Genomic DNA, 53,943 nt, shown 5'->3' with positions numbered 1-53,943 from the left:
CATGGCCGCGACGAGCCCCTGAGCCAGGGCGCTGGGCTTGTTGGTGGTGTCCACCGTGGCGTCCAGCCTCGGGTCCTGCACGCTGCGGAAGGCCACGTCGGCGCCGAAACCGCCGCAGGCCAGAACCACGGCCCTGGCCGCACCGATGCGCCGCGGCGTGCCAGAGTCCAGGTCGCGGTAATCGTGCCCCTCGCGTACGTCCAGCCCCACCACGCGGCCGCTCTGGTTGGTTACGAACGCATCTAGCACGGTCTGCGTGGCGATGGCCACGCCCTCCTCGCGGCAATGTCTGAGCAGCGGGTGGATGATGGCCGCGCCGGTGTGCTTGCCGGCCACATGGCCGCGGGAAGCGGCGTGCCCGCCGGAGCGTTCCACCTTGTCCTGGAACGCCACACCCAGCTCCAGCAGCCACTCAAAGGCCTCGGCAGAACCGAACGCCACGGCGCGGGCCAACGGCTCGTGGGAGAGCCCGCGGCCTGCGCGCAGCATGTCCCGGAGCATGGATTCGGGCGAGTCCTCTATCCCCTGACGCTTCTGAAAGGATGTACCGGCCGCGGCAATCACGCCGTCGCTGATCACCGAGTTGCCGCCCAGACCCTTCATTTTCTCGATGACATGGACCGTGGCCCCGAGCCGGCGCGCGGTCAATGCCGCGGTCAACCCGGCGAAACCGGAACCGACCACCAGGACATCCGCCACAACATCCAAGGTGGCGGCGAACTCTGCCTCGTGCGCTGACTGGAATGGGGTCATTCTGCCAGCATGCACCAAGCGGACAGGGACGGCAACGGTGTTGTCCGGGCGTGGGAACTGGCAAGGAATCGAACAGGTCGGTCGGGCATGAGGAGGCTGCCCCGAACACGTTGTTATCCCCCAAATATGAGTCCCAAGAGAGCGTTGCTCCCCGGCGTGCCAGGGCACAAAAAAACGCGCGCCCCGTAAGAACGAGGCGCGCGCGTTGTGGTTCGTATCAGTCCTGTGGACTAGGCGTCGCCGGAGCGGCCATCGTCGCAAGGCTCGATGGACTCGTCAGGACGGACATGCTCTGCGGTCTCGGAGAGCTCGCAATTGGGCATATCGGCCTGCTCCTTGGCTTCCCCGCCGTTGCCGCCGCACACGATGGACGGATCGGCCATGCGCTCCAGGATGGTGAAGCGATCCTTGACCTCTTCTTCCATCTCGGCGCGCAGCTTCTTGGACTCCTCAGGCATGAACTTCTCGAGGATGGCGTAGCGGTTCTCGCCAGAGAGGAAGTCCTGCAGGGTGCCGTCGGGCGCCTTGGAGTCGAGCTGGAAGGGGTTTTTGCCCTGGTCGGCCAGGCGCGGATCGAAGCGGTACAGCGGCCAGTAACCGCAATCCACGGCCAGCTTCTCCTCGAACTGGGTCTTGCCCATGCCCTTGCGGATGCCCTGGTTGATGCAGGGGGCGTAGGCAATGATCAGGGAAGGACCGGGGTAGCTTTCCGCTTCCTGGATGGCCTTGAGGAACTGGTTCTTGTTGGCGCCCATGGAGACGGTGGCCACGTAGACGTAGCCGTAGCTCATGGTCATGCGGCCCAGTTCCTTCTTGGCCGTCTTCTTACCGGAGGCGGCGAACTTGGCCACGGAACCCACAGGCGTGGCCTTGGAGGCCTGACCGCCGGTGTTGGAGTACACCTCGGTGTCCATGACCAGGACGTTGACGTCCTTGCCGGAAGCCAGGACGTGGTCCAGACCGCCGTAGCCGATGTCGTAGGCCCAGCCGTCGCCGCCGAACACCCACACGGACTTCTTGGTCAGCATGTCGGCGTTCTGCTTCAGCGAGGTAACCAGAGCGTGGTCCTCGCTGGTCTCGGTGAGCAGCTTCTTGATCTCGTCGCCGGCGGCGCGGGAGAGATCCGGATCATCGATGTTCTCGGCCCATTTGGAGAGCGCGGGCTTCATGACCTTGACGGAGTCCGGCACGCCCTTCTCGTCGCTGAGCACCTCGTTGATCTGGCGGGCGAGGCTGCGGCGGCGCTGGTTCAGACCCATCTCGATGCCGAAGCCGAACTCGGCCGCGTCCTCGAACAGGGAGTTGCCCCAAGCCGGGCCGTGGCCCTGCACGTTCACCGTGTACGGGGTGGACGGCGCGGAGGCGCCCCAAATGGAGGAGCAACCCGTGGCGTTGGCAATGATCATACGCTCGCCGAAGAGCTGGGTGATGACCTTGACGTACGGGGTCTCACCGCAACCGGAGCACGCACCGGAGAACTCCATGAGGGGTTCTTGGAACTGGCTGCCCTTGACCGAGGTGCGCGGCATGAGGTCGGCCTTGGGAGTTAGGGCGATGGCGTAGTCGAAGTTCGGGACCTCGGTCTCGGTCTGCGTCTCGATGGGCTTCATCACCAGCGCCGGGTTCTTCGGCGGGCAGATGTCGGCGCAGTTGCCGCAGCCCTGGCAGTCCATGGTGTTCACCTGCATGCGGAACTGGAGGTTGTCCATTCCCTTGCCCTTGGCGTCCACGGTGCCGAAGCCTGCGGGAGCCTTGGCCTTTTCGTCGGCGGTGACCAGCACGGGCCGGATGGCGGCGTGCGGGCAGACAAAGGCGCACTGGTTACACTGGATGCAGTTCTCGGCAACCCACTCCGGAACCTTGATGGCCACGCCGCGCTTCTCGTACTTGGCAGTGGAAACCGGGAACAGGCCGTCCGGGTTGAACAGGGAGACAGGCAGATCGTCGCCCTTCTGCTCCAGCATGGGCTGCATGACCTTGGAGACGAAGTCCGGCACGTCGGCGCCCTTCTTCTCCTCGCCGCCTGCAGTGGCCCAGGACTCGGGGTACTTCACTTCCCAGAGGTTCTCCACGGACTGGTCAACAGCGGCGATGTTCATGTTGACGATCTTGTCGCCCTTCTTGCCGTAGGCCTTGTGGATGGACTGCTTGAGGTACTCCACGGCCTTTTCGAAAGGCAGCACGCCGGCGAGGTTGAAGAACGCCGTCTGCATGATCATGTTGATGCGGCCGCCCAGGCCCACGGCCTGCGCGATCTTCACGGCGTCGATGGCGTAGAACTTGATCTTCTTCTCGGCAAGGGTGCGCTTCAGGGACGCGGGGAACTCCTTCTCCATGTCCTCCAGCGTCCAGTGGCAGTTCAGCACGAAGGTGCCGCCTTCCTTGATGCCGTCCAGGATGTCGTACGTGTGCACGTAGGTATCCTTGTGGCAGGCAACGTAGTCGGCAGCGTTGATGAGGTACGTGGACTGAATGGGGGATTCGCCGAAACGCAGGTGCGAGATGGTGATGCCGCCGGACTTCTTGGAGTCGTAGGCAAAGTAGCCCTGCGCGAAGAGCTCGGTGTTGTCGCCGATGATCTTGATGGCCTGCTTGTTCGCGCCCACGGTGCCGTCGGAACCGAGGCCCCAGAACTTGCACTGCACGGTACCCTTGGGGGTAGTGTCCAGGCTGTGGTCGTAATCAAGCGAGGTGTTGGTGACGTCGTCGTTGATGCCGATGGTGAAGTGGTTCTTGGCGCCGGCGTCGAGGTTCTTGTAGATGGCCTCGACCATGCCCGGGCTGAACTCCTTGGAACCGAGGCCGTAGCGGCCATTGATCACCATGGGAGCTTCCTTGGCTTCCAGGAAGGCGGTGCAGACGTCCAGGTACAGCGGCTCGCCAGGGGCGCCGGGTTCCTTGGTGCGGTCCAGCACGGCGATCTTCTTGGCGGAAGCCGGCAGAGCGGCGCGCAGAGCGGCGTTGTCGAAGGGGCGGTACAGGCGAACCTTGACCAGGCCCAGGGACTCGCCCTTCTTGTTGGCGAAGTTGATGTACTCCTCGATGGTCTCGCAGCCGGAGCCCATGGCGACGATGACGCGCTCGGCATTGGGGTCGCCCACGTAGTCGAAGAGCTTGTACTTGCGGCCGGTGGCCTCGCCCACTTTGTCCATGGCAGCCTGAACGGCTTGCGGCACACGGAGGTAGTACGGGTTACAGGCCTCGCGGTTCTGGAAGAAGATGTCGGGGTTCTGCGCAGTGCCGCGGATGGTCGGGTGCTCCGGGTTCATGGCGCGGGCGCGGAACTCGGCGATCTTCTCGTGGTTCACGAGCTTGGCCATGGTCTCGTAGTCGATGACTTCGATCTTCTGAATCTCGTGGGAGGTCCGGAAGCCATCGAAGTAGTGCATGAACGGCAGGCTGGTCTCCAGAGAGGCAAGGTGGGACACCAGGCTGAGGTCCATGACCTCCTGCACGGAGCCGGACGCCAGCATGGCGAAGCCGGTCTGGCGGCAGGCATAGATGTCGGAATGGTCGCCGAAGATGGACAGCGCATGCGAAGCGATGGCGCGGGCGGTCACATGGAACACGCCCGGCAGCAGCTCGCCGGCGATCTTGTACATGTTCGGGATCATCAGCAGCAGACCCTGCGACGCGGTAAAGGTCGAGGTCAGTGCGCCGGCGGCCAGGGAGCCGTGCACAGCGCCTGCGGCGCCGGCCTCGGACTGCATCTGCCGGATTTCGACAAAGTCGCCAAAGATATTCTTGCGACCTTGCGCTGCCCACTCATCCGCAATCTCGCCCATGGGCGAGGACGGCGTGATGGGGTAGATGGCGGCCGTGTCGGAAAGGGCATACGCTACATGCGCAGCCGCCGTGTTGCCATCCATGGTTTTCATGGTCGGGGCCATTATCTCCTCCGTTGAATCGATTCGGTGTGGACGAAAGGAACCTCAATCGCGGACCCTCAATCACCCGAACAGACGAGCGACGTACCCAGTAGAGGAGGCCAGACCAGCCGACAATGGGAGGGATCACCGGCAGCCTCACCGTAAGGCGACGAGATTCTTGGACAAAACAACAGTACAGGACGAAAATCGCGCTCTGTATCACTTGCTTTTAACAAAAAGCAATGTGCGCGACAATGCATCCTGCGAAAAAGTCCACCCTGATGGTGGATCTGATAGGGATTACAGACACCTGCTTTTTATTGTTATTTGTTAAGTGTCACACAGTTTTCCGCCTGGAGCCTGGCTTCGGCGTCACTTGGCAGACCTGTATCTTCATAGCGGACTGTTCCTTCTTCGTCCGTTACTGCATAAGCATACGTCCCATTTGCAGAATCACGGAGTATTTCGATATGAAATTCTTGTATGTTGTAGATCAGTGAGTACGTACCGAGACTTTCCATATCTTAAATTACTCCTCACAGGGATTATTCGGTCAAGGGCCTTGTGCCATACCACGGGATCATGGGCAAGCCTTTATCCCCATTCTTCTGCCTCCGCAAGGAACACTCGACGTTTGGGCCGCGCTGCTGGTATGAGTACGACCATGGATTACGATGCCGCCATCCTGCCACGGCCGCGTTTCGACCTCGACCTCATCCCCATCCAGCATGAGGGACGCGAATTAATCCTTGTGCGCGACCCTCTGCAACTCGTCAAAGCGGGCAGCGCCGTGGCCCCGGCGCTCATCCCCTTGCTGCAGTTGCTGGAACAGGGCATCACCATGGCGCAGTTCCAGCAGGCGCTCACGGAGTCTCAGGGCGGCGTGCTCGTCCCGTGCGATGAGTGCGAACGTCTCCTGGCTGCGCTGGACTCCGCCTTCCTGCTCGATACGACCGCCTATCGCGAAAAGCGCCGCGTCATGGAGGAGGAGTACGCCGCCATGGCGGTGCGCGCACCTTCCCACGCCGGCGTATCCTACCCGGCCGAAACGGACGCCGCCGCCGATCTGGTGGACGCCATCATCGCCGCCGGCAAAGCCGCCCTTCCCGCAGGTGAAACGCCGGAAGGCCCCCTGCTCGCCATCGTGGCCCCGCATATCGACATCGCCGTGGGCCGTAGCGCGTATGGTCACGCCTTCGCCGCCCTGGCCGAAACCCTGGAAAGCGACGCCGCGGCCGGTCGCCGGCCCATCGACCGCGTCGTGATCCTGGGCGTGGGGCACAAGCTTACGGACAGCCTCTACAGTGTAACGACTAAGGACTACGAGACCCCACTGGGCAGGCTGCGCACCGATGCCGACGCCGTGTCCAGGCTGGCCGCTCTGGGTCCGCCAATCGTCTCGGCCTCGGACTGGGTCCACCGCGACGAGCATTCGGCCGAGTTCCCGGCCCTGTTCCTCCAGCGCCTCTTTCCCGACCCGGAGCGACTCGCCATCGTGCCCGTGCTCTGCGGCTCCGCGCATATCGATCCGAACGAGTACTCCCGCGCAATGTACACAGCCCACGCCGCGAAGTTCATGGAGGCCTTGTCCGATATCGTCGCCGACAAGAGCCGTCGCACATTGGTGCTGGCCAGCGTGGACTTCAGCCACATCGGTCCCAAGTTCGGCCATGGGCAGACAGCCCAAGCTTTGGAGCCGGAGACCGCAACCCACGACCACGCCCTGCTGGAGAGCCTTGCCGTCGGCAGCGCCGAGGCCTTCTGGGAGGAGTCCGTCCGGGTGCAAGACCGCTACAACGTCTGCGGCTTCTCGGCCATGTCCACCATGCTTGAGGCGTTGCCGCCCATGCGCGGCCAGGTGCTGGACTACGCCATGCACCACGAGGAGCCCACCCGCTCCGCTGTGAGCTTCGCCGCCGTGCGTCTGCACGCGGTCTGACCTTTTCGCCCCCCTTATTTCCCCGATCTCACGGGATTCCCGCACGATAGAATTGTGCTATGAATATGGCATGGTCAATACCACTCTCCGTCGCGAAGGCGAGGTCATCGAAGTCAAGGAGCTACGCGGCAAGCACGGCGTGTTTGCGGACAGACACGACGCCGGAATGCAGCTGGCGAGGCTCCTTGCCCCGGAATTCCAGGACTGCCCGGACTGCCTGATCCTCGCCATTCCCTCTGGCGGCGTTCCCGTCGGCATTGCCGTTGCGGAAACGCTCCATCTGCCGCTGGAGCTCATGCTCGTGCGCAAGATTCAGATACCCGGCAACACCGAGGCTGGCTACGGCGCCGTCACCCTGACCGGCGAGGTCTTTTACAATGAGGCCCTGCTGGCCCGGTTGGACCTGGACGCTGAGACAAAGAAGCTAGGCGTGCAGACGGTGCGCGATGAGCTGGAGGAACGAAACCGCGTTTTCCGGGATGGACGCCCGGCACCGGACCTGAGCGGCAAGACGGTCATCCTTGTTGACGACGGCCTTGCCTCCGGCTTCACCATGCTCGCAGCCCTGGCCGCCGCGCGCAACAACGGCGCCAGTCGAAAAATCGTCGCCGTGCCCACGGCGCCGTGGCGCTCCCTGGCCATGGTCTCCCCGGAGTCCGACGACGGCATCTACTGCGCCAATCTCCACGGCGAAGGGTCCTTTGCCGTGGCGAGCGCGTACCGCAACTGGTATGATCTGGACAAGGACGAGGTGGTGCGCCTTCTGCACGCCACCACCGCAATGGCGCACGGTTGATCCCCCCGACCCCACGGCGCATGGAGCCACGCATGCAGCGAGCCATCAGCCTTCTGGACGGCGCGTCCATAGAGACGGACGAGATCGTTTGGACCAACGGCGATACCGAAGGGTTCACGCCCTTCGACACCCCCATGACTCTGGAGTATGCGGAGCAGTACGCCTTTCCGGACAAAGGCATCTACGGCGACAGACGGCCGTGGGCCTTCTTCCCGGAAGCCGGCGAGGACAAGCTGGGCCGCTTCCACCCCGTGCGACTCGAATCGGACTGATCCCGACCCTGGGTTCGTCCAACTTTCTGGACACGCGCATTTGGATGCAGACGGCTGATCCGTGCTCCTGTCCAGGCGTTCGCTATTCCTCAGCCAAGGAACTCGGCGTACCACGGCGTGGCCAACGTCAGCCCTTCGCGCAGCTTTTCCACCGCCTCGTAGGCCAGCATGGAACGGATCTTGGTGATGTCCGCCAGGGAGTGGCGCACGTCGCCGGGCCGAAAGTCCCGGTGCACCGCATCCTGGTCCGCGGCCTCCGGGCGGATGGTCGCCACCTGCTCGCGTACCAGAGCGAACAGCTCGTTCAGCGTGGTCCGCTCGCCGCAGGCGATGTTCATGATGGAGCCGCTCACCGTTGTCTCGTCCGTGTCTGGCGTCGTGGCCGCCAGCAGGTTGGCCCGCACCACGTTGGCCACGAAGGAGAAATCACGGCTCGTCTCGCCGTCGCCGTTGATGTACGCCGGTTCGCCTTTCATCAGCGCGTCGAACCACTTGGGAATGACCGCGGCGTACGCACCTTCCGGGTCCTGCCTGGGACCGAACACATTGAAGTAGCGCAGTCCCAGCGTGGACATGCCGTAGCAGCGGGTAAACACGCGGCCGTAAAGCTCATCCACGTACTTGGTCACGGCGTATGGAGAAAGCGGCTCGCCGATCTGATCCTCCACCTTGGGCAGGGTCGGGGAGTCGCCGTATGTGGAGCTGGAGCACGCATAGACAAACCGCTTGCATCCTTCGCGGCGTGCGGCCTCCAGCATGTTCAGGAATCCAGTGATGTTGGCGCTGTTCGTGTTCAGCGGGTTATCCAGCGAACGCGGCACCGAGCCCAGCGCGGCCTGGTGCAGCACGAAGTCCACATTCGCGCAGACCTTGCGGCACGACTCATAGTCGGTGATGTCCGCCTCATAAAAAGTGAAACGAGCAAAGCGCTCCTCGCCCACAATGGCGTGCACCTCGTCGAGATTGCGCTGATGGCCAGTGGCGAAGTTGTCGATGCCGACAACGTTCTGCCCGAGCGCGAGCAATGTTTCCAATAAGTTGGAGCCAATAAACCCGGCAACGCCGGTAACGCACCACGTCCGCGGCTCGGACTGCAGCCGTTGGGTCAGAGCGTCATACGCAGAAAAAGATGGTGTACGTGTACTATTCATAACGCCGGGATACTATGGAAGGGGCTACCCCCTGGCAACTAAAAAATTCAACAGCTATTTCAAGTGAATAAAACATACCCGCGCCTGAAATTCAAAAAAATTGAACTTCCCTGTTGCATTCGCTGTCTACCTTGTATATAAAACTTAACAACAACGCAACCACTAAGTTTTCCGTTAAGGAATAATTCTATGACAGCCACCAGCTTCGACGCTTTTTTCCGGCGCGTCGCCGAAGCCACGGGGGTCGAGACGCAAAACGATCTCGCCCGCATCCTTGGCGTTAATCGCTCGGCCATCACCCAGGCCAAGCAACGTAACGCCATCCCGCAAAAGTGGCTCCACGCGCTGGCCAGGGACTACGGCTACTCCGCCCGCTGGCTGGAAAGCGGCGAAGGCCCGCAGAACCCCGGCGCGCCGGCCGCCGAGTCGTTTGACGTCGATTGCCTCCAGATTCCCAAGGTCCGCGCCCGCCTCTGCGCCGGCGGCGGATCGTTCGAGGTCGAGGGCCAGACCGTCGAGACACAACCCTTCCTGAGCCCGTGGATTCACCGCAAAGGCAGCCCGGACTCCATGGTTCTCATGGACGTCATGGGCAACTCCATGGAACCGGAGATTCACGAAGGGGACACCGTTCTTATTGATCAGTCCCAGCGCGACATCCTCGCCGGCGGCATATACGCCGTGGGGGTGGAGGATACTGTCATGGTCAAACGCCTGGAGAAGCGGCCTGGCGGCCTGGCCCTGCTCTCCGACAACCCTGACTATTCGCCAATCGTGCTGCGCGGCGAAGAGCTGGAAACGGTGCGTGTCATCGGAAAGGTGATCTGGCTCAGCAGGGAGTACCGCTGATGTTTACTGGGGGGAGTTGCTCTGTATACGCCCAAACGCCGGCCCGGCGGACCATACGGGATGCAATGCACCCCCGGAAAGTAGTACGCCGGGCCGGCGCGGCGGACGTTGCGGAGCCTGAAATATTTTTTTGCGTAATGTGTTTATAAAAATAAACATACCCGTTCAGGTATATGGAGGAACACGCCATGATCGATCGTTACTGCCTCTGCGGCCACCGCATCCATGTTCAGTTTTCCAAGCGCGAGAACCGCTGGTCACCCACATTCTGGAGCGTCGTCAAGTACTCGGGCCACAAGCGCTTCACCTGCCCGGTGTGCGGCCGCAAGCTCGACATCGACGATCTGAACTAGAGTTTACTGCCTTGTCTCTTTGGCATGGCGAACCCACGTAGGCGGGGATGCGCTAAGAGGTGCCAGGAGTTCGCCAGAAAAAACAGGCCCTGCGCCAATGCGAGGTAGCCTGTTCCTGCGCGGATGAATATGGGAGGAAGGATTCTGCTGAAAACGCTGCCTGATTGGAAGACGCGCTGAAAACGAAGCTACTCGTTCTGCTTTTTGATCTGACCGCCCAGCTGCGTCATCTTTGCGCGGATGTAGTCCGCGGCCACGCTGCCCAGGTCCGGATCATTGCTGTGCGCCTTGCCATACTCGGCCAGGTCCTGCGCGATCTGCTTTTCCATGCGCTCGGATTCGAGGAACATGATGTAGACCAGCACAATGGAGGCACTGCTTTCGTCGCTGCCATCGCACAACAGTTCGAGCTGCTCGGCCGGCACCGTTTCAGTGATCTTGTCCAGGAACATGCCGACCCACTTCTCGTACAGAGCCGGAAGCACCACGGGAATCATGGACGCGAGCTGCTTTGTCTGAGCTTCTTCCATGTCCGGCATGGCTACGGCGAAATACTCGTTCAGTGCTTCCTCGCGGCGGCCCGCGTCACGCGAAAGACGCTCCATGACAACGGCTTTCATGTGTTCCCGAATCATTTGTTGAGACAAAGGCATATGGACCTCGAAAGGAAAAAGGACAGATGGATGCGGCACCGAAAGTTGGAACGCAAACGGCTCGAAACGGTCTTCTGCCCTATCAAAAGCCCGGCTACGCATCAAGGCCGCTGGCCGACACGCAGCGGCCGTGTTTTCGAACAAAAAATCTGCAATATCATATGCAAACAAAGTGAGTCGGGATTGGTCATTCCCGATCTCGGAGTGCAGTTGCACTGTTGGCCAAGTGACTTATGTGGCCTCGTGGCCATCTTCATGCATTGCCGATCGTGAAAACAGAGTGTAGGGAACTCTTTTTCACAACCCTACAAACCCACTCCACCATGTTAACGTTCGCCTCCCTTATCCCGTTGGCCAAAGTCATCGCCGCCTTTGCAGCCATGCTTGTCTGCATTCGACTTCGTATCAATCTCGCTATCTCCATTATTATCGGCAGCTTCATACTCGTTCTGGCTTTCGGCCACGGCCCGTTGTTCTGGCTGCAGGCGGCCGGACAAGGGCTGATGTACGAACAGACCCTGTTTCTCGCCGGCATCGTCGGGGCCATCATGCTCCTGTCCGACGTGCTCGAAAAAACGGCGCAGGCCGAGCGCCTCATGGAGTCGCTGGTCGGCTATCTCCATCGCCCGCGTATCGCTCTCGCCTTTTTTCCCGCACTCATCGGCCTGCTCCCCATGCCGGGTGGCGCGGTCTTTTCCGCACCCTTGGTCAAACGAGTGGCCGACCCCATGGACCTCGACGCGCCGTTGCTGAGTGTCATCAATTACTGGTTCCGCCACGTCTGGGAGCTCGCCTGGCCGCTTTATCCGGGCGTCATCCTGGCATCCAGCCTCGCCAACGTGCCCCTGGTGGAGATCGCGCTTTTCCTCAGCCCGTCGCCCATCCTGGCCCTGGTGCTTGGCTGGTTCTTCTACCTGCGCCGTGTTCCCAAAACGCGTCGCGCCGCCGTCAAGGAATCGATCACAGCCTCACTCAAGGAGCTGAGCCTGTCGTCGGCCCCGCCTGCCCCATCCTTGCGCCGGGCCCTCTACGAGGGGCTTCCCATCCTCATCGGCATCGGCGGCGCGCTTGGCCTGGAAGGCATGATTGCCGTCCTCTTCCCGGGCATGCCCTACGAATGGGGCGTCATCGCCGCGCTGGTGGCCGCAGTGGTCTGCAGCCTCATCCAGAACGGTAAATCGATCGGTTTCATGCTGCCGCTGCTTTTTTCCAAGCGCCTCGGCAGCATGCTCCTGGTCATCGCCGCCATCTTCATCTTCAAGGAGACTCTGACCCAGACCCACGCCGTGGAGGAAATCGCAAAGGTCGCCAGCGGCTCCGCCGCCCTGATTTTCACCACAGTCTTCATGCCCTTTTTTGTCGGGGCAGTGGCCGGCATCAACGTCGCTTTCGTGGGCGCATCGTTCCCGCTGTTCCTGGGCATGCTCGACACCCTGGGCATGCAGGACCAGACCATGCGCTATGTGGCGCTGGGTATGTTCTCCGGCATGTCGGGCGTGCTCGTCTCCCCGATCCACCTCTGCTTCATCCTCACATGCCAGTACTTCGGGGCCGACCTCGCCAAGGCGTGGCGGCTGCTCGTGGTACCGTGCATGCTGGTTCTCGGCTTCGGATTCCTCTACTTCATGATGCTGGGCTGAGACAATTGACACGTTGGAGCGGCCAGATTCCCCGGCGGCTGCTCCGGCCTACGAGCACGGCGGTCTACTCCGGAGCGTTCCAGGCGCCGCACTTGACGCAAACAAATCCCTGGAACACGGGCTCGCCGGCTTCGATGTAGCACTCCACCTCATTGGATTCAGAGCAGGAATCGCAGAGGATCTTGGCGATGTTGTTCTCGGGATCGTATGGACATTCCTCATCCCTGATGAACACGGTATCCGTGTAATCGGGCTCCATGGCGCCTCCTTCGATTATCCTTCCCGGTGCCGGGCACGCACGAGCGCATGCGCCGCAGCCGGAGAGCCGTGGCGTGCAGTATACCGTATCCGTCTGTTTGACAGAAGGCCGGAACCGCTATTCCGCGGCTGTTTCCGGAGGAACAAAGGGAAGGCGCGAACGAAGCCGGGCGAGCATGAGCGCGCCCTTGACGGATTGCCCGACGAGCCGCCTGATCCGCGAGTTCAGCTCCAGCAGCTGCGTCATGGTGGTGACCGCCAGCCGACCGTCGGTGCCGGCGTTCAGGATAAGCTGCTTCACTTCCTGGTAGTCGTTTTCGAACTCCTGCTGCAGGCCGCGCAGCTTTGCCGGCGTGAACCCTTCCTCTTCCGGATCGCCGAACTCCACCACTGCGGCGGCCTTTCTGCGCAGCTCATCGATGCGCTTGGCCACCTCCCCTTTGGGGATGGGCTGCATCCCTGCCCGCAGTTGCTCTTCCTCGGTGGCGAGCTCTCCCACCACTCGGAAATACTGCGCCGCACGCAAAAAGCGCGGCAGCGCATCGGCGATGTCCTGGCCAAGCCCTTCCTGTGTGAGCTTGCCGATGAACTTGCCGGCCTTCAACTGCAATGATTCCAGGACGCGCATCTCCCGAGAGTTCTCGGGGCACGGTCCAAGCGAGCAGACGATGGCGGACAGGGCCATCCGACGGGCAATGCCGGCGATGCGGCCCAGCTCCAGCACCAGGGCGTTGACCGCCAGCGCTGGCGTGCGGACCACGGTGTCGTCCAGATACTTGGGGGCCGACTCATCCTCCTCCGCCGTCTTGAAACGCTTGGAGACGAATCGCGTGAGTGGCCGCGTCAGCGGCCACAGCACCATCACGCCCAGGACGTTGAAGCAGGTGTGGTACAAAGCGAGAATGGCGGCCGGCTCCCCGGCAAAGCCCACAACCTTGCGCCCCCACACGATGACGGCGAGCATCGGCCCGAGAATGAGGAACGCGATGATGCCGGTGATGACTTTGAAAACAACATGGATAACGGCCAGACGCTTTGCACTGGGCGTGGCGCCGATGACGGCGAAGACCGCGGTGGACGTGGTTCCCACATTGGCGCCGATGATGGCGGCCGCCGCTGCTTCCAGACCGATGGTGCCGCCGGCCGCGGCCGTGAGCACAAGCACCAGGGAAGCGCTGGACGACTGCATGGCCAGGGTGAGGACAAAGCCGATGCCGACAAAGAGCGCCAGACCAGCTATGCCGGGCGCTCCTCCTGAATGCAGGGCGAGCTGCGGTCCCAGCCCGGTGAAGGCGGACTGCATGACCTCCACGCCCAGGAAAAAGAGGCCGAAGCCCGCGAGCGCTTCACCAAGCGAGGCGCGCCGCGAAACGGTTCCCGATAGCCAGAGCCCCGTGCCGACGGCGATGAACGGCAAGGCCAGCGCCTTGATCTTGATCTTCAGCCCCAGGAACGCCACGATCCAGGCCGTGGTCGTGGTGCCCACGTTGGAGCCGTACACCACCCACACCGCCTCGGGCATGGTCATCAGCCCGGCGTTGACAAAACCGATGGCCGCCACTGTGACGGCCGAGGAGGACTGCACCAGGGAGGTCAGCCCGAAGCCGGAGAGGAGCCCGCGCAGACGCGTCCGCGTCCAGTTGGAGAGGAGATCGCGCAGAAGAGGCCCCCCGGCGAGCCTGAGGCCGTCGGTCATGAGCTTCATGCCCAACAGCAGAAGCCCAAGCCCGCCGAGGAGGTTGATTACAGTGCCGGTGTTCATGCACCCAGGGGCATGTCACGTATCCCCCCTACTTTCAAGTGAAGGGATACGCCCGCACGGCGGCTAAGCCTGCGTGGCCTTTTTCTTCTTGCCGGCGATGGCGTGCCGGTCCTTGGCCGGGAGGATGCCCTTGCGGAGCCGGATGGACTCCGGCGTCACCTCCACCAGCTCATCCTCGCGGATGAAGTGGATGGCCCGCTCCAGGGTCATGGCGCGCACGGGCGTGAGAATCACGTTCTCGTCCTTGCCCGAGGCGCGCATGTTGGAGAGCTTTTTCTCCTTCGTGGGGTTCACGTCGATATCGTTGTCGCGGTTGTGCTCGCCCACAATCATGCCCTCGTACACCGGGTCGTTGGGTGCGACAAAGAGCTCGCCGCGAGGCTCCAGGTTGAAGAGCGCATAGGCCACGGCGCCTCCAGCGCGGTCGCTGACGATGGAGCCGGTGTAGCGCGACAGGATCTCGCCGCGAAAGGTCTCGTAGCCCAGAAGGTACGAGTTCATGATGCCGGTGCCCTTGGTGTCGGTCAGGAACTCGTCGCGGTACCCGATGAGCCCGCGCGAGGGGATGGAGAACTCCAGCCGCACGCGGCCCTTGCCCTTGTTGACCAGGTTGATCATCCGCCCCTTGCGTGTGGCCAGCTTCTCCGTCACCACGCCCAGGAAGGCCTCGTCGCAATCCACGTACAGATGTTCGATGGGTTCGAGCTTGGCGCCGCCTTCGTCACGCGTGATGACCTGCGGCCGGCCCACGTTAAGCTCGAAGCCCTCGCGGCGCATGGTCTCAATGAGGATGGCCATCTGGAACTCGCCGCGTCCCTTGACCAGGAATGCGTCCTTCTCATCGGTCTCCTCGATGCGGATGGCCACGTTGGAGAGCATCTCGCGGTTCAGGCGCTCGCGGATGACGCGGGACTGGAGCTTGTCGCCCTCACGGCCGGCCAGGGGCGAGGTGTTCACGGCAAAGCGCATGGAGACCGTGGGCTCCTCCACCGTGATGCGCGGCAGCGGTACGGTGCGCTCGGGGTCGCAGATCGTGTCGCCGATGTTCACGTCCTCCACGCCGGAGAGCACGATGATGTCGCCGGGACGCGCTTCCGCCGTCTCCACAACGGCGAGGCCCTCGAAGGTCTGGAGCTTGGAGACCTTCAGCGCCTTGGGCTGCCCGCTTTCGCCGATGCGCATCAGCCCCTGCTGGGTGTGTGCGCGGCCCGCACGGACCTTGCCGATGGCCAGGCGGCCCAGGTAGTCGGAGTACGAGAGGTCCGAGACAAGCATGGTGAACGGCGCGTCCGGGTCGGCTTCCGGTCCGGGTACCGTTTTCAGGATCATCTCGAACAGCTCGGTCAGATCGGTTCCGCCGTCTTTTTCCAAAGAGGCGCGGCCCTCGCGGCCCACGGCGTAGAGGATGGGGAACTCCAGCTGCTCTTCGTCGGCGTCCAGGTCGATGAAGAGGTCGTAGACCTCGTCCAGCACCTCGTCCGGGCGGGCGTCGGCGCGGTCGATCTTGTTGATGACCACGACCACAGGCAGCCCGGCATCCAGGGTCTTTCCGAGCACGAAACGCGTCTGCGGCAGCGGCCCTTCCGAGGCGTCCACGAGCAGCAGCGCGCCATCCGCCATGGACAGGGAGCGCTCCACTTCGCCGCCGAAGTCGGCGTGGCCCGGGGTGTCGATGATGTTGATCTTGATGTCCTTCCACTTCACGGCGCAGTTCTTTGCGGCGATGGTGATGCCCCGCTCGCGTTCGAGGTCGAGGCGGTCCATGACCCGGTCGTCCACTTCCTGCCCTTCGCGGAACACGCCGGCCTGCCGGAACATGGCGTCCACAAGAGTTGTCTTGCCATGGTCGACGTGGGCGATGATGGCCACATTACGCACTTCCGGATTGATCATAGAATCCTTGCTCATAAAACAACCAGTTGGTGAAGAAGGTTAGATAGAAGGGAGGATGCGGAGCCGTCCGTCGCCGGGGCCGGTCACCCGGCCGACGACAGCGGCGATGTCGCCGTTCGATTCAAGCATGGCGCGAACAGCGTCGAGGCGTGATTCGGGAACGGCCAACAACAAGCCGCCGGAAGTCTGCGCGTCGAACACGAGATCCACCCGCAGCAGGCTGTCGGCACCCTCACCGACTCCGCCCGCGAGGACAATGGCCTTCTGGCAAAAGTCCTTGTTCGCGTAGGAGCCGGCGGGAAGAAGTCCCATGGAGGCCAGCTCCAGGGACTCGTCAATAAACGGCACGGCGTCGAGCCAGAGGTCGACATCCATCCTGGAGGCGTGGGCCATCTCCAGAAGGTGGCCCCCCAGGCCGAAGCCGGTAATATCCGTGGCGGCCTTGAGGTCGTGCTCCAGAATGGCCTTCCCGGCCGAGGCGTTGAGCCGTGCCGCCCAACGCACCAGGATATCTTCCAAAACGTCCTGCCCCTGCCAGCGTCCCTTGATGGCCGTGGCCAGGACGCCTGTTCCCAGGGGTTTGGTGAGCACCAGGAGGTCTCCGGGCGCGAGCGCCTTGTTCGCGGCGTAGCGGTCCGGGTCGATAACGCCGGAAACGGCCAAGCCGTACTTGACCTCCGGGTCCTCCACGCTGTGTCCGCCGGCGAGAACGGCGCCGGCCTCGCGGATGGTGTCGTACCCGCCCTTGAGAATCTGCTTGAGCACGATCTTGTCCATCGTCTTGATGGGGAAACAGACGATGTTCATGACCGAGTACGGCTCGCCGCCCATGGCGTAGACATCGGACAAGGCATTGGCCGCGGCAATGCGGCCGAAGTCGTACGGATCATTCACGATGGGCGTGAAGAAATCGACCGTCTGCACCAGCGCCTTGCCGGGCGGAAAGCGCAAAATGGCAGCGTCCTCGTTCCCTGCGGAGCCGAGTATCACACGATCGTCGTCCTCGGACACGATCTCGGCAAGAACTTCCTCCAGGTCCCCTGGAGGTATCTTGGAAGCTCAACCCGCCGCCGTGACGCTTTCGGCGAGGGGCACGTTGTTCCTTTCGGACATGGCGCTACCAGGGAAAAAGATGGTCAGGCTGCGGCGCTGTCATCGTCGGTCATAGTGACTTGCTGGCCGCACTCCTCGTTGAGGAAGGCCATGAAGTACCGGACCGCCGGGAAGTAATGGCGCCGCTCATGGTACACACAGTAAAAATGCCGTCGGATTTCGGCAAGGTCCGGGCATTCGATCCGTACGACCTCGCCGGACTGAAGCAGCGAATCGGCAGCCAGCTTGGAGACAATGGAGAGTCCGACCCCGGATTTGACACAGGAAAGAATGGCCTGGGTCCCCTCAACCGTCATCACCATGTTGAAGTCGGCGACATCGCCGCCGATCTGCTGCAGATTCTTCTCAAAAGCCTTGCGCGTGCCGGAGCCCGGCTCACGCATGACCCACGGGAACTGCCGGAGCTCCTCGTACTTGCAGCTGCGCATGTCGCCGGCAACCTGCGGCGCGGCGATGATCACCAGCTCATCCTGCAGCAGCTCGATGAAGGCAAGGTCCGGAATGTCCTCCTCGGCGCCCACGACGCCGAGCTGCAGATCGCCGGAAGCAACGCGTTTGACGATCTCCAGGGAGTCGCCAAGCGCCAGGGACAGGTTGACGTCCGGGTAGATCTCCTTGAACTTGGCCAGCATGGCCGGCAGAAAGTAGTTGGCCGGTATGGTCGACCCGCCAACGAAAAGATCGCCGGCAACGCGGTCCTGCAGAAGTTGGATTTCGGCGGCCGCGTGGTTCAGGGAGCTGAACGCCTCCTTGCCATGGCGGTAGAGGATATCTCCGGCCGGCGTGGGATGGACTTCGCGACCGAGACGATCGAAAAGACGCACCTTGAGCTCGCGCTCCAGCGTGGACACGTGCGAGCTGATGGTCGGCTGGGAGAGATAAAGTTCCGCAGCGGCGCGGGAAAAGCTTCTCAGCTCATAGACCTTGCAAAACGCCTCAAGTCGTCGAAAATCCATATGTCCCTCATAGATATTTGTTCTTCTGCAAATAAGTTCCACAAAGAAAAAAGGCAAGCCGAAGCTTGCCTTAAGATCATGCAGATGTGAGGGCGATTATTCGGCCGGCTTGTCTTCAGCCTTGGGCTCCTCGCCTTCCGCCGGTTCCTCGGCGGGGGCTTCGGGAGCTGCCTCCTCGGCCGCGGCTTCCTCTGCGGGAGCCTCGGCAGCGGTTTCCTCTACAGGAGCTTCCGCCTTGGCCTCCTCGGCCGGAGCGGCCTCGGGAGTCGGAGCGGCGGGCTTGGCGGCCTTGGCCGGCTTCTTCTTGGCCGGTTTGGGCTCTTCGCCGGCAGTGCGGGTGAACTCGATCACGGCCATGGGCGCACAGTCGCCGGCGCGGGGCACGGCAAGCTTGACCACGCGGGTGTAGCCGCCCTTCACGCCGACAAAGCGCGGGCCGATCTCGTCAAAGAGCTTCTTGACGAGCTGATGGTTCTCGAGCACGCGGTACGCCTGGCGACGGGCGTGAAGATCGTTGCGGAGAGCCAGGGTGATGAGCTTGTCGGCAACGGAGCGAAGCTCCTTGGCCTTGGCCTCGGTCGTCTTGATGCGGCCGTACGTAACCAGGGAGCGCGCCATGTTGCGGAACATGGCCTTGCGATGCGCCCAGGTACGGCCCAGTCGTCTGCCGCTTTTATTATGCCTCATTGTGCTCTTTCCTCTTAAGCCATTCTTGATAGCTCTGCTCGAAGCCCTCGATCTTCTGACCGAACTCGAGGCCCATGTCGTGGAGCACGCGCCGGATCTCGTCGAGGGATTTGCGGCCGAAGTTCTTGGTCTTCAGCATGTCGTTCTCGGTTCTCTGCACAAGCTCGCCCACCAGCGAGATGTTGGCGCTCTTCAGGCAGTTGGTGGCGCGAACGGAGAGTTCGAGCTCGTCGATGCTCTTGAAGAGGCTCTCGTTGAGGTCGGTGGGGGCGCTGCCGGACCGCTGCTTTTCCTCGGAGACGTGCTCATCGAAGTTGATGAACACGGAGAGCTGCTCCTTGAGGATCTTCGCGGAGTAGGCGATGGAATCCTCGGGAGTTATGGAGCCATCGGTCCAGACTTCGAGGATGAGCTTGTCGTAGTTGGTCATCTGGCCGACACGCGCGGGATCCACGGTGTACGCCACCTTGCGCACGGGGGAGAAAGAGGAGTCGAGCTTGATCAGCCCGATCTCTTCCGAGAGGCCCTCGTGCATCTCGGCCGGCACGTAGCCCTTGCCCATGCGGACTTCGATGTCGATCTTGAGGTCGACATCCTCCGAGAGCGTGGCGATGTGTTGATCCGGATTGAGCACGACGACGTTCTGGTTCTCCTTGATCGCGGCGGCGGTGACGACGCCCTTGCCCGAGGCAGTGAGCTGGATGTGCTGCGGTTCCTCGGAGGCCATGGCGAACCGGACGGCCTTGATGTTCAGAACGATGTCCGTCACATCTTCGATGACGCCCGGGATGGTCGTGAACTCGTGTTGTACGCCCTCGATGTTCACAGCCACCGGAGCCGCGCCCTGCAGCGACGACAGGAGAACGCGGCGCAGGGCGTTGCCTATCGTCGTGCCGAATCCGCGCTCCAGGGGCTCGCAAACAAACTTGCCATAGCTGGTGTCGCCCTTTGCATCGCGGACGATCTGCTCCGGCTTGACAAGCTCTTGCCAGTTGCGCGTGTTGATGAGGCGTTCGCCTTGCTTGATAAGCATAGCTATCCTGCGTTCTATTTGGAGTACAGCTCGACGATGAGCTGCTCATTGATCGGGAACTGAATGTCTTCGCGAGTGGGCAGCCCCGTCACGGTTCCCTTGAAGTTGGCGCCATCCACTTCCAGCCAGCCCGGCTGCGGACGACGCGCCATGACTTCCTGCGCTTCCATGATCACAGGGATCTTGCGGCTCTTCTCGCGCACGGTCAGCACATCTCCAGGACGGCAGGAAAGCGACGGAATGTTCGCCTTACGGCCGTTGAGCTGGAAGACGCCGTGGCGCACGAGCTGGCGCGCCTGGTCACGGGAGTTGGCAAAACCCATGCGATAGATGACGTTGTCCAGACGGCGCTCAAGCAGAATGAGCAGGTTGGCGCCGGTGACGCCCTTCATCATGTCGGCCTGGTGGAAGTACTTGCGGAACTGGTCCTCAAGAATTCCGTACATGCGGCGGACTTTCTGTTTCTCGCGCAGCTGAATGGCGTAGTCGCTCATCTTCTTGCGCATACGACCGGCATGGCCGGGAGCGTAGGGACGGCGCTCGTAAGCGCACTTGTCCGTGAAGCAGCGATCGCCCTTCAGGAATAATTTCATGCCTTCACGCCGGCACAACCGGCATTTGGCCTCATTATAGCGTGCCACCTGATTCCTCCTAGAATATGCAGGCTAGACGCGCCGCCGTTTCGGGGGGCGGCAGCCGTTGTGGGGGATGGGGGTCACGTCGCGAATGAAGGTGACCTTGAAGCCGACATTGTTGATGGCGCGCATGGCGGCCTCGCGTCCGGAGCCGGGACCTTTCACAAAGATACCGACGGAGCGCATGCCGTTGTCCTGGGCCACACGGGCGGCCTTTTCAGCAGCCATCTGGGCGGCGAACGGCGTGGACTTCCTGGAACCCTTGAAGCCACTGCCGCCGGCGGACGCCCAACTCACCACATTGCCCTTCGTATCGGTGAAGGTGATGATGGTGTTGTTGAAGGTCGCCTGGATGTGCGCCACCCCCACGGGGATATTCTTCTTTTCTCTTTTCTTGGCGGTGCGTTTCGGTCGAGCCATATCTCTTCTCTCTTGACTGTCGCAGAAGTTCCGAGCGGGCGGTTACTTCTTTTTCTTGCCCACGACGGAGCGGCGGGGCCCCTTGCGCGTACGGGCATTGGTGTGAGAACGCTGCCCACGCGCAGGCAGTCCGCGGCGATGACGCAGGCCGCGATAGCAGCCGATGTCCATAAGCCGCTTGATATTGGCCGAGATATCGCGACGCAGATCGCCCTCGACCTTGTGGTTACTTTCAATTTCCTTACGGATGGTGTTGACTTCCTCGGCCGTCAGATCGTCCGTGGTCTTTGTCCAGTCGACACCAGTCGTATCCAAAATCTCCAAAGCCGTCGTGCGGCCGATGCCGTAAATATAGGTCAGAGCGACATCCAGCCGTTTGGCCTTGGGCAGATCGATACCGGCGATTCTAGCCACGATACACCCCTCTTACCCTTGACGCTGTTTGTGTCTGGGGTTTTCACAAATCACCCTGAGCACTCCGTTGCGCCGGATGATCTTACACTTGGAACACATTTTCTTCACAGAAGGTCTGACTTTCATGACCTTTATCCTCGCTTCCTTGTCGCCCTGCGCCGACTTACGGCCGACTCAGGATGTATGGTCCGTTATCGGTCAGGGCAACCGAGTGCTCGAAATGACCAGAGAGGCTGCGGTCCTTGGTGACAGCGGTCCACTGGTCCGACAAAATTTCCACATCCGGTGAGCCCATAGTCACCATGGGCTCGATGGCCAGCACCATACCCGGCTTAAGCGGGATATCGGGCAGACCCTTGGGCACGAAGTTGGGCACCTCGGGCTTCTCGTGCAGGCGGCGGCCGATGCCGTGGCCCACAAAACGGCGGACAACGTCGAACCCGTGGGATTGGACGTGCCCTTGAACAGCTGCCGAGATATCGAACAGCGTATTGCCCGGTACGGCTTTCTCAATGCCCTTCATGAGCGATTCGCGCGTCACATCCAAGAGCTTCTGGACCTCCGGCTCGATGGTTCCGACAGCAACCGTTCGCGCCGAATCGCCGTAAAAGCCCTGGTAGATGACCCCCATATCGAAGCTCACGATATCGCCCTCCACGAGCTTGCGCTCAGAGGAAGGGAAGCCATGTACCACCTCTTCGTTCACAGAGCAACATAAAGTGAAAGGGAATCCCCCGTACCCGAGGAAGGCGGGCTTCACCTTTCGTTTCTTACAGATATCGACGGCGATCTTTTCGAACTCCATTGTCGGGACGCCAGGCTCGACTGCTGCCTCCAGGGCATCCAGGACCTCATAGACAATGAGGTTGGCTTCACGCATGAGCGAAATTTCGCTCGAATTCTTAAGAAACACTCCGCGATACTTCTTCAATGAACCATACACTCCTGCGGTGCGATACTACCGACCGCGACCACGGGATTTCTGCATCAACCCTTCATACTGCCTCGATATGAGGTAGGACTGAATCTGACCCATGAAATCCATGGCCACGCCGACTACGATGAGCAAGCTGGTGCCGCCAAAGTAGAAGGGAACGTTGACCTGACGGATGAGCAACATGGGCAGGACGCAGATCGCCGAAATATACAGCGCACCCCACAAGGTAATGCGCGTAAGCACTTTGTCTATGTACTCCTGGGTCCGCACGCCGGGCCGGATACCGGGAATAAAACCACCCTGGTTCTTCAGGTTCTCGGCGATGTCCTTCGGATCGAAGATGATCGCCGTGTAGAAGAAGCAGAAGAACACGATCATGGCTACGAAGAGCACCGAGTACAGAATGGTCTGCGGCATGAAGTAGGCCGCGATCCTCGAAAGCCAGTCCACATTGGAGAACTGCGCCAGCGTCGCCGGGAACATCAGGATGGACGAGGCAAAGATGGGCGGAATAACGCCTGCAGTGTTCACACGCAGGGGCAGATGGGTGGTCTGCCCGCCCATCATCTTGCGGCCCATCATACGCTTGGCGTACTGGATCGGAATCCTGCGCTGCGCACGCTCCATGAACACGATGAAGGCCAGCACGGCGACCATCACGGCCAAGATGAGCAGCAACACGAAGAGCGTCATTTCACCGGTGGACAGCAGCCGGAAGGTGTTGAAGGCGGCTTTCGGGAAACCCGCCACAATACCTGCAAAGATGATCAACGAGATGCCGTTGCCCAGCCCCTTTTCGGTGATCTGCTCGCCCAGCCACATGATGAACACGGTGCCGGTGGTGAGCGTGACGACCGTTACAAGCCGGAACGCCCAGCCTGCGTGTAGCACGACGGGTGCGCCGGTAGGGCTGGCCATGGACTCGAGTCCGACCGCGATGCCCATGCCCTGGACCACTGTGATGAGTACGGTGCCGTAGCGGGTGTACTGCGTGATCTTCTTGCGGCCGGCCTCCCCTTCCTCCTTCTGCAGCCGCTTGAGCTCGGGGCTCGCCACGGTGAGCAGCTGGATAATAATGGAAGCGGAGATGTAGGGCATGATGCCCAGCGCGAAGATGGACAGGTTGCGCAGGCCGCCGCCGGAGAACATGTCGAAGAGGCCGAACAGGGTGTTCTGCGCACTGGCGAAGAACTCCTGCAGAGCGCTGACGTCCACGCCCGGTACGGGAACGTGGATGCCGACGCGGTACACCGCGAGCAGCAAGAAGGTCCAAAAAAGCTTCTTGCGCAGCTCAGGCAGGCGCGCGAGATTCTCGACTCCGGAAAGGGCCACAGACTCCCCCTACTCTTCTCCGCCAGCGGCGGCATTGGGTTCCACAGACTGTCCTTCCAGCGACTTGGCAGAGCCGCCAGCCTTGGCGATCTTCTCGGCGGCAGAGGCGCTGAAGCGGTGGGCTTCAACGGTGACTGCAGCCGACACTTCGCCACGGCCGAGAACCTTCACGGGCATGTCCTTCTTGCACAGGCCCTTGGCGTAGATGTCCTCGACGGTGATGGCGCTCTGCCCCTCGAAGGCCTGAATCAGGTCGTCGAGGTTCACCGGGGCGTACTCGGTGCGGAAGGGATTCTTGAATCCGCGCTTGGGCAGCCGACGGTTCAGGGGCATCTGGCCGCCCTCAAAACCGGGACGGACGCCGCCGCCTGCACGGGAGTTCTGGCCCTTGTTACCCTTGCCGGAGGTGCAGCCCCAGCCGGAGGCGGAGCCACGACCCACGCGCTTGCGATTCTTGCGCTCTTCCGGGAATGGATAGAGATCGTTCAGCTTCATGATTCTTTTACCTCGACAAGATGCTTGACGGTCTCGATCATGCCCCAGGTCGACTTGTTGTCGGGCAGGGTCTTCTCTTGCCGGATTTTTCTCAAGCCCATGGCGGCAAGGGTCCTACGCTGGGTAGGATTGCAGCCGATGAGGCTTTTCTTCAGAGTCACGGTAGGCATTGCGTTCGTCCCTACTTTCTCGGCGTATGAAGCTCCTTGCCGCGGATGGCGCCCACCTCGTCTGCGTTACGCAGGGAGGACAGGCCAGCCATGGTGGCGTGGAGCACGTTGTGCGGGTTGTTGGTGCCGATGGCCTTGGTCAGGATGTCCGAAACACCGCATGCTTCCATGACAGCGCGCACCGGGCCGCCGGCGATGATGCCGGTACCCTTGGAAGCGGGCTTCAGCAGAACGCGACCGGCGCCGTAGCGGCCGAGAATCTCGTAAGGCAGCGTACCGTCGATGAGCGGGACCTTAACCATGTCCTTGCGCGCGCGTTCCGTAGCTTTGCGGATGGCTTCAGGCACTTCCTGGGCCTTGCCGAGTCCGAAGCCGACCGAACCCTGGCCGTCGCCCACGACAACGAGGGCGGAGAAGCTGAAGCGGCGTCCGCCCTTGACCACTTTGGCAACGCGGTTCAAGTAGACGATCTTCTCTATGAATCCGAGGTCGTTAGTTTCCATGGCCGTTCCTAGAACTTGAGCCCGCCTTCCCTGGCGCCGTCGGCGAGGGATTTGACGCGGCCGTGATAGATGTACCCATTGCGGTCGAAGACCACCTCTTCAATGTTGTGCTCCTTGGCGAGGCGGGCGATGTCCTTGCCCACTTCGGCCGCAGAATCCTTGTTTGCCTTCATGGACTCGCCTTTGGCTTTGCCCAGAGACAGAGAGGAAGAGGCGGCGATGGTCGCGCCGGCGTTGTCGTCCACGAGCTGTGCGTAGATAGACGAGTTGGACCGGAAGACGACAAGACGGGGCCGCTCGGAGGTGCCGCGAATCTTCTTGCGGATGCGCATTTTGCGCCGTCTGCGGGCTTGTTCCTTGCTGAGCTTCATGATTCATATCCCTCTTACTTGCCGCCGGACTTACCGGCTTTGCGACGGATGGTCTCGGTCGTGTACTTGATGCCCTTGCCCTTGTAGGGTTCGGGTTCGCGAACACGGCGAATACGCGCCGCCATCTCGCCCACCATCTGCTTGTCGATGCCCATGATGGTGAGTTTATTGCCTTCGACCTTAGCCTCCATGCCCTTGGGCAGCTCCATGAGCACGGGGTGGGAGTAGCCCACGGCCAGCTCAATGGTGTTGCCCTTGACGTTGACCTTGTAGCCCACGCCGATGACTTCCAGGGACTTCTCAAAGCCCTTGGACACACCTTCGATGGCATTGGCCAGGAGGGTCCGGCGCAGGCCGTGCTGGGCACGGGCAAGGCGGGATTCGTCCGCGCGGGACACGCGGATGTTACCGTCCTCGAGCTCGTACTTCACGGACTCGTGCGTCGGCGTGGTCAGAGCGCCTTTGGGGCCTTTGACGTGGATTTCATCGTCCTTGAACTGGACTTCCACGCCGGAGGGCACCGGAATCGTCAGTTTGCCTATACGAGACATTGTATTGTCCTCTACCAGATTTCACACAGGACTTCGCCGCCCACGTGGGCTTCGGTGGCCTTCTGGCCGGCGAGAAGTCCCTTGGACGTGGACAGGATGCAGATGCCAAGGCCATTCTGCACGCGCGGGATATCCGTAGCGGGGACATAAACACGACGACCAGGCTTGGAAATCTTCTTCAAACCGGCGACCGCGGGTTTGCCGCCCACGTACTTGAGCTCCAGGGTAATGGTACGCTCGTCGGTGGTGAAGCCTTCGATGTAGCCTTCATCCTGGAGGATGGCGGCGATGGCTTCTTTCATGCGCGAACGCGGCACGGCCACATCTTTGTGCAAGGCGTGGAACGCATTGCGGATGCGGGCGAGCATATCGGAGACGGGATCGGATATATTCATCGTCTGCTCCTTACCAGCTCGACTTGCGCACGCCGGGCAGTTCGCCGGCCAGTGCCATGTTGCGGAAACAAACACGGCAGATGCCGAACTTGCGCATGAAGGCACGCGGCCGGCCGCAGATGGGGCAGCGGTTCATACGCCGCGACGAGAACTTTGCCTTGCGGCGCGCTCTGACTTCAAGTGCGGTGCGTGACAAGACGGCTCCTCCTTACTTGCGGAACGGCATACCCAGCAGTGTCAGCAGGGTCTTGCCTTCCTTATCGGTGGTGGCGGAGGTCACGATGGTCACGTTGAGCCCCTTGACAAACTCCACCTTATCAATTTCGAGTTCCGGGAAGATGGTGAGTTCCTTGATTCCCAGGGTAAAGTTGCCGCGACCGTCGAATCCACGGTCCGGAACGCCCCGGAAGTCACGAACGCGCGGAAGCGCGAAGTTCACCAGCTTGTCCAGAAAATCCCACATACGTTCGTGGCGAAGCGTCACGCGGCAGCCGATGGGCATGCCTTCTCTGAGCTTGAACGAGGCGATGGACTTCTTCGCCCGGGTCACAACGGCCTTCTGTGCGGACAGGCTCGTCAGTTCCGCCACGGCGTCGTCGATGATCTTCTGGTTCTGACTGCCCTCGCCCAGACCGATGTTCAGAGAGATCTTCTCCAGACGCGGGATCTGCATGGGCGAAGAGTAGCCGTACTCCTTCAAGAGCTCCGGCGACACCTTTTCCTGGTATATTTGTTCCAGCCTGGTCATGGCTTGGCTCCTAATCCACTATCTCGTTGCACTTCTTGCAGAAGCGCACCTTCTTGCCGTCCTCGGTGAAACGATACCCGATTCGGGTCGGCTCGGTGCACGCCTGGCACAGAAGCATCACGTTGGAGATGGCGATGGGCGCCTCTTTCTCGACGATGCCGCCGGGTTGCTGCGCGTACGGGTTGCCCTTGGTGTGCCGCTTCACCATGTTCACCTTCTCAACCAGGACACGGTCGTGCTTCTTGTCGATATTCAGAATCTTACCGACCTTGCCCTTGTCCTTGCCGGAGGTGACCATGACGCGGTCATCCTTCTTGATGCGATATTTCTTCATGGCGCTCACCTTAGAGGACCTCGGGCGCGAGCGAGACGATCTTCATGAAGTTCCTCGCGCGCAGCTCGCGGGCCACGGGGCCGAAGATGCGTGTTCCCACCGGCTCGCCCTGGTTGTTGAGCAGCACCGCGGAGTTGTTGTCGAAACGGATGTACGATCCGTCGGGACGGCGCAGCTCCTTCTTGGTGCGCACCACGACGGCCTTCATCACGTCGCCCTTCTTCACTTTGGAGTGGGGCATGGCCTCTTTCACCGAGACGACGATGATGTCGCCCACGCTGGCGTAACGACGGCGGCTGCCGCCCAGAACCTTGATGCAGGAGATACGCTTGGCGCCGGAGTTGTCGGCCACGTCCAGATTGCTTTCCACTTGAATCATGACTCTACCCCTAGACAGCCTTCTCGAGTACTTGCACCAGCTGCCAGCGCTTGCGGCGCGAAAGCGGACGGCTCTCGATGATCTGTACCTTGTCGCCGATCTTGCACTCGTTGGCAGGATCGTGCGCCATGAATTTCTTACGCCGGCTGATATACTTCTTGTACAAGGGATGCTTCACCACGGTGTCAACGGTCACGACAATGGTCTTGTCGTTGGCGTCGCTGACAACCTTGCCAACCAGCACCCGCTTGCTCGACTTATGGGTCTCGGCCATGGCTTAGGCCCCCTTCTGCTTTTCGCTGAGCACGGTGAGAATCCGCGCAATGTTCTTCTTGACCTGCGGAATCCGCGCCGTGTTCTCCAGCTGCGCCGTGGCGTGCTGGAAGCGGAGGTTGAAGAGCTCTTCGCGGAAGGAAGCGAGCTTGGCGTTCAGCTCATCGTGAGAGAGCTTGTTGAATTCGTTCGCTTGCATCCTAGAGGCCCTCCCTCAGCACAATGGCCGTCTTCACAGGGAGCTTGTGCGCTGCGCGGGTCAGGGCTTCCTTGGCGAGCTCCAGGCTAACGCCCTTGATCTCGTAGAGGACCTTGCCCGGCTTCACCGGCGCGCACCAGCCCACCGGAGCACCCTTACCTTTACCCTGCCGAGTTTCAGCAGGCTTCGCGGTTACGGGTTTGTCCGGGAAAACGCGGATCCAGACCTTACCGCCACGCTTGATGTGGCGCATCATGGCCACACGGGCGGCCTCGATCTGCTGGCTGGAGATCTTGCCGTGTTCCAGCGTCTTCAGGCCGATATCACCGAAAGCAACGTAGTTGCCGCGGAGCGCCTTGCCGCGCAGACGACCCTTCTGCTGCTTTCTGAATTTGATTCTTCTCGGGGAAAGCATCTTACTGCTCCGTTTCCTGGTCGAGGATGTCGCCTTTGTAGATCCAAACTTTCACACCAATGACACCATAGGTGGTGTTGGCGCGTGCTACACCGAACTGCAGATCTGCGCGCAGGGTGTGCAGCGGCACGCGGCCATCACGGTACCATTCAGAGCGCGCGATCTCGGCGCCGGCCAGACGACCTGCGCAGTAGACCTTGATGCCTTCGGCGCCGAACTTGCGGGCCAGGCTCACCGTGCGCTTCATGGCGCGGCGGAAAGCGACGCGGCGTTCGAGCTGCATGGCAATGTTCTCGGCCACGAGCTGTGCGTCCACTTCGGGGCGGCGGATCTCATTGACCTCGATGCCGAACTCCTTGCCGAACTTCCGGCGCAGATCGCTGCGGAGCTTTTCGATCTCCACGCCCTTGCGGCCGATGACGATGCCGGGACGGGCGGTGTGGATGATCAGGCGGATCTTGCCGCCTGCGCGCTCGATCTCGATCTTGGAGACTCCGGCGTGGTACAGCGTCTTCTTCACAAAGGTGCGGATCTTGTGATCCTCGAAGACGTAACTCGGATAATCTTTCTTGGAGTACCAGCGCGACAGCCAATTCTTGTTGTAGCCGAGCCGGAATCCGTACGGATGAACTTTTTGACCCATAGCGTTACCTATGCTTCCTCGCCTTCTTCCACCACGACAGTGATGTGGCTGGTTCGCTTGAGTATCCTGTTCACACGGCCCATGGCGCGGGGCATGAAACGTTTCCACGTGGGGCCTTCGTCAACGATGATCTGCTTGACGACCAGGCTATCCACGTCCACGCCGCCAAGCTGCTCGGCGTTGGCTACAGCGGAATCAAGCACTTTATTCAGAACCTTTGCCGCTTTCTTCGGTGTGAACTTCAGGATGTTCACCGCCTCCTCGACAGGCAGGCCCTTGACGTTCTTCGCCACGAGCCGCGCCTTGCGAGGGGCAATGCGCATGTATTTGGCGGTCGCTCTTGCTTCCATGGTCCTTCACTCCTTACTCGTAGAGCCGGCTACCGCTTGGCTTTGGACTTCTTGTCGGCGGCGTGCCCATGGTAGGTACGGGTAGGCGAAAACTCGCCCAACTTGTGGCCTACCATGTTTTCGGTCACGAATACCGGGATGAATTTTTTGCCGTTATGCACCGCAAAGGTCATACCGACCATTTCGGGCACGATGGTGGAGCGGCGCGACCAGGTCTTGATGACCCGGCGGTCGCCGGACTCGCCGGCGCGCTCCACTTTCTTGATCAGGTGGTCGTCCACAAAAGGACCTTTCTTGAGCGACCTGGGCATGTTGTCCCTCTCTCCTACTTCTCACCGCGGCGTTTGACGATGAGCTTGCTCGAAGATTTCTTCTTGTTACGGGTCTTGTAGCCCTTGGTAGGCTTACCCCAGGGGGAGACCGGATGGCGGCCGCCGGAAGAACGGCCCTCACCACCACCCAGGGGGTGGTCGATCGGGTTCATGGCGACGCCGCGGACCTTGGGCCGATTCCCTTTCCAACGGGAGCGACCGGCCTTACCCAGGGATATGTTCTCATGATCCAGGTTGCCCACCTGGCCGACCGTGGCGGCACCGGCGGACAGGACGCGGCGCACCTCGCCCGAGGGCAGGCGCAGCAGCGCGTACTTTCCTTCTTTGGCCACGAGCTGGGCGTAGGTGCCGGCAGCGCGGCAAATCTGGCCGCCCTTGCCCGGGTGCAGCTCCACGTTGTGCACGATGGTGCCCACGGGGATGCGCGACAGGGTCAGCGCGTTGCCAGGCTTGATGTCAGCCGTATCGCCGGACAGCAGCGTGTCGCCGGGGCGAACGCCCACAGGGGCCAGGATATAGCGCTTATCGCCATCGGCGTAGTGCAGAAGAGCGATGCGCGCGCTGCGGTTGGGATCGTACTCGATGCTCGCAACCTTGGCGGGCACGCCGGTCTTCTGGCGCTTGAAGTCGACGATCCTGTAACGGCGCTTGTGACCGCCGCCGCGACGGCGAGCCGTCACGCGGCCGTACGAGTTGCGGCCGGACTTTTTGGTCAGACCGACGGTGAGCGACTTCTCGGGCTCGACCGCGGTGATCTCCGTGAAATCGGCAAGCGTCTGGAACCGCCGACCCGGAGACGTAGGCTTTAATTTGCGTACAGCCATTTCGCTACACTCCCTCGAAGAACTCGATTTTCTCGCCCGGCGCGAGCGTCACGTACGCTTTCTTGTGGCCGGATTGCCTGCCAACGGCGCGGCCGAAACGCGTCCGGACCGAAGGCCGCTTGCGGACCACATTGACGCCTTCCACCTTGACGTCGAAAGCCTGCTCAACAGCTTTCTTGATCTCGATCTTGTTCGCCTTGGGGTGGACGTAGAAGACGACCTGGTTGGCGAACTCCTTGGAGAGGGTGGCCTTCTCCGAGATGAGCGGCTTTAAGAGTATTTGTGTGTAGTCCATTTGTTCGTCCTCTATTACTGACGCTCCGCGTGCGGGACCGAGGGGTACAAAAAAAAGCCCCCCGGGCTTCTCTGGAAGCGGTCGTTCGTGCTAGCTCAACCGCTCCTGCACGGCCTTGGCGGCGTCCTCGGTGAGGATCAGCTCGGAGTGCACGAGGATATCGCGAACACCGAATGTGTCTTTGGTCAGCACCGTTACGCCGGGAACATTCCTTGCCGAAAGAGAGAGAGTGTTATCCTCTTCCCCCACAACAATCAAGACTTTTTTTGCGCCGAGAGCGTTCTTCACATCAACGAAGTTCTTGGTCTTCGCCTCGGGAAGCTCAAAGCCCTTGACGATCATCAGCTTCTCCTCGGCAAAACGCGAGGACAGAGCCATCTTCATGGCGAGCTGTTTGATCTTCTTGTTGACCTTGAAGCCGTACTCCCGGGGCTGGGGGCCGAACACAGTAGCGCCGTGCCGCCACAGGGGCGAACGAGTGGTACCGGCGCGTGCGCGGCCGGTGCCTTTCTGGCGCCAGGGTTTCTTACCGCCGCCGGAAATCTTGGCGCGGTTCTTGGTGGCGTGGGTGCCGGCGCGGCGGATGGTCTCCTGATGGCGCACCACGAGATGCAGGATCTCGGGCTTGATGGCCACTTCGAAGACTTCAGGGGCGAGCTCCAGCGTTCCCACTTCTTTCTTGGTCTGGTCGTATACGGATATCGTAGGCATGTGCCTGTCCTCTCTCGTCGCCTCAGGACTTCTTGAAGATCATGACCAGGCCGTTGCGGGGCCCGGGCACAGCGCCGCGGATGATGAGCAGGTTATCCTCGGGACGAACGTCGACAACTTCGAGGTTGCCGGTCGTCACGGTCTTGTTGCCCATCTGTCCAGGCATCTTCTTGCCTTTGAAGACTTTGCTGGGGAAGGTTGCGTGGCCCACGGAGCCGGGCTTGCGGTGCACCTTCTCGTGGCCGTGGCTCGCGGGGGAGCCGCCAAAGTTCCAGCGCTTCATGACGCCCTGGAAACCCTTACCGATGGAGGTGCCGGAAACCTTGACCTTCTCACCGGGGTTGAACAGTTCCACCGTAAGCTCCTGGCCGAGTTCGTACTCGTCCACGTTGGCGATGCGGAACTCGCGGAGCATGCGGAAGAGGCCCTTGTCGGCCTTCTTCTGGTGGCCCTGCTGGGGCTTGTTGACCTTCCGCTCCGGTACTGCGTCGAACCCTACCTGGATGGCGGAGTAGCCGTCCGTGTCGGGATTCTTGATCTGAATCACAGGGCAGGGGCCGGCTTCAACCACGGTGCACGGAACAGCCGTGCCGTCCTGGTTGAAGATACGGGTCATGCCCAGTTTGCGTCCAAGTATGCCGAGTGCCATGGCGCGCCTCGCTACAGTTTGATCTCGACATCCACGCCGGCGGGCAGCGAAAGCTTGCCAAGTGCGTCGACGGTCTGCTGAGTGGGCTCGAGGATATCCAGGAGCCGCTTGTGAATACGCATTTCGAACTGCTCGCGGGACTTCTTGTCCACGTGCGGGCTGCGGTTGACGGTGAACTTGTGGATGTTCGTCGGCAGGGGCACGGGGCCGCCAATGCCGGCGCCAGTATTGCGCGCCGTGTCCACAATCTCAGCAACCGCCTTGTCCAGAATGCGGTAATCGTAAGCCTTGAGCTTGATACGAATACGGTCGGAAGAAACCATGTCTTACTCCGTGATCTCCGAGACAACGCCGGCGCCGACGGTGCGGCCGCCTTCGCGAATCGCGAAGCGCAGACCCTTCTCCATGGCGATGGGGACGATGAGCTCGACGTTGAAGGTCGCGTTGTCGCCGGGCATGACCATCTCCACACCCTCTTCCAGGGTGATCACGCCGGTCACGTCCGTGGTACGGAAGTAGAACTGCGGACGGTAGCCAGAGAAGAACGGCGTGTGACGGCCGCCCTCTTCCTTGGAGAGCACGTACACCTCGGCTTTGAACTTGCGGTGCGGGGTGATGGTGCCCGGACGCGCCAGAACCTGGCCGCGCTCCACATCCTCGCGCTTGATGCCGCGCAGCAGAACACCCACGTTGTCGCCGGCCTGACCCTGATCCAGGATCTTGCGGAACATCTCGACGCCCGTGCAGGTCGTCTTCACGGTGTCCTTCATGCCGACGATCTCGATCTCCTCGCCCACCTTGATGACGCCGCGGTCAACACGACCGGTCACCACGGTGCCGCGGCCGGAGATGGAGAACACGTCCTCGATGGGCATCAGGAACGGCTTGTCGATGTCGCGCTCGGGCTCGGGAATGTAGCTGTCCAGAGCTTCCATCAGCTCGAAGATCGGCTTGGCTGCCTCGTCGTCCGGGGTGTCGCACTCAAGAGCCTTGAGCGCGCTACCCAGGACCACCGGAATGTCGTCGCCCGGGTACTCGTAGCTGGTGAGCAGCTCGCGGACTTCGAGCTCGACCAGCTCCAGAAGCTCGGGGTCGTCCACCAGGTCCACCTTGTTCAGGAAGACAACCAGGGACGGCACGCCGACCTGACGGGCGAGCAGGATGTGCTCACGAGTCTGCGGCATGGGGCCGTCGGTGGCGGCGACCACCAGGATGGCGCCGTCCATCTGCGCCGCACCGGTGATCATGTTCTTGATGTAGTCGGCGTGGCCGGGGCAGTCCACGTGTGCGTAGTGGCGCTTGTCGGTCTCATACTCCACGTGAGCGGTGGCGATGGTGATGCCGCGCTCCTTCTCCTCGGGGGCCTTGTCGATCTCGTCGAAGGCGATGTAGCTGCCACCGGCCTTCATGGAGAGGATCTTGGTAATGGCCGCCGTGAGGGTGGTCTTGCCGTGGTCGATGTGGCCGACTGTGCCCACGTTGACGTGCGGCTTACTGCGTTCGTACTTGGCTTTGCCCATGATGTCAGACTCCTGCTGATAAAACGATCCGTGTCGTTCTTAGGAAGTTTGTTGCTTGGTGATCTCTTCGGCCAGGTTGGCGGGCACACGTTCGTAATGGTCAAACTGCATGGTGAACGTGGCGCGGCCTTGCGTGCGAGAGCGCAGATCGGTGGCGTAGCCGAACATTTCGGCCAGCGGAACCTCTGCCTTAACGACCTGGGCGCCAGCGCGGGACTCCATGCTGGAGACACGGCCGCGACGTCCGTTGAGGTCGCCCATGACGTCACCGAGGTACTCCTCGGGGGTGACGACTTCCACCGCCATGATGGGCTCGAGCAGAGCCATGCCGGCCTGACGGCAGCCTTCCTTGAAGGCCATGGAGCCGGCGATGTAGAAGGCCTGCTCGGAGGAGTCCACCTCGTGGTAGGAGCCGAAGACCAGCTTGGCCTTCACGTCCACCACGGGGAAGCCGGCGTACACGCCGTTCTTCATGGCGTCCTGGATGCCCTTGCCGATGGACGGGATGTATTCCTTGGGAATGACGCCGCCCTTGATCTCGTCGGAGAACACGTAACCGTCGCCCGGCTCGCCGGGTTCGAGCTCCAGCACCACGTGGCCGTACTGGCCGCGACCGCCGGACTGCTTGGCGTACTTGTGGTCGATCTTGGTGGGCTTGGTCAGAGTCTCGCGGTAGGCGACCTGCGGCTTACCAACGTTCGCATTGACGTTGAACTCGCGCAGGAGGCGGTCGACGATGATTTCCAGATGGAGCTCGCCCATGCCGGAAATAAGGGTCTGGTTGGTGTCTTCGTCCGTCTTTACGCGGAAAGACGGGTCTTCCTTGGCGAGCTTGGCCAGCGCCTCGGAGAGGTGATCGCGGTCAGCCTTGGACTTGGGCTCGATGGCGACCTCGATAACCGCTTCGGGGATGTCGAGGGACTCGAGCACCACGGGGCGGGCCGGATCGCAGAGAGTCTGGCCGGTGGCCACGTCCTTCAGGCCGACGGCGGCGACGATGTCGCCTGCACCGGACCACTTTATTTCCTCACGCTTGTTGGCGTGCATCTTCAGCAGGCGGCCAATCCGTTCCTTGCGGCCGGTGGCGCCGTTGATGACGGTCATGCCGGACTCGATGTGACCGGAGTAGACGCGGAGGAACGTGAGGTGGCCCACATAGGGGTCGGCCATCAGCTTGAAGGCCAGCGCCGCCAGAGGCTCGTTATCGTCACAGGGGCAGGTGATCTCCTTGGTCTCGTCGTCGGGGTCCACGCCCTTGATGGCGTGAACCTGATCCGGCGAGGGGAGGTAGTCCACCACCGCGTCGAGCAGGGGCTGAACGCCCTTGTTCTTGAACGCGGAGCCGCACATGACAGGCACAATAGAGAGGTTGACGGTGGCCTGGCGCAGAGCGGCTACGAGCTCTTCGGCCGTGGGCTCCTCGCCGCCGAGATACTTCTCGAGCAGGGCCTCGTCTTCCTCGGCCACGGCCTCGAGCATCTCGAGACGCATGGACTCGTACATGTCCTGCAGGTCTTCCGGCACCTCCGTGGTCTCGTAGGTAGCGCCCAGAGACTCCTGGTCGAACATCAGGGCCTTGCCGGTGATCAGATCGACGATGCCGCGGAACTCGTCCTCGGAACCGATGGGGATCTGCAGCGGCACGGGCTTGGCCTTCAGGCGCGTCTTGATCATCTCCACACAGCGGAAGAAGTCGGCGCCGATGCGGTCCATCTTGTTGACAAAGCAGATGCGCGGGACCTTGTAACGATCGGCCTGGCGCCACACCGTCTCGGACTGAGGCTCAACGCCGGCCACGGCGTCGAACACCGCGACAGCGCCGTCGAGCACGCGCAGCGCACGCTCCACCTCGATGGTGAAGTCCACGTGACCAGGCGTATCAATAATGTTGATGCGGTGATCACGCCAGTAGCACGTGGTCGCGGCAGAGGTGATCGTGATGCCGCGCTCCTGCTCCTGGGCCATCCAGTCCATCGTCGCCTGACCGTCGTGAACCTCGCCGATCTTGTGCGAGACGCCGGTGTAGAACAGGATGCGCTCGGTAGTGGTAGTCTTACCGGCATCAATATGGGCCATGATGCCGATATTGCGCTGCTTGGGGATTGGGACGACGCGTGACACGGCTCGAACTCCTCGTTACCACCGGTAATGGGCGAATGCCTTGTTGGCATCGGCCATACGGTGAGTATCTTCTTTCTTTTTCACGGCGCCGCCGCGGTTGTTGTAGGCATCGAGCAGCTCTCCGGTCAGTCGGCCGGCCATGCCCTTCTCGCCACGGGCGCGGGCATAGTTGATGAGCCAACGAATGGCCAGAGCCACCTGACGCTCGGAGCGGACCTCCATAGGAACCTGGTAGGTCGCGCCGCCAACGCGGCGGGGCTTGACTTCCATGTGCGGCTTTACGTTGTCGAGGGCCTTCTCGAAGGCGCGCAGAGGCTCTTCGCTGGTCTTCTCGGCGAGCTCGCCCAGGGATTGATAAAAAATGCGCTCGGCCACGCTCTTCTTGCCATCAACCATAAGGCGGCTGATGAACTTTGCGGCCAGCTTGCTTTTGTAGATCGGATCAGGAGTGATCTCTCTCTTGGGTACGGATCCTTTGCGGGGCATGGCTTCCGTCCTCCGGTGCTATTTAGGACGCTTGGCGCCGTACTTGGAGCGGCCTTGACGACGGTCGGAGACGCCGGCCGTATCCAGGCTGCCGCGAACAATATGGTAGCGCACGCCGGGCAAGTCCTTGACGCGGCCGCCGCGGATCAGAACCACGGAGTGTTCCTGAAGGTTGTGGCCTTCACCGGGAATGTACGCTGTGACCTCGATGCCATTGGTCAGGCGGACACGTGCGACTTTCCGCAAAGCCGAGTTCGGCTTCTTAGGGGTCGTGGTATACACACGCGTACATACGCCGCGGCGCTGGGGGCATTCCAGAAGCGCGGGCGTTTTCTTGCGCTTGAGCACCTTGGCTCGTTGCTTGCGTACGAGCTGGTTAATGGTCGGCATGCAGCTTCCTCCACTTACGGGAATCAAGTTCTGTGCAAAGACAGAGGTAAATATGTGATCCACCGACGACTGTCAACAACTTTCAGACAAAAAAAATTGCGAATGCACCCATTCGTCACTCGGCGGGTGCGTTGCATGGGCCTCAAAAGGCCAAGGAGCGGCGCGCGGAAGGCTATGCCCCTTCGTCGTGGAATGCTGCTCATACAAGAGGATTTTACCGCTGGCAAGGAAAACCCGCACAAAATCCCGATTTTTCCCTGCCTTTCACCATTTTTTTCTCTTCTTTCCTTATATATGAGCACCCACAACACCCACGGCTTGACACCTTCCCTCGAAAGTTGGATGGTCTTTTGTCCAATCTTTCCAGCGAGTTTTCTAAACCCGAGCAGACACGATACCAGACGATGGCACCTTCATCCTGCGTAGCATGGGCCGGCAACCCCTATTTTTCCAACAGACTTTCCGCTCGCGGCTGGCGCATCGTCCACATCCCCCTGGCCGACGCCTTTATCGGCTGGGACGATGTGGTCGCCGCATGCGGGGGCGAACCATCGCTTTTCGTCCTGGGCGATCGCAGCTCCGTCCCGCTCCTCCGCAGCGTGGAGCGCTTCCCCTGCCCCACCGTGGCCATCTTTGTGGATACGCACATCCATAGCTGGCACCCGCTGTACGCCCAGGGATTCGACCTGGCCACCGTGGCCATGCGCGACCACATCGCCGCCTTCCGGGGCAGGCTGCTGCCCGACGATCGCCTGCGGTGGCTGCCGCTCTTTGCCCGCTCCGAGGACAAGCCCCGGCCGGAGATCGAGCAGGCGCACGACCTGCTTTTCGTGGGCAAGGTGGACGCGGAGCTGACCCCGGGCCGCTACCGCTTTTTGCACGATCTGGCCGAACGCGCGCCGCTGACCATGCTGCGCGGGCCCTACCGCGAGCTCTTCCCCACCGGCAAGCTGATCCTCAACGAGTCCGAACGCGGCGACCTGAACTTCCGCGTGTTCGAGGCTCTGGGTTGCGGCTGCTGTCTGCTTACCCCGGACGTGGGCCACGGCCTGCGCGAGCTTTTCACCGACGGCGAGGACCTCTTCCTCTACCCGCCCGGCGACGCAGATGCCGTGGCCGCGCTGACGCGTCAGCTGCTGGACGACGAGGCAACCCGCCGCCGCGTGGCTGCCTCCGGCCTGGCCAAGGTGGATGCGGCCCATCGGGACTTCCACCGCGCCGAGCAGTTCGAGCAGTGGCTCGACGGGTTTGACCTGCCCGCCCTGGCCGCGCACCGCCTGGCCAACGCCAGGCGCATCAAGCGCGAGTTCCTCAACGTCATCTACCTGCACCTCGCCGAGAGCTACGCCGGCACCCGGACAGCCGCGCTCTACCTGCGCGAGGCCAAGTCGCTCTAGGAAAAGGCACGGATTCTCCGGGGGAAACCTTTCTGAAGAGGCTTTCCCCCAGGCCCCCTTCCAAAGACTTTTATCTGCATTTATTGAAACGCGCCTGAACGCATCGCCGTGCCTCCTCCCCTGCCCTTTCCTGCCGCGTTCCCGGCAGGCTTTTCCGGCGTGCATCTTGCATAATCCACCGGAAACAGCGGCGCCACGTCTGCGCCGTACTGCTCAAGGAGGAGCACGCCTCATGGCAGAGTTCGATCCGGGGACGCTCAAGGCCCTGTCCGACATTTCCCGCCGCACGCCGAAGAAGGCCAACTGCGTCATCTTCATGGGCCGCATCGGCGGCGCGCTCATCGACAACGTGAAGTACGCGTTTCTCGACTGCGTGCGTCATTTTCCCGACCTGCAAGGGTTCTTCCTGACGCACGACCAGGCCCAGCGCGACTTGCTGGCGCGGCAGAATCTGCCCGTGCTCCTGTTCCCGGATACCGAGGCCGTGCAGATCTGCGCGCGTGCGTCCGTGGTGGTCAGCGACGACTTCTGGTGGCGCTCCCACAGCCCGGTGCACGCCCTGCTCGAAGAGGCGCGCACCTTCCAGCTCTGGCACGGCATCCCGCTCAAGGCCATCGGCTTTCCGGAGATCGAGTCCAGCGTGAACATGACGCCCGAGAAGGCCGAGTACCTGCGCGCCAACTACAGCGGGTACGACGCCGTGCTCTCCACCTCGCCCTACTTCACCGAGCACGCATTCGGCCGGGCCTTCGGGGCCAATGACTTCCCGGAGCTCGGCTACCCGCGCAACGACGCAATGCTCCGGCCGCCGGACAAGTACGACATGCTCAATGTGGACGTTGCGCTCTACGGCGAGCTGCGCCAACGCCGCAAGGAAGGCTGGCGGGTGGTCTTCTACATGCCCACCTTCCGCGACACCGGCGGCGATCCCTTCAGCGACGGCGCCATCAACCCCGGCAAGCTTGTGGAGTTCGCCAGGCGCAACAAGATCATCTTTGTCTGCAAGTTCCATCCGTACGTACAGGCGCGCATCGCCAGCAACGACCCGCATGTCCGGGTCTGCGCCTCGCACACTGACCCCTACCCCATGCTCCGCCTGGCCGACGCCCTGGTGACGGACTACTCCTCCATCTACTTCGACTATCTCCTGCTCAAACGGCCCATCGTCTACTTCCAGTATGACCACGAGGCGTACGTGACCAGGAACCGCGAGCTGATGCTGGACATGGATGACGTGACCCCGGGCATCAGGACCGCCGACGAGGAGGCGCTGTATGCGGCCCTCGCCAAGGTATTGGACCACGGGGACCCGCACGAGGCAGAGCGCGACGCGTTGCTGGCCCGGAGCTTTACGCACCACGACGACGGGGCCGGCAAACGCGTGAACCAGTACGTACTCGATCATTTGGTGGCCATGGCGGCGCAGAGCGCCGTCACGCCGCAAACCGCGTCCATCACGAGGAGGACGACAGCATGAAAGCGGTAATCCTGGCCGCCGGCGTCGGTAGTCGGCTGGGCCGTCCATTTCCCAAGTCGCTCTCCATCCTGCCCACAGGCGAGACCATCCTGGGCAGGCAGATACGCCTTTTCCGCGAGGCTGGCGTGCGCGAGATCATCGTTGTGGTGGGCTTCAAGAAGACGCTGATCATGGAGCAGCATCCCAACGTCTACTACCGTTACAACCCCGTGTTTTACATCACCAACACCTCCAAAAGCCTGCTCTGTGGGCTGGAGGATCTGGATGACGATGTACTCTGGGTCAACGGCGACGTGGTTTTCGATCCCGGCGTTGTCCAGGGGGTCATGGCTACAACGCACAACGTGGTGGCCGTGGATCGCAAAAAATGCGGCGAGGAAGAAGTGAAGTACCGCACGGACGAGGACGGCCGTATCACGGCCATCTCCAAGACCATTGAAAACGGCGAAGGCGAGGCCGTGGGCATGAACAAAGTGCTCGCCTCACACGTGCCGGCCCTGGCGCGCGCATTGGCGCGCTGCGAGGACCAGGACTACTTCGAGCGCGGGCTGGAGTACATGATCCGCGACAAGGTGCCGTTCAAGCCGCTGGACATCAGCGAGCACCGCTGCATCGAGGTGGACTTTCCGGAAGACTGGCATGCAGCGCAGCAAATGTTTGCCGGGTAGTGGGCCGGCTTAAGGCCGGACATCCTCCGCGGTCCGGCAGCAACATCAGTCAAAACGCTTCCAGACCGTTCGGTTCACATACCCGGTGTAGCTGATGATGGTACGCACCACCTTCCGGGAAACATCGTCCGCGCGGTAGTCCGCCGGCACCTGGAACTGGCGCTCGCGGCCCGGTTCCCGTTGGCTGGTAACCACGCGCACCGCCGTGAGCAGTGTCTCGGGATCGAGATCCGCCATCACGACGCTTCCCACATCCATGCCTTCCGGCCGCTCATGGGCCTGGCGCAGCATGACCGCAGGGAAATCCAGCAGAGCTGACTCCTCCGTGAGCGTGCCGCTGTCCGACAGGACGCAGTACGCGTTCTTCTGGAGCCTGATGTACTCGAAGAAGCCGAACGGCTTGTGCTGGAGGACGGAGTCCGGCAGCTTGCCGCCCAGTGCCTCCAGGCGCACGCGGGTGCGGGGGTGGACCGAAAAGACAACAGGCAGGGCGTACTCCGCGTCAAGCCTGCGGACGCACTCGAAGAGCCGTTCGAGATTCTTCTCGTCGTCCACGTTTTCCTCGCGGTGGCAGGACAGCACGAAGTAGCCGCCGGGTTCGAGCCCGGTTTCCGCCAGCACGCCGGAAGCCTCGATATCCGCGGCAAAGCGCTCCAGCACCTCCCGCATGGGCGACCCGGTCTTGATGACCGTCTCCGGGGAGATGCCCTCGCGGAGCAGGTAGCTGCGGGCATGCTCCGTGTACGGCATGTTGATGTCGCTCATGTGGTCGATGAGCGCGCGGTTGATCTCTTCCGGCACGCGCTGGTCAAAGCAGCGGTTGCCGGCCTCCATATGGAAAATCGGAATCTTGAGGCGCTTGGCAGCATAGGCGGCCATGCAACTGTTGGTATCGCCCAGGATAAGCATGGCGTCAGGGCGCTCGGTGCGAAGCACCTTGTCGAACGCAGCGATAGCCTTGGCCACAGCCTCCGCGGCCGTTTCGGCTGCCATTCCCAAAAAATGGTGCGGTTCCGGCAGCCCGAGCTGGTTGAAGAACACCTCGTTGAGCTCGTAGTCGTAGTTCTGGCCCGAGTGGACGAGTACGTGATCCAGGCGCTTTTCGAGTTCGGCGATGACACAGGAGAGCTTGATGAGCTCGGGACGTGTTCCCACAAGGGTCACGACTTTCATGGGCAGGCTCCGGTTGTGCTGGCGAGGGTGCCTTCTCGCTACAGAAGCATGGAATGTTTGTCGAGCAGGGCCCGCACCTCGTAGATGGGAACCACGGAGTCCTTGGAGCTGAAATCGCTGGAAAGCGCGATTTCCTCGGTCTCATCCGGACTGCGCAGCTCCGGCAGCATGGGCCGGATGACGTAGTAGTCGCCGCGGCGCACGGTGTTGAACGCCTCTTCTTCGGAAACCAGGATCTCGTGGAGCTTCTCGCCAGGGCGGATGCCCACGATGTCCACCCGGATGTCACGGTCGCCGATGAGCGCATGCGCCAGGTCCAGCACCGTGCCGGACGGGGCGATGGGAATGTAGAGCTCGCCGCGCAATGCGCCATTCGCGGCCGCGAACACGGTATCCACCGCCTCGTCGATGCTCATGAGGAAGCGCGTCATCTCGGGTCGCGTTATGGTCACGGGGCCGCCGCGCTGGATCTGGTCGTGGAACAGGGGGATGACAGAGCCGCGGGAAGCCATGACGTTGCCATAGCGTACGCCGATGAAGCGGGTGTCCGGGTTGAGGATGTTGGCGGCGATAACTGTCCGCTCCTGGATGGCCTTTGTCATGCCCATCACGTTGATGGGCTTGCAGGCCTTGTCCGTACTGATGGCGATGACCGTTTCTATGTCGAAGCTGTTCTCGTTTATGGCGCGGATGATGTTCGAGACACCGAGGCAGTTCGTGCGCACGGCCTGGGCCGGGAAGTACTCGCAGGTGGGCACCTGCTTGAGCGCAGCCGCGTTGATCACGACGTCCGCATCGCGCACGGCGCTGCACACATCGGCGTAGCTGCGCACATCACCGATACGGAATTCGAGCATCTGGCTGAAGTTGCTGTATATCTTTTCGTCGGTGACGATCTTGGACTTGGACAGGGACACGCGCATGTCGTGCTGCTTGGCCTCGTCGCGCGAGAAAACGATGACTTTTTTGGGGAGTCCCTCTTCGCCGGTCAGGATACGCCGTACGAGACGACCTCCCATGGAGCCGGTGCCGCCCGTTACCAGAACTGTCTTGTCTTTGAAATACATGCACTTATCTCCTTGATTTCGTGCTGGCCCCGGAGTGGCCTGCTCACTGTTTCAGCGCCGGGTGTTTTTCGGCCCGGAGCCTGGTTGCCAACTCCGAGATCATCTCGCGCCAGGCGGGAGGTGTATATCCAAATGTGCTGCGGAACCGCGAGGAATCGAGGCTCCGGTCGAGGGCCACGGCGTTGTCCGGTTCGATGTCGATGTCGAGGGCCAGGGCGTCACGGATCATGCACAACAGATCGTACTTCGAGATGGGCGCGGCCGAGACGTTGAACACTCCGCTGGCATCGCCCTCCCGCTTGAGCAGCATGATGATAATTCTGGACATCTCGTACGTGGTAAACCCGGAAAAGATGGCGCGGGTATAGCCGTGCACTGCGCCGCTCTGTGCAAGAAACCATTCGAGCAGGCCGCGTTTGGTGAACAGCTCGGGGCCGAAGATCGAGGTCCGCAATGTGAGTGCGCCCGGCCCCCCTACCTCACCCAGGGATTTCGTGCGGCCGTATACATCGCGGGCGTCATGCAGGTCGTTGTCCACGTACATGCCTTTGTCACCACTGAAGACACAGTCCGTACTCATATGGATGAGCCGCGCGCCGCGTTCGGCGCACATCTCGTACAGCGTATGGGGAAAGAGTGCATTGAGTGTGATGGCGGCCGCAGGGCGTGAGGCTTCGTCCCGTTGCTTGACCAGGCCGACGCAGTTGACCACGGCGTCGGGCGAGCAATCGTCCAGGACAGCCTGCAACGCGCTCTGGTCCAGCACGTCCACATTGAAATATGCGTGACGTGTAACGTACTCCGGGCAGTCCGCATACTTCTCGGGACTCCCGTGGAGCGTACAACACACGTCCCCGGACTCTCCCAGCGCTCGCACCAGCTGATGGCCCAGCATGCCGGCCCCGCCCAAAACCAATACAGCCATAAATCGTCACCCCAAAACGACGGATTACAGAGTTCGACCCGCAAACGGCCGGGCGCCATCTCGCTTCGCGAATGGCTTCAGCGGTCTTTGGCTAGCAAAAACCAAACCAAGACGAACGCCGTGGGCCTGCGCAACAGGGCTGGAACGAACGTGGTGCTACGGCATTTCCGGCACGCCGTGGCCCTACTCCAAATTTTTTTGTCGATATTGTATCATGGGTGATGCATATTCCCAATAACAGAACCAAACCAGCGCATTGGCATGGGTCATTTTCTTGACAGGGTGTGTGGAGGAGGCAGAGACTGCCACGACGCTGCATAATGCAGCTATATCAAAGTATTACAAATAAATTCGGACCAAGACAGAGGTCGTCCCCGTCAACAGCGTTGTCTTTAACACCATGGAAAGAATCTGAAAACCGCTCCTCTCCCATCGCTCAGAGCGGAAATAATTGTCCGCAGTACAGATTCCAGAAGAAATCGGGCATGCCGCGGAGAGGGGCGGACAGTTCTTCGTGAGACGCCTGCTGCCCCTCGATCCCAGTGAATGCGAAAGCAGCCGGCTCCCGGCGTTCAGACCCAGACGGCCCTGCATTGTCTCTTCCGTGCCCGGAAAATACCGGTCTGATCCTCGTGGGGGATTGCCTTGTCGTATGGGGAAAAATCACCACCATATTTCTACGGCTCTATACGGGCCACACAGGCAGGCATGCCGCTTGCAAAGGCCGTGGTGCCTGCTCTGTCGTTTATTTGAACATCGAACATTCATATCTTCATCAGGAGGCTGTATGAGTAAGCACCAACTGGCCAATGCCACCGAAGACATGCTGTACCCCCCGGCACAAGACGCGGCCTCCAACCTCATGTCCCTGACGTTCAAGCGGTACATCGACAACCTCAGAAAAGGCTTGCAGCTCCTGAACGAGGACGGTGTGCTGCGTTTGACCCAGTGCCTCAAACGCGCCTTTGCGGAGAATCGCCAGGTTTTCATCTGCGGCAACGGCGGCAGCGCGGCCAACTCCATACATATCGCCAATGATTTTCTCTACGGCGTTGGCCGGCACCTGGGCAAAGGGCTGCGTGTCCATTCACTGAGCGCCAACCCAGCGATCCTCACCTGCCTTGCCAACGACATCTCCTACGCCGAGATCTACTCCGAGCAGCTGCGCACCATGGCCGGAGAAGGCGACGTCCTGCTGATTCTTTCCGGCAGCGGCAACTCGCCCAACGTGCTCCGCGCTCTGGAAACAGCCCGCGAGCTCGGCATGGAGACCGCCGCCCTCCTGGGGTATGACGGCGGCGAATGTCTCAACTGCTGCGACATCCCTATCCACATCAAGCTCGATGACATGCAGGTGGCCGAGGACGTGCAGGTGGTGGTGGGCCATCTGCTCACCCGGTTGCTGCAGGAGTGGAGCAATGAGTAGCAGCCAGCTCTCCCTGGACGGGCACAAGCTGATCTACCATCCGGACCGCCTCGCGGACTTCCTGGCCGGCCGGGACATACGGCCGCTGTATGCGGAGATATCGCCCAACGGGCACTGCAACCATCGCTGCCTGTTCTGTAATTTCAACTACCTGGGCCACAAGAGCTTTTTCCCCGAGGGCCGCATGCCCGAGCTGGTCAAGGAGCTGGCGGCGGCCGGCGTCAAAGGCATCGTGTTTGCGGGAGCCGGCGAGCCCACCCTGCACAAAGATACCTTCGCCGCCGTGCACGCGGCTAAGGAGGCGGGCGCGGACGTGGCCATGAGCACCAACGGCGCCATGCTCACGCCGGAGCAGATCAACGCCATGGCCGAAGAGCTCACGTGGGTCCGTTTCTCCATCAGCGGCGGCACGCCGGAGAGCTACGCCCGGGTGCATCGCGGCCGGCCCGGCGACTTTGAAAAGGTGCTGAGCAACATCGCGCGGCTCCGCGAAGTGCGCGACCGCATCTCATCGCCGATTACCATTGGTTCGCAATGTGTGCTGCTGCCGGAAAACCACGAGGACATCCCGGCCCTGGCCGCCACGCTCAAGCAACGCGGCGCGCACTACTTCGTTATCAAGCACTTCTACCCGCACAATAAAAACGAGTATGCCCCGGATATGTCGTTCCTGACGGACGAGTACCTGGCCGGGCTGCAGGAGATGGCCGATTCCCTGACCACGGACGACTTTGCGTGCATCCTCCGCTCCAAGGATACGTTGCAGCGGAACCGCCCGTACACCCAATGCCACGGCCTGCCCTTCATACTCTATGTCCGAGAGGACGGATCGCTCTACTCGTGCTTTTCGCACCAGGACGACCCCAACACAGTACTTGGCGATGTGGGAAGCACGTCCTTTGAGGACGTATGGAACGCTGACAGGAAACAACAGGCCTTCGACTACATCAACAACACAATCGACAAGAGCCAATGCCAGTCCAACTGCCGGCACAATCAAATCAACCTGTGGCTGGATAAGCTGACGCCACCGCCGGCGCACGTGAATTTCATCTGATCGGAGCCTTTGTTGTGCAGGACACGATACTTGTTCTAGGCAGTAATTCGTTTTCAGGGTCCCATTTCGTGGCAACCGCCCTACGCAAAGGGCACCGCGTTCTGGGTGTCAGCCGTTCACCGGAGCCGCATCCCGTTTTTCTGCCGTACCGCACGGACCCGGACCTGGACCTGTCCCGGTTTCAGTTCGCGCAGTACGACGTGAACAACGACCTCGACGCGATCATGGAGCTCGTTCACGCCGAGAAGCCCGCGTACTTCGTAAACTTCGCCTCCCAAAGCATGGTTGCGGAAAGCTGGGAGCATCCCGAGCACTGGTTCCGCACCAACACGCTGTCCCAGGTGCTGCTTCACGATAAGCTGCGCCGCTGCGATTTCCTCAAGAAGTACGTGCACGTATCCACGCCGGAGGTGTACGGCTCCACAGAAGGCAACATCACCGAGGCAGCGCCCTACAACCCGAGCACGCCGTACGCCGTCTCCCGCGCCGCCGCAGACATGAGCCTCATGTCCTTCTACAAGGCCTACGACTTCCCCGTGGTGTTCACCCGTGCAGCCAACGTGTTCGGTCCGGGCCAGCAGCTCTACCGCATTGTTCCGCGCGCCGCGCTTCTGTTCCTCACCGGCGGAGTCCTGCCGCTGCATGGCGGCGGACGTTCCGTGCGTTCCTTCATCTACATAGGCGATGTCGCGGACGCCACGTTGGAAATCGCCCGCCGCGGCGCCCCTGGCAACGCATACCATCTGTCCACGGATCGCTACATCAGCATCCGCGACCTGGTGCATCTGATTGCGGACATGACCGGCGTGGACTTCGACACGCATGTGCGGATTACCGGGGACAGGCTGGGCAAGGACGCCGCCTACACGCTTGATTGCACCAAGGTCAGGCAGGAGCTGGGCTGGACGGCTACCACATCCTTGGAAGACGGAATCCGCCGGACCATCGACTGGGTCCGTGGCAACCTCGATTGTCTGCAACAACAACCGCAGGCATACGTCCACAAGCCGTAAACAGCGGGACGCATGCCCCACGGGACAGCCCGGCAAGACATAGGGCGCCTAACAACAAAGGCAACGCAATATGACTTCCCTTTCCTCCGCGAATGTGAGCGGCATACCCGCGCCATGTTCCACACAGGCCTACCTGGACGACGATGCCTTGCGCGCCGAAGCCGCTGCGTTACGCGCCGAGCTTGTGGCGCTCAGCCATCGCACCCGCACCCCGCACCTGGGCTCCGCGCTTTCCTGCGTAGATATTCTGACCGCGGCGTACTGGGGCGGATTGCGCCTGAACCCCGACGAAGCGACCCTTCCCGAACGCGACCGCTTCATCCTCAGCAAGGGACACGCCGCCGCCGCGCTGTACCTCGTACTCATGCGCCGGGGCTATTACGATCGTTCGGTCCTCGACGGCTTCAATGTAGACGGCGGATGTCTGCAGGAGCACCCCGGCCCCGCATGTGTTCCCGGTGTGGAAGCCGCCACCGGCTCTCTGGGCCACGGCTTGTCCATCGGGCTGGGTATGGCTCTGGCCGCCCGCATGCAGGGCGTGGAGCACCGCACGTGCGTCGTGCTCGGCGACGGCGAATGCAACGAAGGCTCGGTCTGGGAAGCAGCCATGATGGCCGGAGCGCATAAGCTGGGTTCATTGCGCGCCGTGGTGGATTTCAACCGCTGGCAGGCCACGGGCCGGAGCTGCGAGATTCTGGCCATGGAGCCCCTGGGCGCAAAATGGCTCGCCTTTGGCTGGAACGTGGTGGAGGTGGACGGCCACGACCCTGTGGCCCTGCGCAGCCTGTTGTCCCTGCCCCGCGCCGAGTATGGAAAACCTCTTGCGATTATTGCGCATACGACCAAAGGCAAGGGCGTCTCCTTTATGGAAGATGACAACAACTGGCACTATCGCATCCCCACGGAAGATGAAGTCGAGCAGGCCCGCAAGGAGTTGCTGCACTCATGAGAAACGCACTGGCGGACGAACTCACACAGCTGGCCGACCAGCGCCCCGAGCTTGCCGTGCTCTCCGGGGATATCGGTAATCGCCTTTTCGACCGCTTCAAGGAGCGCCACGCGGACCGCTTCTTCAACTGCGGCGTTGCAGAAGCCAACATGACCAGCGTTGCCGCCGGCATGGCTCTCTCCGGCATGCGGCCGGTCACGTACACCATTGCTTCCTTCAACACGGGCCGGTGCCTGGAGCAGATCCGCCTGGACCTGTGCTACCAGAATCTGCCCGTGGTGCTGGTGGGTGTGGGCGCGGGACTTTCCTACGCCTCGCTTGGCCCCACGCACCACGCGTTGGAAGACGTGTGCTGGATGCGGTCCATGCCCAATATGACCGTCATCTGCCCTGCCGATGCTGTAGAGACGCGCCTGACCTTGCGCGCCGCCCTGGAGCACAATGGTCCCGTATACCTGCGCCTGGGTAAGAAAAACGAGCCCCTGGTGCATCAGAACATCCCGGATTTCCAGATCGGCAAGGGCATTGTGCTGCGCCCCTGGGGCAAGGTCTGCATTCTTGGCGTGGGCACCGTGACCCCTGTGGCCGTCGAGGCCGCGGAGGCCCTGGCCGCGCAGGGTATCGAAGCCGGCGTGGTAAGCCTGCACACCGTGAAGCCTCTGGATACCGCTCTGCTCGCCCAGCTGGACCGCGAGTGCGACGTGGTCGCCGTGGTGGAGGAGCACTCTCCCGCCGGCGGGGCGTGGAGCGCCGTTGCCGAGTGGAACGCGGAAAACAACGGACGCATGCGTGTGCTGCGCTGCGGCACAGCGGATTCGTTCATCTGCGAAGCCGGCGGCCAGGAATGGGCGAGAACCAGCCAGGGCATCAGCGCCCGGGCCATTGCGGAGCGCATCGCCACCGCCTTGCACCGGGGAGAAATGGCGTGATCGTCGGCATTGATTTCGACAACACCATTGTGAGCTACGAAGGCATCTTCCATGCCGCTGCTGTGGAGCGCGGCCTGCTGCCGGCGGATGCGCCCCGCCACAAGCAGGGCGTGCGGGACGCATTGCGCGCCATGGACAGAGAAGCGGACTGGACCGAGTTGCAAGGGTATGTGTATGGCCCAGGCCTGGCCGCGGCGCCCCCCTATCCCCTGGTAGCGGAGTGCATCGCGTTTCTTCTGGCCAACGGGGTCCAGGTCCATGTTGTCAGCCACAAGACCCGGTACCCCTATCTCGGCGACAGACATGACCTCCACGCCGCGGCGCGGAGCTGGCTCGTAGCGCAGGGCTTTGTGGACACGGGTATGCTGGACGAGTCCCAGGTCTTTCTGGAGCAAAGCAAGGCCGAGAAGCTCCAGCGCATCGCCGCGCTCGGCTGCGGCTACTTCATCGACGATCTGGAGGAGTTCCTGACCGACCCGGACTTCCCGGCCACGGCCACGCCCATCCTTTTCCGCCCGCAATCTTCGAAAACGGCGTCTCCCGCTGGTGGTGCCCCCGCCGACCGGACGTTGCTCACTATGGAATCCTGGGCCGCTATCACGGATTTCTTCCGCGCCTTGCTCCCCCAAAACCAGCCAGGAGAGCCGGGTGACTGCGTGTGACCATATGCCCAAAAGCGGCTGTGGCTCTCACGGTGTCTGCAGCGCACTGCCGGATGCTATCGCCGAGGCGGCGATCGGTCTTGTTCAAAGCACCGGCTATGGCGCGCCGACATCCGTCAAACAACTGACAGGCGGCGGCAACAACCGGATCTACCGCATCCATGCCGGCACAGAGGCTCTGGTCCTCAAGCACTATTTCCGCCATCAGGTGGATCAACGCGACCGGCTCGGCAACGAGTACGCCTTCCTCTCCTTCTGCACGGACCGGGGCATCACATGCATCCCTCGCCCTGTGGGCATGGATGCGCAGGCCGGAATCGCACTGTACACCTACGTCACAGGCGAACCGTGCGCGGCTCTTCAGGACAACCCGCCGGACAAGGCGCTCGGCCAAGAAATAGCCGAGGCCGCGGCGTTTCTGGCCAAGCTGCATGACGCATCGCACCATCCTGAAGCTGCCGCTCTGGCGCCGGCATCCGAAGCGTGCCTGAAGCCGACCGACCATTTCGAGTGCGTGGATCGGCGGTTGCAGGTTCTTGAGGAGGCGCTGAGCGCCCCTTTGTCCGAGTCCATGGCGAACGCATGCGAGTTTGTTCGTAACGTGCTGCGTCCTGCCTGGAACACGCAGCGGGAATCGGCTCTGGCGCACATTCAGGACGAGGAACCCGCCCGCCGCACCCTGTCCCCATCCGACTTCGGTTTCCATAACGCCCTGCGCACCGCCTACGGCCTGGTGTTTCTCGATTTCGAGTACGCGGGCTGGGACGACCCTGCCAAAACCTTGTGCGATTTCGTGTGCCACCCGGCGCATCATCTGCCGTTTTCCTTTCAAAGCAACGCCTTGCTTGCATTGGCCGAGGCTGTAACCACGGATACTTCCGAAAAAACAGTATTATTGGAACGGACTCTGCATTTGTTGCCAGTGCATGTGCTCAAGTGGTGCTGCATCATGCTCAATGATTTCAAACCCACAGATAATGCGCGGCGGCATTTCGCCATGGGCGGCGACCCGGAAGCCCGCCGTGCAAAACAGCTGGCCAAGGTACGGGCGTACTTCAGCGCCTCCCTGCCCCGGCTGGCCACCCTCAGCGACTCGATCCGGAGCCAGATATGAGCTATATAGATTTTCTCACCCCACTGCACACCAGCACCAAGCGCGACTACCTGAAACGGATGATGGAGTATCCCAAGGCGGAGACTATCACTGTCGCCAAGCGGTATGACCACGAGTACTGGGACGGCGACAGGCGGTTCGGCTATGGCGGCTACAAGTACGACGGCCGTTGGCGCGTTGTGGCGGAGGCCATGGCCGAGCAGTACAACCTCAAACCCGGCCAGAAGGTTCTGGATGTGGGCTGCGGCAAAGCATTTCTGCTGTACGAGCTCACCCAGGTTGTCCCCGGGCTGGAGGTCGCGGGCATGGATATCTCCTCGTACGCAATAGAAAACGCCAAGGAGGAGGTCCGCCCCATGCTGCAGGTGGCGGACGCCACCAAGCTCCCCTACGAGGACAACAGCTTCGACTTCGTCATATCGCTCAACGTGCTGCACAATCTCTACTGCCAGGACCTGGACAAGGCGCTACGCGAGATCGAACGCGTCGGGAAGAAAAACAAGTACATCGTGGTGGAGTCCTACAGGAACGAACAGGAAAAAGTGAACCTGATGTGCTGGGTTCTTACCGGCGAGTGCTTCTTCACCCCCGAGGAATGGGAATGGTGGTTCCAGCAGACCGGTTACACCGGCGACCACTCCTTCATCTACTTTGAATAGGTACGGAGCATCATGATTCCTTTTACATGTCCCGAGCATGGCGGAAGCCTGGCGGTGCGGCCCAGCCCCGGTGGAGAGCCAGCGCTCTCCTGCCCTTCCGGATGCACTTATCCACTCGTCAAGGGTATTCCCCGCTTTGTGCCGGAATCCAACTACACGGATGCATTCGGTCTGCAGTGGAAGACCTTCCGGCGCACCCAGCTGGACTCGGTGACGGGCTGCCCCATCACCAGAACCAGGCTGACGCGGCTCCTCGGCGGCTCCATCGATGTTGAAGGGCAGAACATCCTGGAAGCAGGATGCGGGGCCGGGCGGTTCACGGAGATTCTCCTGGAAGAAGGCGGCCTGGTCCACGCCGTGGACATGTCCTGCGCGGTGGAGGCCAACCATGAAAACTGCGGCACGCATGCGAACCATCGCGTATGCCAGGCCGACATCCGCAATCTCCCGTTCCAGGAAGAGTCGTTCGATCTGGTCTTTTGCGTGGGGGTTGTGCAGCACACCCCGGACCCGGAGGAAACCATGGCCGCCCTTTGCCGCCAGGTACGCCCCGGAGGCCGGCTGGTGATGGACCACTACACCCACGGCTACCCCGTTACCGCGTCCCGCAGAATCATACGGGAAAAGCTCCTGCAAATGCCGCCGGAGTTCAGCCTTTCCTTCTGCGAGATGTTGGTGAACATTCTGTGGCCTGTGCATGTGATGCTTTGGCACAACAGGAAGATCCCTGGATTCGGCGCGCTGTACAAGCAGTTTCTGGCGCACTCGCCCCTTGTGGACTACCACAGCTCATATGGTGAGCTTTCTCCTGAGATATTGCAGAGCTGGGCGCTTCTGGACACGCACGACACGGTGACGGACCGCTACAAGCACCTGCGCAGCGCCGATGAAATCGCTGCGACACTGGCAGCCCACGGCATGGTGGACATTGAGACCCAGCTCGCCGGCAACGGTGTGGAAGCACGCGCCAGACGGCCCGAGTAACCAGGCCTGATGACAATCATGAACAACACGAACGCACCAGGACAACTCGCCATCCATGGCGGAACGCCTGTCCGGACAACACCGTTTCCGGGCAGAAGGCTTTTCGGCGAGGACGAGCTTGAGGCTGTGACCAACGTGTTCCGGCACGCCTGGGATACGGGCCGTGATTTCGGCTACCAGGGGCCTTTTGAAGATGAGTACGTGGCCGACTTCTGCGCCATGCAGGGCGGCGGTTTTGCGGACGCCGTTTCCTCCGGCACCAGCGCCGTGCTCATAGCCCTGGCCGCCCTGGAGCTGCCCGGCGGCAGTGAGATCATATGCTCACCGGTCACAGACCCTGGCGGGCTCACGCCTGCATTGTGGCTCGGTCTGCACCCGATCATAGCGGACGCCGCCCCTGGCGGCTTCAATGTCGATGCCGAGCGTATCGCCCAGGTTCTCACACCGCGCACAAAAGCGCTGCTGCTGACGCATGCCGGCGGCATTCCCATAGATATGGAGCCTGTCGCCGCCCTGGCCCGAGAGCACGACCTGTGCATCGTAGAGGATTGCTCCCAGGCGCATGGCGCGCGGGTGAACGCAACTCCGGTGGGCTGCTTTTCGGATATCGCCGCATTCTCCACCATGTTTTCCAAGAACCACGCCTCCGGCGGGTGCGGCGGCCTGGTCTACACACAGGACAAGCAGCGCTACGACACGGTCCGGGCCTTTTCCGACCGCGGTAAGCCCTTTGCCCGCCAGGACTTCGACCCCAAGAATCCAGCGCATTTCCTGTTCCCGGCACTGAATCTGAACCAGGACGAGTTGTCCTGCGCCATCGGCCGGAGCACCCTGCGACGCCTGCCGCAAACCATACTGCGGCGGCGTGCGATAATCGAGCAGGTCCGCGAGCAGATCGACGCCTCGTCCGTGCTGCGCATCCTGCGACCGGCCAGGCATCTGGAGGACTCACCGTTCTTCATGACGGTCTGCGTGGATACGGACAAAATCACCTGCTCCAAGCTGGAATTCGCCCGCGCCGTGCAGGCCGAGGGCATCCCGATCAATCCCGACTATCGGTACGTGGTTTCTGAATGGCCCTGGCTGGCCCCGCATTGCGCCACGCCACCCAGCACGCCGCATGCGGTTTCGTTTCGCGAGAGTTCTTTTAATATTCTATTCAATGAGCGCTTTTCAGACAACGACGCCAAAGACATCGCAACGGCTCTGCTCAAAGTGGAAGCCGCCATGGCAGGACCAAGATCATGAAGCTGTCCGTGATCTCTTCTGCTGCGCAGATCGGGCAGGATGTCCGCATCCACGATTTCGCCAACATCTACGGCGCCTGTGCAATCGGATCGGGCTCCGTTATCGGGGCCTTTGTGGAGATCCAACCCGGGGCCGTCATCGGCAAGGGCGTCAAAGTCTCCAGCCACACCTTTATCTGCGATGGCGTCACTATAGACGATGAAGCGTTCATCGGCCACGGCGTCATGTTCACCAACGATAAGTCTCCACGCTCCGTATTTGATGACGGCACCCCTGTTACCGCTGCGACGACGAAAGTCGTACCGACCCGAGTTTGCCGCCGCGCA

Annotated in this window: 64 protein-coding genes and 1 pseudogene (2 of these 65 running past the window's edge); 20 read left to right on the top strand and 45 right to left on the bottom strand. The window is 61.6% G+C overall.

Annotated features, from left to right (window positions below; all coding sequences use genetic code 11):
* Both E8L03_RS01565 and nifJ read right to left on the bottom strand, forming a co-directional pair.
* Positions 1–753: the 5' portion of a flavocytochrome c gene (locus tag E8L03_RS01565; RefSeq protein WP_171266364.1), read on the bottom strand. The gene continues 672 nt to the left of window position 1, outside the view; 753 of the gene's 1,425 nt are visible here — the first part of the coding sequence; it begins with the start codon at positions 751–753; its stop codon lies beyond the left edge, outside the window.
* A 230-nt stretch (positions 754–983) separates the two neighbouring features.
* Positions 984–4,643: a pyruvate:ferredoxin (flavodoxin) oxidoreductase gene (gene nifJ, locus E8L03_RS01560; RefSeq protein ID WP_171266363.1), complete on the bottom strand. Its 3,660-nt coding sequence runs from the start codon at positions 4,641–4,643 to the stop codon at positions 984–986.
* Positions 4,644–5,286: 643 nt separating this feature from the next.
* On the opposite strand from nifJ, the gene amrB reads away from it, so the two are divergent.
* The 3 genes from amrB to E8L03_RS01545 all read left to right on the top strand — a co-directional run bounded on the left by amrB (position 5,287) and on the right by E8L03_RS01545 (position 7,629).
* Positions 5,287–6,561 carry an AmmeMemoRadiSam system protein B gene (gene amrB / locus E8L03_RS01555; RefSeq protein WP_167512561.1) on the top strand — a complete coding sequence of 425 codons (1,275 nt, stop codon included), beginning with the start codon at positions 5,287–5,289 and terminating at the stop codon, positions 6,559–6,561.
* A gap of 70 nt (positions 6,562–6,631) precedes the next feature.
* The gene (locus tag E8L03_RS01550) at positions 6,632–7,357 is read left to right on the top strand and encodes a phosphoribosyltransferase (protein WP_144306406.1); all 726 of its coding nucleotides are present in this window, start codon (positions 6,632–6,634) and stop codon (positions 7,355–7,357) included.
* A gap of 32 nt (positions 7,358–7,389) precedes the next feature.
* Positions 7,390–7,629: a hypothetical protein gene (locus E8L03_RS01545; protein ID WP_144306405.1), complete on the top strand. Its 240-nt coding sequence runs from the start codon at positions 7,390–7,392 to the stop codon at positions 7,627–7,629.
* Between the two features lie 89 nt (positions 7,630–7,718).
* Here E8L03_RS01545 and E8L03_RS01540 read toward each other — a convergent pair whose 3' ends face one another.
* A complete protein-coding gene (locus tag E8L03_RS01540) occupies positions 7,719–8,780 on the bottom strand; it encodes an SDR family oxidoreductase (RefSeq protein ID WP_171266362.1) in 1,062 nt (353 codons plus the stop codon).
* Positions 8,781–8,969: 189 nt separating this feature from the next.
* Between E8L03_RS01540 and E8L03_RS01535 the strand changes: the two genes are divergently transcribed.
* Both E8L03_RS01535 and E8L03_RS01530 read left to right on the top strand, forming a co-directional pair.
* Positions 8,970–9,629: a LexA family transcriptional regulator gene (locus tag E8L03_RS01535; protein ID WP_171266361.1), complete on the top strand. Its 660-nt coding sequence runs from the start codon at positions 8,970–8,972 to the stop codon at positions 9,627–9,629.
* 188 nt (positions 9,630–9,817) lie between these two features.
* Positions 9,818–9,982 carry a hypothetical protein gene (locus tag E8L03_RS01530; protein ID WP_153307172.1) on the top strand — a complete coding sequence of 55 codons (165 nt, stop codon included), beginning with the start codon at positions 9,818–9,820 and terminating at the stop codon, positions 9,980–9,982.
* Between the two features lie 188 nt (positions 9,983–10,170).
* On the opposite strand, the gene E8L03_RS01525 is transcribed toward E8L03_RS01530, so the two are convergent.
* Positions 10,171–10,602: a hypothetical protein gene (locus tag E8L03_RS01525; protein ID WP_244963621.1), complete on the bottom strand. Its 432-nt coding sequence runs from the start codon at positions 10,600–10,602 to the stop codon at positions 10,171–10,173.
* Positions 10,603–10,958: 356 nt separating this feature from the next.
* Here E8L03_RS01525 and E8L03_RS01520 point away from each other — a divergent pair, with 356 nt between their 5' ends.
* Positions 10,959–12,275: a DUF401 family protein gene (locus E8L03_RS01520; RefSeq protein ID WP_171266359.1), complete on the top strand. Its 1,317-nt coding sequence runs from the start codon at positions 10,959–10,961 to the stop codon at positions 12,273–12,275.
* Positions 12,276–12,339: 64 nt separating this feature from the next.
* Here the strand turns inward: E8L03_RS01520 and E8L03_RS01515 are convergent, their stop codons facing one another.
* The 38 genes and pseudogenes from E8L03_RS01515 to rpsL form a co-directional block, all read right to left on the bottom strand.
* Positions 12,340–12,534 (bottom strand): hypothetical protein, encoded by a 195-nt coding sequence (locus tag E8L03_RS01515; protein WP_171266358.1) that lies wholly within the window; start codon positions 12,532–12,534, stop codon positions 12,340–12,342.
* 117 nt (positions 12,535–12,651) lie between these two features.
* Positions 12,652–14,295, bottom strand: a complete 1,644-nt coding sequence (locus E8L03_RS01510) for a Na/Pi cotransporter family protein (RefSeq protein ID WP_171266357.1) — start codon at positions 14,293–14,295, stop codon at positions 12,652–12,654.
* Between the two features lie 63 nt (positions 14,296–14,358).
* Positions 14,359–16,203, bottom strand: a complete 1,845-nt coding sequence (gene typA / locus E8L03_RS01505) for a translational GTPase TypA (protein WP_235896692.1) — start codon at positions 16,201–16,203, stop codon at positions 14,359–14,361.
* A 24-nt stretch (positions 16,204–16,227) separates the two neighbouring features.
* A complete protein-coding gene (gene selD, locus E8L03_RS01500; RefSeq protein ID WP_144306398.1) occupies positions 16,228–17,301 on the bottom strand; it encodes a selenide, water dikinase SelD in 1,074 nt (357 codons plus the stop codon).
* Positions 17,302–17,324: 23 nt separating this feature from the next.
* Complete coding sequence (locus E8L03_RS01495; protein ID WP_144306397.1) at positions 17,325–18,257, bottom strand: selenium metabolism-associated LysR family transcriptional regulator; 933 nt, start codon at positions 18,255–18,257, stop codon at positions 17,325–17,327.
* A gap of 288 nt (positions 18,258–18,545) precedes the next feature.
* Positions 18,546–18,944, bottom strand: a pseudogene (rplQ, locus tag E8L03_RS21140) (50S ribosomal protein L17); the annotation flags it as partial.
* A complete protein-coding gene (locus E8L03_RS01485; protein WP_144306395.1) occupies positions 18,934–19,977 on the bottom strand; it encodes a DNA-directed RNA polymerase subunit alpha in 1,044 nt (347 codons plus the stop codon). The pseudogene rplQ and the gene E8L03_RS01485, both read right to left, overlap by 11 nt.
* 14 nt (positions 19,978–19,991) lie before the next feature.
* Positions 19,992–20,618 carry a 30S ribosomal protein S4 gene (gene rpsD / locus E8L03_RS01480; RefSeq protein ID WP_144306394.1) on the bottom strand — a complete coding sequence of 209 codons (627 nt, stop codon included), beginning with the start codon at positions 20,616–20,618 and terminating at the stop codon, positions 19,992–19,994.
* Positions 20,619–20,642: 24 nt separating this feature from the next.
* Positions 20,643–21,032, bottom strand: coding sequence for a 30S ribosomal protein S11 (gene rpsK / locus E8L03_RS01475; protein ID WP_144306393.1), 390 nt, complete (start codon positions 21,030–21,032; stop codon positions 20,643–20,645).
* 42 nt (positions 21,033–21,074) lie between these two features.
* Positions 21,075–21,446, bottom strand: a complete 372-nt coding sequence (gene rpsM / locus E8L03_RS01470; protein WP_144306392.1) for a 30S ribosomal protein S13 — start codon at positions 21,444–21,446, stop codon at positions 21,075–21,077.
* 12 nt (positions 21,447–21,458) lie between these two features.
* A complete protein-coding gene (gene rpmJ, locus E8L03_RS01465) occupies positions 21,459–21,572 on the bottom strand; it encodes a 50S ribosomal protein L36 (protein ID WP_013515150.1) in 114 nt (37 codons plus the stop codon).
* Positions 21,573–21,609: 37 nt separating this feature from the next.
* Positions 21,610–22,377, bottom strand: coding sequence for a type I methionyl aminopeptidase (map, locus tag E8L03_RS01460; protein WP_144306391.1), 768 nt, complete (start codon positions 22,375–22,377; stop codon positions 21,610–21,612).
* A 27-nt stretch (positions 22,378–22,404) separates the two neighbouring features.
* Positions 22,405–23,715: a preprotein translocase subunit SecY gene (gene secY / locus E8L03_RS01455; protein WP_144306390.1), complete on the bottom strand. Its 1,311-nt coding sequence runs from the start codon at positions 23,713–23,715 to the stop codon at positions 22,405–22,407.
* Between the two features lie 9 nt (positions 23,716–23,724).
* The gene (rplO, locus tag E8L03_RS01450; protein WP_144306389.1) at positions 23,725–24,210 is read right to left on the bottom strand and encodes a 50S ribosomal protein L15; all 486 of its coding nucleotides are present in this window, start codon (positions 24,208–24,210) and stop codon (positions 23,725–23,727) included.
* Positions 24,207–24,380, bottom strand: a complete 174-nt coding sequence (rpmD, locus tag E8L03_RS01445) for a 50S ribosomal protein L30 (RefSeq protein WP_144306388.1) — start codon at positions 24,378–24,380, stop codon at positions 24,207–24,209. The genes rplO and rpmD overlap by 4 nt, the downstream gene beginning before the upstream one ends.
* An 11-nt stretch (positions 24,381–24,391) precedes the next feature.
* Positions 24,392–24,883: a 30S ribosomal protein S5 gene (rpsE, locus tag E8L03_RS01440; RefSeq protein WP_144306387.1), complete on the bottom strand. Its 492-nt coding sequence runs from the start codon at positions 24,881–24,883 to the stop codon at positions 24,392–24,394.
* Between the two features lie 8 nt (positions 24,884–24,891).
* The gene (rplR, locus tag E8L03_RS01435; RefSeq protein ID WP_144306386.1) at positions 24,892–25,254 is read right to left on the bottom strand and encodes a 50S ribosomal protein L18; all 363 of its coding nucleotides are present in this window, start codon (positions 25,252–25,254) and stop codon (positions 24,892–24,894) included.
* 14 nt (positions 25,255–25,268) lie between these two features.
* On the bottom strand, positions 25,269–25,805 hold the full coding sequence (gene rplF, locus E8L03_RS01430; protein WP_144306385.1) for a 50S ribosomal protein L6: 537 nt from the start codon (positions 25,803–25,805) through the stop codon (positions 25,269–25,271).
* 11 nt (positions 25,806–25,816) lie between these two features.
* Entirely contained in the window at positions 25,817–26,200 is a 384-nt protein-coding gene (gene rpsH, locus E8L03_RS01425) for a 30S ribosomal protein S8 (protein WP_144306384.1), read from the bottom strand.
* A gap of 10 nt (positions 26,201–26,210) precedes the next feature.
* Complete coding sequence (locus E8L03_RS01420) at positions 26,211–26,396, bottom strand: type Z 30S ribosomal protein S14 (protein WP_144306383.1); 186 nt, start codon at positions 26,394–26,396, stop codon at positions 26,211–26,213.
* 12 nt (positions 26,397–26,408) lie between these two features.
* Positions 26,409–26,948: a 50S ribosomal protein L5 gene (gene rplE / locus E8L03_RS01415; protein WP_144306382.1), complete on the bottom strand. Its 540-nt coding sequence runs from the start codon at positions 26,946–26,948 to the stop codon at positions 26,409–26,411.
* A 10-nt stretch (positions 26,949–26,958) separates the two neighbouring features.
* Complete coding sequence (rplX, locus tag E8L03_RS01410) at positions 26,959–27,282, bottom strand: 50S ribosomal protein L24 (protein WP_144306381.1); 324 nt, start codon at positions 27,280–27,282, stop codon at positions 26,959–26,961.
* Between the two features lie 10 nt (positions 27,283–27,292).
* Positions 27,293–27,661, bottom strand: coding sequence for a 50S ribosomal protein L14 (gene rplN, locus E8L03_RS01405; protein WP_144306380.1), 369 nt, complete (start codon positions 27,659–27,661; stop codon positions 27,293–27,295).
* Between the two features lie 10 nt (positions 27,662–27,671).
* Positions 27,672–27,935: a 30S ribosomal protein S17 gene (gene rpsQ / locus E8L03_RS01400; RefSeq protein ID WP_144306379.1), complete on the bottom strand. Its 264-nt coding sequence runs from the start codon at positions 27,933–27,935 to the stop codon at positions 27,672–27,674.
* A gap of 3 nt (positions 27,936–27,938) precedes the next feature.
* Positions 27,939–28,133: a 50S ribosomal protein L29 gene (gene rpmC / locus E8L03_RS01395; RefSeq protein ID WP_144306378.1), complete on the bottom strand. Its 195-nt coding sequence runs from the start codon at positions 28,131–28,133 to the stop codon at positions 27,939–27,941.
* Position 28,134: 1 nt separating this feature from the next.
* Positions 28,135–28,548: a 50S ribosomal protein L16 gene (gene rplP, locus E8L03_RS01390; protein WP_144306377.1), complete on the bottom strand. Its 414-nt coding sequence runs from the start codon at positions 28,546–28,548 to the stop codon at positions 28,135–28,137.
* 1 nt (position 28,549) lies between these two features.
* Entirely contained in the window at positions 28,550–29,191 is a 642-nt protein-coding gene (rpsC, locus tag E8L03_RS01385; protein WP_144306376.1) for a 30S ribosomal protein S3, read from the bottom strand.
* Between the two features lie 8 nt (positions 29,192–29,199).
* Complete coding sequence (gene rplV, locus E8L03_RS01380) at positions 29,200–29,541, bottom strand: 50S ribosomal protein L22 (RefSeq protein ID WP_144306375.1); 342 nt, start codon at positions 29,539–29,541, stop codon at positions 29,200–29,202.
* A gap of 29 nt (positions 29,542–29,570) precedes the next feature.
* The gene (gene rpsS, locus E8L03_RS01375) at positions 29,571–29,852 is read right to left on the bottom strand and encodes a 30S ribosomal protein S19 (RefSeq protein ID WP_144306374.1); all 282 of its coding nucleotides are present in this window, start codon (positions 29,850–29,852) and stop codon (positions 29,571–29,573) included.
* Between the two features lie 14 nt (positions 29,853–29,866).
* The gene (gene rplB / locus E8L03_RS01370; RefSeq protein WP_144306373.1) at positions 29,867–30,697 is read right to left on the bottom strand and encodes a 50S ribosomal protein L2; all 831 of its coding nucleotides are present in this window, start codon (positions 30,695–30,697) and stop codon (positions 29,867–29,869) included.
* Positions 30,698–30,701: 4 nt separating this feature from the next.
* Entirely contained in the window at positions 30,702–30,992 is a 291-nt protein-coding gene (gene rplW / locus E8L03_RS01365) for a 50S ribosomal protein L23 (protein WP_144306372.1), read from the bottom strand.
* A 90-nt stretch (positions 30,993–31,082) separates the two neighbouring features.
* Positions 31,083–31,703, bottom strand: a complete 621-nt coding sequence (gene rplD / locus E8L03_RS01360) for a 50S ribosomal protein L4 (RefSeq protein WP_144306371.1) — start codon at positions 31,701–31,703, stop codon at positions 31,083–31,085.
* A gap of 22 nt (positions 31,704–31,725) precedes the next feature.
* Positions 31,726–32,352 carry a 50S ribosomal protein L3 gene (rplC, locus tag E8L03_RS01355; protein ID WP_144306370.1) on the bottom strand — a complete coding sequence of 209 codons (627 nt, stop codon included), beginning with the start codon at positions 32,350–32,352 and terminating at the stop codon, positions 31,726–31,728.
* An 11-nt stretch (positions 32,353–32,363) separates the two neighbouring features.
* A complete protein-coding gene (gene rpsJ / locus E8L03_RS01350; protein ID WP_144306369.1) occupies positions 32,364–32,675 on the bottom strand; it encodes a 30S ribosomal protein S10 in 312 nt (103 codons plus the stop codon).
* Positions 32,676–32,678: 3 nt separating this feature from the next.
* Positions 32,679–33,872, bottom strand: a complete 1,194-nt coding sequence (gene tuf / locus E8L03_RS01345) for an elongation factor Tu (protein WP_171266355.1) — start codon at positions 33,870–33,872, stop codon at positions 32,679–32,681.
* 39 nt (positions 33,873–33,911) lie between these two features.
* Positions 33,912–35,993, bottom strand: a complete 2,082-nt coding sequence (gene fusA / locus E8L03_RS01340) for an elongation factor G (RefSeq protein ID WP_144234833.1) — start codon at positions 35,991–35,993, stop codon at positions 33,912–33,914.
* 15 nt (positions 35,994–36,008) lie between these two features.
* Positions 36,009–36,479: a 30S ribosomal protein S7 gene (gene rpsG / locus E8L03_RS01335; protein WP_144234834.1), complete on the bottom strand. Its 471-nt coding sequence runs from the start codon at positions 36,477–36,479 to the stop codon at positions 36,009–36,011.
* Positions 36,480–36,497: 18 nt separating this feature from the next.
* The gene (rpsL, locus tag E8L03_RS01330; protein ID WP_144234835.1) at positions 36,498–36,869 is read right to left on the bottom strand and encodes a 30S ribosomal protein S12; all 372 of its coding nucleotides are present in this window, start codon (positions 36,867–36,869) and stop codon (positions 36,498–36,500) included.
* A gap of 404 nt (positions 36,870–37,273) precedes the next feature.
* Between rpsL and E8L03_RS01325 the strand changes: the two genes are divergently transcribed.
* From E8L03_RS01325 to E8L03_RS01315, 3 genes are all read left to right on the top strand, one after another.
* The gene (locus tag E8L03_RS01325) at positions 37,274–38,266 is read left to right on the top strand and encodes a glycosyltransferase (RefSeq protein WP_171266354.1); all 993 of its coding nucleotides are present in this window, start codon (positions 37,274–37,276) and stop codon (positions 38,264–38,266) included.
* A 232-nt stretch (positions 38,267–38,498) separates the two neighbouring features.
* Complete coding sequence (locus E8L03_RS01320) at positions 38,499–39,743, top strand: CDP-glycerol glycerophosphotransferase family protein (protein ID WP_171266353.1); 1,245 nt, start codon at positions 38,499–38,501, stop codon at positions 39,741–39,743.
* Positions 39,740–40,411, top strand: a complete 672-nt coding sequence (locus E8L03_RS01315; protein WP_171266352.1) for a phosphocholine cytidylyltransferase family protein — start codon at positions 39,740–39,742, stop codon at positions 40,409–40,411. The genes E8L03_RS01320 and E8L03_RS01315 overlap by 4 nt, the downstream gene beginning before the upstream one ends.
* A gap of 45 nt (positions 40,412–40,456) precedes the next feature.
* Here E8L03_RS01315 and wecB read toward each other — a convergent pair whose 3' ends face one another.
* From wecB to E8L03_RS01300, 3 genes are read right to left on the bottom strand one after another with little or no spacing between them, the layout of a single operon-like run.
* The gene (gene wecB / locus E8L03_RS01310; RefSeq protein WP_144234839.1) at positions 40,457–41,584 is read right to left on the bottom strand and encodes a non-hydrolyzing UDP-N-acetylglucosamine 2-epimerase; all 1,128 of its coding nucleotides are present in this window, start codon (positions 41,582–41,584) and stop codon (positions 40,457–40,459) included.
* A 38-nt stretch (positions 41,585–41,622) separates the two neighbouring features.
* Entirely contained in the window at positions 41,623–42,651 is a 1,029-nt protein-coding gene (locus E8L03_RS01305; RefSeq protein ID WP_171266351.1) for a polysaccharide biosynthesis protein, read from the bottom strand.
* 43 nt (positions 42,652–42,694) lie between these two features.
* Positions 42,695–43,576 (bottom strand): dTDP-4-dehydrorhamnose reductase family protein, encoded by an 882-nt coding sequence (locus tag E8L03_RS01300; RefSeq protein WP_171266350.1) that lies wholly within the window; start codon positions 43,574–43,576, stop codon positions 42,695–42,697.
* 787 nt (positions 43,577–44,363) lie between these two features.
* Here E8L03_RS01300 and E8L03_RS01295 point away from each other — a divergent pair.
* The 11 genes from E8L03_RS01295 to E8L03_RS21075 all read left to right on the top strand — a co-directional run.
* The gene (locus E8L03_RS01295) at positions 44,364–45,002 is read left to right on the top strand and encodes a D-sedoheptulose-7-phosphate isomerase (RefSeq protein WP_208738213.1); all 639 of its coding nucleotides are present in this window, start codon (positions 44,364–44,366) and stop codon (positions 45,000–45,002) included.
* Complete coding sequence (locus tag E8L03_RS01290) at positions 44,995–46,059, top strand: radical SAM protein (protein ID WP_171266349.1); 1,065 nt, start codon at positions 44,995–44,997, stop codon at positions 46,057–46,059. The genes E8L03_RS01295 and E8L03_RS01290 overlap by 8 nt, the downstream gene beginning before the upstream one ends.
* A 68-nt stretch (positions 46,060–46,127) precedes the next feature.
* Positions 46,128–47,072: a GDP-mannose 4,6-dehydratase gene (locus E8L03_RS01285; protein ID WP_216367928.1), complete on the top strand. Its 945-nt coding sequence runs from the start codon at positions 46,128–46,130 to the stop codon at positions 47,070–47,072.
* Positions 47,073–47,142: 70 nt separating this feature from the next.
* Positions 47,143–48,021 carry a transketolase gene (locus tag E8L03_RS01280; protein WP_144234844.1) on the top strand — a complete coding sequence of 293 codons (879 nt, stop codon included), beginning with the start codon at positions 47,143–47,145 and terminating at the stop codon, positions 48,019–48,021.
* Entirely contained in the window at positions 48,018–48,950 is a 933-nt protein-coding gene (locus E8L03_RS01275; protein ID WP_171266347.1) for a transketolase family protein, read from the top strand. The genes E8L03_RS01280 and E8L03_RS01275 overlap by 4 nt, the downstream gene beginning before the upstream one ends.
* Entirely contained in the window at positions 48,947–49,612 is a 666-nt protein-coding gene (locus E8L03_RS01270; protein ID WP_144234846.1) for an HAD family hydrolase, read from the top strand. The genes E8L03_RS01275 and E8L03_RS01270 overlap by 4 nt, the downstream gene beginning before the upstream one ends.
* The gene (locus tag E8L03_RS01265; RefSeq protein WP_171266346.1) at positions 49,599–50,726 is read left to right on the top strand and encodes an aminoglycoside phosphotransferase family protein; all 1,128 of its coding nucleotides are present in this window, start codon (positions 49,599–49,601) and stop codon (positions 50,724–50,726) included. The genes E8L03_RS01270 and E8L03_RS01265 overlap by 14 nt, the downstream gene beginning before the upstream one ends.
* Complete coding sequence (locus tag E8L03_RS01260) at positions 50,723–51,385, top strand: class I SAM-dependent methyltransferase (protein ID WP_144234848.1); 663 nt, start codon at positions 50,723–50,725, stop codon at positions 51,383–51,385. Before E8L03_RS01265 ends, E8L03_RS01260 begins: the two co-directional genes overlap by 4 nt.
* 12 nt (positions 51,386–51,397) lie before the next feature.
* Entirely contained in the window at positions 51,398–52,369 is a 972-nt protein-coding gene (locus E8L03_RS01255; protein ID WP_171266345.1) for a class I SAM-dependent methyltransferase, read from the top strand.
* Between the two features lie 18 nt (positions 52,370–52,387).
* Positions 52,388–53,617 (top strand): DegT/DnrJ/EryC1/StrS family aminotransferase, encoded by a 1,230-nt coding sequence (locus E8L03_RS01250; protein ID WP_171266344.1) that lies wholly within the window; start codon positions 52,388–52,390, stop codon positions 53,615–53,617.
* A protein-coding gene (locus tag E8L03_RS21075; protein WP_171266343.1) for a methyltransferase domain-containing protein crosses the window boundary here: on the top strand, positions 53,614–53,943 show its 5' end (the start). Its footprint extends 846 nt past the window's final position; only the first 330 of its 1,176 coding nucleotides appear in the window; its start codon is at positions 53,614–53,616; the stop codon falls past the right edge of the window. Before E8L03_RS01250 ends, E8L03_RS21075 begins: the two co-directional genes overlap by 4 nt.

It is taken from the genome of Oceanidesulfovibrio marinus (genome assembly GCF_013085545.1).
Classification (GTDB): domain Bacteria; phylum Desulfobacterota; class Desulfovibrionia; order Desulfovibrionales; family Desulfovibrionaceae; genus Oceanidesulfovibrio; species Oceanidesulfovibrio marinus.
Note: the sequence above shows the minus strand (reverse complement) of the source record. Positions and strands in the feature narration are given on the sequence as shown.

What these genes read in the sequence shown, in the direction of transcription:
- nifJ (WP_171266363.1), bottom strand. Translation starts at nt 4,643, where the DNA reads ATGGCCCCGACCATGAAAACCATGGATGGCAACACGGCGGCTGCGCAT.
- amrB (WP_167512561.1), top strand. Translation starts at nt 5,287, where the DNA reads ATGGATTACGATGCCGCCATCCTGCCACGGCCGCGTTTCGACCTCGAC.
- E8L03_RS01550 (WP_144306406.1), top strand. Translation starts at nt 6,632, where the DNA reads ATGGTCAATACCACTCTCCGTCGCGAAGGCGAGGTCATCGAAGTCAAG.
- E8L03_RS01545 (WP_144306405.1), top strand. Translation starts at nt 7,390, where the DNA reads ATGCAGCGAGCCATCAGCCTTCTGGACGGCGCGTCCATAGAGACGGAC.
- E8L03_RS01540 (WP_171266362.1), bottom strand. Translation starts at nt 8,780, where the DNA reads ATGAATAGTACACGTACACCATCTTTTTCTGCGTATGACGCTCTGACC.
- E8L03_RS01535 (WP_171266361.1), top strand. Translation starts at nt 8,970, where the DNA reads ATGACAGCCACCAGCTTCGACGCTTTTTTCCGGCGCGTCGCCGAAGCC.
- E8L03_RS01530 (WP_153307172.1), top strand. Translation starts at nt 9,818, where the DNA reads ATGATCGATCGTTACTGCCTCTGCGGCCACCGCATCCATGTTCAGTTT.
- E8L03_RS01525 (WP_244963621.1), bottom strand. Translation starts at nt 10,602, where the DNA reads ATGAAAGCCGTTGTCATGGAGCGTCTTTCGCGTGACGCGGGCCGCCGC.
- E8L03_RS01520 (WP_171266359.1), top strand. Translation starts at nt 10,959, where the DNA reads ATGTTAACGTTCGCCTCCCTTATCCCGTTGGCCAAAGTCATCGCCGCC.
- E8L03_RS01515 (WP_171266358.1), bottom strand. Translation starts at nt 12,534, where the DNA reads ATGGAGCCCGATTACACGGATACCGTGTTCATCAGGGATGAGGAATGT.
- E8L03_RS01510 (WP_171266357.1), bottom strand. Translation starts at nt 14,295, where the DNA reads ATGAACACCGGCACTGTAATCAACCTCCTCGGCGGGCTTGGGCTTCTG.
- typA (WP_235896692.1), bottom strand. Translation starts at nt 16,203, where the DNA reads ATGAGCAAGGATTCTATGATCAATCCGGAAGTGCGTAATGTGGCCATC.
- E8L03_RS01495 (WP_144306397.1), bottom strand. Translation starts at nt 18,257, where the DNA reads ATGGATTTTCGACGACTTGAGGCGTTTTGCAAGGTCTATGAGCTGAGA.
- E8L03_RS01485 (WP_144306395.1), bottom strand. Translation starts at nt 19,977, where the DNA reads ATGCTTATCAAGCAAGGCGAACGCCTCATCAACACGCGCAACTGGCAA.
- rpsK (WP_144306393.1), bottom strand. Translation starts at nt 21,032, where the DNA reads ATGGCTCGACCGAAACGCACCGCCAAGAAAAGAGAAAAGAAGAATATC.
- rpmJ (WP_013515150.1), bottom strand. Translation starts at nt 21,572, where the DNA reads ATGAAAGTCAGACCTTCTGTGAAGAAAATGTGTTCCAAGTGTAAGATC.
- rplO (WP_144306389.1), bottom strand. Translation starts at nt 24,210, where the DNA reads ATGAAGCTGAACGATCTCTATCCATTCCCGGAAGAGCGCAAGAATCGC.
- rpmD (WP_144306388.1), bottom strand. Translation starts at nt 24,380, where the DNA reads ATGCCTACCGTGACTCTGAAGAAAAGCCTCATCGGCTGCAATCCTACC.
- rpsE (WP_144306387.1), bottom strand. Translation starts at nt 24,883, where the DNA reads ATGGAAACTAACGACCTCGGATTCATAGAGAAGATCGTCTACTTGAAC.
- rplR (WP_144306386.1), bottom strand. Translation starts at nt 25,254, where the DNA reads ATGAAGCTCAGCAAGGAACAAGCCCGCAGACGGCGCAAAATGCGCATC.
- rplF (WP_144306385.1), bottom strand. Translation starts at nt 25,805, where the DNA reads ATGTCTCGTATAGGCAAACTGACGATTCCGGTGCCCTCCGGCGTGGAA.
- rpsH (WP_144306384.1), bottom strand. Translation starts at nt 26,200, where the DNA reads ATGAATATATCCGATCCCGTCTCCGATATGCTCGCCCGCATCCGCAAT.
- rplE (WP_144306382.1), bottom strand. Translation starts at nt 26,948, where the DNA reads ATGACCAGGCTGGAACAAATATACCAGGAAAAGGTGTCGCCGGAGCTC.
- rplX (WP_144306381.1), bottom strand. Translation starts at nt 27,282, where the DNA reads ATGAAGAAATATCGCATCAAGAAGGATGACCGCGTCATGGTCACCTCC.
- rplN (WP_144306380.1), bottom strand. Translation starts at nt 27,661, where the DNA reads ATGATTCAAGTGGAAAGCAATCTGGACGTGGCCGACAACTCCGGCGCC.
- rpsQ (WP_144306379.1), bottom strand. Translation starts at nt 27,935, where the DNA reads ATGGCCGAGACCCATAAGTCGAGCAAGCGGGTGCTGGTTGGCAAGGTT.
- rpmC (WP_144306378.1), bottom strand. Translation starts at nt 28,133, where the DNA reads ATGCAAGCGAACGAATTCAACAAGCTCTCTCACGATGAGCTGAACGCC.
- rplP (WP_144306377.1), bottom strand. Translation starts at nt 28,548, where the DNA reads ATGCTTTCCCCGAGAAGAATCAAATTCAGAAAGCAGCAGAAGGGTCGT.
- rpsC (WP_144306376.1), bottom strand. Translation starts at nt 29,191, where the DNA reads ATGGGTCAAAAAGTTCATCCGTACGGATTCCGGCTCGGCTACAACAAG.
- rplV (WP_144306375.1), bottom strand. Translation starts at nt 29,541, where the DNA reads ATGGAAGCAAGAGCGACCGCCAAATACATGCGCATTGCCCCTCGCAAG.
- rpsS (WP_144306374.1), bottom strand. Translation starts at nt 29,852, where the DNA reads ATGCCCAGGTCGCTCAAGAAAGGTCCTTTTGTGGACGACCACCTGATC.
- rplB (WP_144306373.1), bottom strand. Translation starts at nt 30,697, where the DNA reads ATGGCTGTACGCAAATTAAAGCCTACGTCTCCGGGTCGGCGGTTCCAG.
- rplW (WP_144306372.1), bottom strand. Translation starts at nt 30,992, where the DNA reads ATGGACTACACACAAATACTCTTAAAGCCGCTCATCTCGGAGAAGGCC.
- rplD (WP_144306371.1), bottom strand. Translation starts at nt 31,703, where the DNA reads ATGCCTACGATATCCGTATACGACCAGACCAAGAAAGAAGTGGGAACG.
- rplC (WP_144306370.1), bottom strand. Translation starts at nt 32,352, where the DNA reads ATGGCACTCGGCATACTTGGACGCAAACTGGGCATGACCCGTATCTTC.
- rpsJ (WP_144306369.1), bottom strand. Translation starts at nt 32,675, where the DNA reads ATGGTTTCTTCCGACCGTATTCGTATCAAGCTCAAGGCTTACGATTAC.
- tuf (WP_171266355.1), bottom strand. Translation starts at nt 33,872, where the DNA reads ATGGGCAAAGCCAAGTACGAACGCAGTAAGCCGCACGTCAACGTGGGC.
- rpsG (WP_144234834.1), bottom strand. Translation starts at nt 36,479, where the DNA reads ATGCCCCGCAAAGGATCCGTACCCAAGAGAGAGATCACTCCTGATCCG.
- rpsL (WP_144234835.1), bottom strand. Translation starts at nt 36,869, where the DNA reads ATGCCGACCATTAACCAGCTCGTACGCAAGCAACGAGCCAAGGTGCTC.
- E8L03_RS01325 (WP_171266354.1), top strand. Translation starts at nt 37,274, where the DNA reads ATGGCACCTTCATCCTGCGTAGCATGGGCCGGCAACCCCTATTTTTCC.
- E8L03_RS01320 (WP_171266353.1), top strand. Translation starts at nt 38,499, where the DNA reads ATGGCAGAGTTCGATCCGGGGACGCTCAAGGCCCTGTCCGACATTTCC.
- E8L03_RS01315 (WP_171266352.1), top strand. Translation starts at nt 39,740, where the DNA reads ATGAAAGCGGTAATCCTGGCCGCCGGCGTCGGTAGTCGGCTGGGCCGT.
- wecB (WP_144234839.1), bottom strand. Translation starts at nt 41,584, where the DNA reads ATGAAAGTCGTGACCCTTGTGGGAACACGTCCCGAGCTCATCAAGCTC.
- E8L03_RS01305 (WP_171266351.1), bottom strand. Translation starts at nt 42,651, where the DNA reads ATGTATTTCAAAGACAAGACAGTTCTGGTAACGGGCGGCACCGGCTCC.
- E8L03_RS01300 (WP_171266350.1), bottom strand. Translation starts at nt 43,576, where the DNA reads ATGGCTGTATTGGTTTTGGGCGGGGCCGGCATGCTGGGCCATCAGCTG.
- E8L03_RS01295 (WP_208738213.1), top strand. Translation starts at nt 44,364, where the DNA reads ATGAGTAAGCACCAACTGGCCAATGCCACCGAAGACATGCTGTACCCC.
- E8L03_RS01290 (WP_171266349.1), top strand. Translation starts at nt 44,995, where the DNA reads ATGAGTAGCAGCCAGCTCTCCCTGGACGGGCACAAGCTGATCTACCAT.
- E8L03_RS01280 (WP_144234844.1), top strand. Translation starts at nt 47,143, where the DNA reads ATGACTTCCCTTTCCTCCGCGAATGTGAGCGGCATACCCGCGCCATGT.
- E8L03_RS01275 (WP_171266347.1), top strand. Translation starts at nt 48,018, where the DNA reads ATGAGAAACGCACTGGCGGACGAACTCACACAGCTGGCCGACCAGCGC.
- E8L03_RS01260 (WP_144234848.1), top strand. Translation starts at nt 50,723, where the DNA reads ATGAGCTATATAGATTTTCTCACCCCACTGCACACCAGCACCAAGCGC.
- E8L03_RS01255 (WP_171266345.1), top strand. Translation starts at nt 51,398, where the DNA reads ATGATTCCTTTTACATGTCCCGAGCATGGCGGAAGCCTGGCGGTGCGG.
- E8L03_RS01250 (WP_171266344.1), top strand. Translation starts at nt 52,388, where the DNA reads ATGAACAACACGAACGCACCAGGACAACTCGCCATCCATGGCGGAACG.